This window comes from Mesorhizobium sp. LSJC285A00 (assembly GCF_000503155.1).
Taxonomy (GTDB): Bacteria; Pseudomonadota; Alphaproteobacteria; order Rhizobiales; family Rhizobiaceae; genus Mesorhizobium.
The window spans coordinates 1-54948 of record NZ_AYVK01000009.1; the positions used below are offsets into that span (position 1 = coordinate 1).

Below are 54948 nucleotides of genomic sequence, written 5' to 3' on the forward strand. Positions count from 1 at the left end.
ACGCCAACGCCCGCACGCCGCAAGGCGGCTGGGTGCGCGATCTCCTGACCGGGGCATCGCGCGAGGAGGAAGTCGCCAGGCCGGCAGCGCCCGCGGAAGCACCGCGCGCAACTCCCGCCCAGCGCTCGCCGCTGCATGTCATGGAGTCGCTCAACTCGCTCTCGGTCGATATTGCCCGGGCGATCGACCACGACGCCTCGATCGAGCTGTGGAACCGCTACCGGCGCGGCGAGCGTGACGTGTTCACGCGCCGCCTCTACACGCTCAAGGGCCAGCAGACCTTTGACGAAATCCGCCGCAAATATCAGGCCGAGGCGGAGTTCCGCGCCGCCGTCGACCGCTACTGCGACGATTTCGAGAAGCTGCTCAAGGACGTCTCGCGCAACGACCGCGACAACATCATGGCGCAGACCTACCTGACGTCGGACACCGGCAAGGTCTACACCATGCTGGCCCATGCGAGCGGCCGTTTGCACTAGCTACGATTGCTGCATCAAAATGAAAAGGCGGGAAATTTCCCGCCTTTTTCGTTTGTCATGGATCGAACAATGACGCTCAGGCTGCCCTTGCTGGCGCGATGGGCTGCAAGCTATGCCTCCAGCATGAGGAAATACGGTCGCACCTTTCATCTGCCGATATCGGTCGGAGCCACCAGCGACGACAAGGTCATGGCGTCGCTTGAAGGACTAAGGGTGGCTGATCTTGTGGTCACCGAGAAGATGGATGGAGAGAACACAACCCTTCATCGCGATGGCTCTCACGCGCGCAGTCCCGATAGCCGTTATCATCCATCCCGAGACTGGCTGAAGGCATTTGCAGCAAATGTTTCACCGCTACTTGCTGACGATGAACGGATTGTCGGCGAGAACCTCTATGCCCGACATTCGGCTGCGTATGATGCGCTGCCGTCATTTTTTCTTGGCTTTGCATGGATCATCGGGACCGAGATTCAACCGTGGGATTTGACCCTGGCCCGGTTTGAGGAACTGGGCATCACTCCTGTTCCCACGCTCTATCGTGGGCCTTTCAGCCCCAACCTCTTCGATAATCTGGCTGCGTCCCTGGATAAGGCCAAGCAAGAAGGCTTTGTGGCTAGGGTTGCCGAAGCATTTGCTGAGGCAGACATGCCCATTCGCATGGGCAAATATGTACGGGCAGGACATGTCCAGAGTGAAACCCACTGGATGAAGGCAGAACTGGTCACCAACCGTCTGGCAGGCGGCTAAGATTCCTGGGTCTCAAGCGCCTCGCCGGGTTCGCTCAGATCACCGAGTCCGTCCAGCTCACGATATCCTTCGCCGCCTCGCCGAAGGCGCTGTCGAGCGCGCTGACATAGGCCGGATTGCCGCTGCCCGAGACGGGAGCGGATGCGGTGAAGCTCTTCGAGGCGCGCACCTCGCCGTTGCGGTCGTTCAGGATGCGCACGAAGAGATTGACCTCGGCATGCTCGCCACCATTGACGCGGACTTCGAAGGAGCGGATCTCGACGATCACCTGGTAGTCGATCGCCAGCCCCTCGCCCGGCTTGCCGACGCCGGCAAAGCTTCCGGAGCGCTGGAAGGTTTCGGCGAGCCTCGCCTGCACGATCAGCGGCAGCCGGTCGGCCCATTGCGCGCCCTTGAGATACTGGATCGAGCGATCTGACGGCTTGATGACGATGTTCTGGCTGTCCAGCGCCTTGAGCGCGGAGGGCTGGGCGATCAGGATCTGGCGGCGGCTGTGGCCATGGGCGTCGATTGACGGGGCGGACAGCTCGAACGTATCGAGTGGCGCCGGCTTGCCTCCCAATGCCGCGCAACCAGCCAGCGTCAGGCCAAGCAAAACGACTGCCGATCTATACCCACCCAACCCGAACGTCACGCGTGATCCCCACTGTCCCCGGATCGTATGATGAATCCGCGTCCGCGGTCCATGTAATTGCTGCGGGCGGGCACGGAAGTCAACGCCGTGCCCTGCCATCGAACTGCCGGACCTCGCCGTCGCCGCCCGACAGGATGCGCTGCGGGTTGCGGCTGAGATCGGTCACCGCCTCTTCGATGCGGCTGATCGAACGCCGGCTGTCCTGGACCAGCGCCTCGACATTCGACAGGCCCTGGCCCGAGAAGCGCGCAATATTGTCGGTGATCGTGCCAAGCCGGGCGTTCAGCGTGTCGGCGACCTGCTTGAACGACTTCAGCGTGTCCCTGGCATCGGCCATGACGCCGTCGGCCTGGCCCGAACCGAGCAGCGTATCGACCCTTTTCAGGATGCCGTCGACGCGCACCGAGGCATCGTTGAGGCGCGACGCAAGCTGTTTGGCGTCCTTGATCGTCTCGTCGATGTCGTCGGCCCGGTCGGCGAACTTGTCGGTCACCTTGGCGATGTCGGCGGCGGCCTTGTTGGCGTTTTCGCTGGCCTTCTGAATGTTGGCGAGCGCCACGCGCACTTGTGCCGGATCGATGCCGTCGAGCACATTGTCGACCTTTGCCAGCGTGCCTTGCGTGCGCTTGGCGAAATCGTTGACCGAGCCGACCGCGGTATCGACGTTCTTGATCACGCCATCGAGCTGTCCGCTGGTCTCCTTCAAATTGGCCGTGACGGCGTCCACATTGGCGACGATGCTCTTGATCTTGTCCTTGTCGACGGCATTGAGCAGGCCTTCGGCAGCCTTCAGTGTGCCGTCGAGCTTGCCGGAAACACCCTTCAACTCGTCCGACAGCGCGCTGACGGCGGTCAGGAACTTGTCGATGCCGTCGGCATTCCTGGCCAGCGCATCGGAAAATGTCTGGGCGTTCTTGACGGTCTGGGTCAGCGGCCCGCGCACATCCCTGGTGAAACCTTCGAGTTCGGAAAGCACCTTGTCGGCACGGGTGAAGATATTCTGCGCCGTCTGCAGCAGGTTGGTGACCGCCGATGGATTGGCGACGATCTCGGCGGTCCTGCCTTCCTTTGCCGCCTCTTCCAGCAGGTTCGGTTCCTTGGGATCGGCGCCCTTCAATTCGATGTTGACCTGGCCGGCAAGGCTGGCGATGCCGATATCGGCCTGCGTCGATTTGGTGAGCGGCGTTGTCTGGTCGATCTCGGTCGTAGCAATGGCGGCATTGGGGTCATTGCGGTCGAAATAGACGCGCTTGACCACCCCGACCTTGACGCCGTTGAACAGCACCAGACTGCCGGGGCCGAGGCCGGAGGCCGAACCCTGAATACGCACGCGCAGCTCCGCCGTCTCGCCGCGATCACCGATCTGGGCGGTCCAATAGACGAACCCGAACGCCGCCAGGATTGCAGCTAGGGTGAAAATGCCGACAATTACGTAATTGGCTCTGGTTTCCATTGCCCCACTTATGTCTATGCGCGCGCGGCAAGATCAAGTTGCCGAGCGCGTTTTCCGCGGAAATAGGATTTGACCCACGGTTCTTCGCTTTTCAGCATGTCGTCGATCGTGCCTTCGACCAGGATTTTCTTGTTGCCGAGCACCGCCACGCGGTCGCAAGCGGTAAACAGCGTGTCGAGATCGTGCGTCACCATATAGACCGTCAGATCCATCGTATCGCGCAGCTTGACCACCAGTTCGTCGAATTCGGACGCGCTGATCGGGTCGAGGCCGGAAGTCGGCTCGTCGAGGAAGACGATGTCGGGGTCGAGCGCCAGCGCCCGCGCCAGGGCGGCGCGCTTGATCATGCCGCCCGAAAGCTCCGAGGGAAATTTTTGCGCGGCGTCCGGCGGCAGGCCGACCAGTTCGATCTTGAGCAAGGCCAGTTCGTCCATCAGTTTCTTCGGCAGATCGAGATATTCGCGCATCGGCACCTGCACGTTTTCCTGCACGGTCAACGCCGAAAACAGGGCGCCGTGCTGGAAAAGCACGCCAAGGCGCATGTCGATGCGCAATCGTTCGATGTCGCTGGCCTTTTCGAGGTCGAGGCCAAACAGCTTGATCGTGCCGGACTGTTTGTGCAGCAGGCCGAGAATCGTGCGCAGCAGCACCGATTTGCCGGCGCCCGAGGCGCCGACGAAACCGAGGATTTCGCCGCGCTTGATGTCGAGCGCCAGTTTGTCGAGGATCAGCTTGTCGTCCAGGGCAAGGGTGATATCGCGCACCGACAGCACGATATCGTCTTCTTCCATTCCCTGCACAGCCTTGGTCGCCTTTGAGTTTCTGCGCATCATGTCAGAACTCGATCGATGCGTAGAAGATGGCAAAAAGGCCATCGAGGATGATGACGACGAAGATCGACTTCACCACCGAGGCAGTGACGTGCAGACCCAGCGATTCGGCGCTGCCGCCGACCTTCATGCCTTCTACGGAAGCAATGGTGCCGATGATCATGGCCATGAACGGCGCCTTGATCAGCCCGGCGAAGATGGTGCTGATATCGATCGCGCCGCGCAGCCGGTCGATGAAGGCCGTCGGCGCAATACCGGAATAAAGCCAGGCGGCGAGGATGCCGCCGCCAAGGGCGGCAAAATTGGCGACGATGGTGAGACAGGGCAGCGCGATCACCAGCGCCACCAGGCGCGGAAACACCAGCACGCCGATCGGGTTGAGGCCGATGACCTTCAGCGCGTCGACCTCCTCGCGCATCTTCATCGAGCCGATCTCGGCGGTGATGGCGCTGCCGGAGCGGCCGGCGATCATGATGGCGGTCATCAGCACGCCGAGTTCGCGCAGGATCAGCACGCCGACCAGATCGACAACGAAAATGTTGGCGCCGAAATAATTGAGCTGGTAGGCGCCCTGCTGGGCGACGATGGCGCCGACGATCGCCGACATCAGCACCACCACGGGGATGGCGCCGACCCCCATGCGATCGATCTGGTTGAAGATCGCCGCCGGATTGATGGCATGGCCGCGCCCGAGCTTCATCTGGGCGCCGCCGATGGTGGCGCCGAGGATGTTCATCGAGGCGAGGAAATCGTCGCGCATCTCATAGATGCGGCGGCCGACCGCCTCCAGCCCGCGGAGGATGATGTTGGGGCGCCGGACGCCGCGCGATTCGGGCTCGCGCCGGACAGCTTCGCCAACGGCGCCGAGCAGGATCGAGGCGACATCGCTTTGCCCCTGCATCTTGATCTCGACACCCTTCTTTTCGAAGACACTGACCAGGCGATCGATCAGCCAGGCGCCGGCGGTGTCTATCTTCTCGATGTGGGAAAGATCCAAAGCGAGCGTCTGGAAGCCTTTGCGCTGCTCGATCTTGCGCATCTCGGCGTCGATCAGCGCCACTGTCGTCGTCGTCCAGATGCCGGAGAAAGCGCAGCCGAGGACGCCGCCCTCCTCGCCGACCGCAACGCGGGGCTGGTGGTCGGCCTCCTTGGCGGCGTTGCCGCTTGCGTCGCGTTTGCCGATGGTCAACATGGCGTCCTGTTTAGCCTGACGGGTCGTACCTGTCGATTTGCCGACGACGCGTTGTCGCATAGCCGGAGCAGAAAATTATGGCGCGTGTCATTTCGGTTGAGGCCGAGCGTTTTCCCATTGCCGGCACCTTCACCATCTCGCGCGGGTCGAAGACCGAAGCCGAAGTCATTACCTGCACGATCAGCGATGGGGACAATCGCGGATGGGGCGAATGCGTCCCCTACAAGCGCTATGGCGAGACCATGGAGGGGGTGCGCGACGCCATCAAGGCCATGCGCCGGCAGATAGAAGGCGGCATCAGCCACAAGGAACTGCTTGATGCGATGCCGGCGGGTGCTGCCCGCAACGCCATCGATTGCGCCTTTTGGGACCTGGAGGCCAAGATCAGCGGCGTTGCGGTCGCGGACGCCATCCACGCTGTGCCCTTGTCGGCGCTGGAGACGGCCTACACGCTGTCGCTAGGCGAGCCGGAGGCAATGGCGGCGCAAGCCCGCGCCAATGCCGGGCGGCCGCTGCTCAAGGTCAAGATCGGCGGCGACAACGACTTGGCCCGCATCCGCGCCGTGACCGAAGCGGCGCCCGACAGCCGCATCATCCTCGACGCCAATGAAGGCTGGACCGATGCCAACATCATCGAGAATCTCGCTTTCGCCGGCGAACATGGGATAGCCCTGATCGAACAGCCGCTTCCCGCCGGCCATGATGCCATCCTGCGCCACATCGCGCATCCGGTGCCGATCTGCGCAGACGAAAGCGTCCACGAGGCGAAGGACCTCGAAGCGCTTGTCGGCCTCTATGACGCCGTCAACATCAAGCTCGACAAATCCGGCGGTCTGACCGCCGCCCTTACCCTCCGCAACCGCGCCCGGGAGCTGGGATTCGGCGTGATGGTCGGCTGCATGGTCGGCACGTCGCTGGCGATGGCGCCGGCAGTGCTTTTGGCGCAAGGCGCCGACTTCGTCGACCTCGACGGTCCGCTGCTGCTTGCCCGCGACCGCCAGCCCGGCCTCGTGTACCAGGGGTCGCTGGTGTTACCGCCTGACAGGATGCTGTGGGGCTGAACGCGCGGCGAGCCCGATCAGCGCCAGGCCGATGATGGCGATCGGGATCATCGCCAGGAAGCCGTCGACGCCGTAGCGCTCATAAAGCGGGCCGGACGCCAGCGTCACCGCCGCCATGAAGAAGCCGTTGAAGAAATAGGCAATGCCTTGCGCCGCACCCGTGCGTTCTTCCGAAACCGTTTCGCCGATCATCTTCTGCAGGCCGATCAACACCATCGCCACCGACACCGAATGCAGGGTCTGGACGCCGAAGAAACCGGCAACGCCAAGCCCGAGTGGCCAGATCAACGGAAAGGCGATCCAGCGCACGATGGAGCCGACGCCGGCGATCAGCATCACCTTGACGACTGAGACGGAGGCAAAAATACGGTTGAAAAACACGAACATGCAGACCTCGGCCACCACGCCCCAGGCCCACAGCAGGCCAACGACGGAATCGCTGATGCCGACCGATTTCCAGTAGATTGAGACAAAGCCGTAGAGGAAGGCATGGCTGGCGGTGATGATGCCGACGCCGAGGGTGAAATACAGGAAATACGGATTGAGAAGGCTCGACGCCTGATGCTGGATGTCGGCGGCCGAAAGCGGCGAAGCGCGGCGCGGGCGGCCAAGCCGCGGCGCCAGCAATCCGGCGACGAGCGCGGCAGACAGCGCCGCAAAGATGATTACCGGCACGGCCTGCGGGCTCGTCCAGGCCAGGATAAAGCCGCCTGCGACGTTGGCGCAGAGATAGGAGATCGAGCCCCATTTGCGCATCGCGGTGTAGTTCGAGCCGAAGCGGCGCACGCCCGACAGCGCGAGCGAATCGGCGATCGGCGAATGCGGCGTCCACACCACCGTCAGCGCCAGCGATACGGCAAGCACCGCCGCATAGGTGGGAGTGAGGAAATAGCCGGCGGAAAGCACCATCGTCGCGGCCACCAGCGCAATATAGACATCGGCCCTGTCCTTCGCCCGGTCCGCCAGCGCGGTCAGCAGCGGCGTCGTCACCACGCGCAGGAACATCGGCGCCGCCAGGATGATGGCGATCTGCTCGGCGTGGAAACCCTGGGCATGCAGCCACAGCGGGAAATAAGGCACATGCGTTCCCAGCGACACGAATAATGTCGCGAAGATCAGACTCATGCGCAGTTCGAAATGGCGCGGCTTGACGAGTTGTTCGGGCGAGAGCGGCGGCAGCGACATGAATCGATCCAATTACGCTGCACAAAGGGCTGCAACGCAGATCGATCCCTTAACATGCGCGAAAGCGGTCCGAAACTGCCTGGGCCAGTCGATTAACAGGAGGGTTATGCCGCTTCGACGACCCTGTCTTCGATCAGCAAGGGGATGAGCGGCTCGTCCGGTGCTTCGGGCAGCACCAGCGCCCAGTGGATGATCTCCATCTTGCCGTCGAAATGTTCGACCACCGCCGTGCAGCTCTCCACCCAGTCGCCAGTGTTGATGTACTGCACATCCTCATAAGTCTCGATCGCGGCGTGATGGATGTGGCCGCAGATGACGCCGTCGACATGCGAGCGGCGGGCCTCCTCGGTCAGCACCGTCTGGAACGAGCCGATGAAGTTCACCGCCTTCTTGACCTTGACCTTGGCCCAGGACGAGAACGACCAGTAGGGAAGGCCGAGCATATGGCGGAGCCTCGTCACCACGCGGTTGACCACCATCGCGGCGTCATAGGCGTAGTCGCCGAGGTAGGCCAGCCAGCGTGCATTGTGGACGACGGTATCGAACTGGTCGCCGTGGATGACCAGCAGGCGCCTGCCATCGGCGGTTTCGTGGATGGCGCGGTCGGCAACGACGATGCCGCCGAAATGCACGCCTTGGAACTGGCGCGCGAATTCGTCGTGATTACCGGCGATATAGGTGATCGAGGTGCCCTTGCGCGCCTTGCGCAGCAGTTTCTGGACGACGTCATTGTGGCTCTGCGGCCAATGCCAGCTGCGCCGCAGCCGCCAGCCGTCGACGATGTCACCGACGAGATAGATGATATGGGCGTCGTGATACCGCAGGAAATCGATCAGGAACTCGGCCTTGGCCGCCTTCGATCCGAGATGCAGGTCGGATATGAACATGCTGCGGAAAGTGCGGGTTTCTGTACCGGACATCAGATCGTCACCGTTGCTTTCGCGCAGGCTATGCCCCGATTCATGCAACAACCGTATGACGGTTGCGATTGGGCCAGCCAAAGGGCTAGCGTGCCGCGCCATTCACAGGAGAAAATCGTCATGGATCTGGGCATCAAGGGCAAGAAGGCCATCGTCTGCGCATCGAGCAAAGGGCTGGGCCGCGGCTGCGCCATGGCGCTGGCCGAGGCCGGCTGCGATCTCGTCGTCAACGGCCGCAATGCCGAGCTGCTGGCAAAAACCGCAGCCGAACTGCGCGAACGCTACGGCGTGAAGGTGACCGAGATCGTCGGCGACGTCTCGAAACCCGACGTGCAGCACGCGCTCCTTGCCGCCTGCCCCGACCCGGATATCCTGGTCAACAACAATGGCGGCCCGCCCTTGCGCGATTTCCGCGAGCTCGACCGCGCAAAGATTCTCGAAGGCGTGACGCAGAACATGGTGACGCCGATCGAACTGGTGCAGGCCGTGATCGACGGCATGGCCAAGCGCGGCTTCGGCCGCATCGTCAACATCACCTCGCTGTCGGTCTACGTCCCGATCCCCGGCCTCGATCTGTCGTCCGGCGCGCGCGCCGGGCTGACTTCGTTCCTGGCCGGCGTGGCGCGCACGGTGGTCGACCGCAACGTCACCATCAACAGCCTGCTGCCGGGCAAGCTCGACACCGACCGGCTGCGCGGCCCGCATGAGGCCGGCACGATGGAAGACCCGGCAGCGGCCGCAGCGCGCAAGACCCGCATCAGCGCCGACGTTCCGGCCAAGCGGCTCGGCACGCCGGAAGAGTTCGGCCAGATCTGCGCCTTTCTGTGCTCGGTCCATGCCGGCTATCTCACCGGTCAGAACATCCCGGTCGATGGCGGCCTCTATGTCAGCGCGTTCTAAAGGGCTCAGTGCATCCTCAGCAGGATTTCCGCGCAACCGATTGAAATAATTCGGTCTTTTCGGCCCCGGTTGTTTTAGCCGCCCTTGCGTCATTTGGCGTCGCGAAAAACCATTTTTGCGTGCTAAAAGGCTGCAAAGCAGGTTTGAGGGAGCGGCCGCATGGAAGGCGAGAACAAGAAAACGGCACGTTCGGACCTCGACGAAGCCGCCCTCTACTTCCACAAGCATCCAAGGCCGGGAAAGCTTGAGATTCAGGCAACCAAGCCGCTCGGCAACCAGCGCGATCTGGCGCTGGCCTATTCGCCGGGTGTTGCCGCGCCCTGTCTTGAAATCCGCGACAATCCGGCGACCGCCGCCGACTATACGGCGCGCGCCAATCTGGTCGGCGTCGTCTCCAATGGCTCGGCCGTTCTCGGCCTCGGCAATATCGGCCCGCTCGCCTCCAAGCCGGTGATGGAAGGCAAGGCGGTGCTGTTCAAGAAATTCGCCGGCATCGACGTCTTCGACATCGAGATCGACGCGCCGGGCATAGAGCGCATGGTCGAGACGATCTCGGCGCTGGAACCGACATTCGGTGGCATCAATCTCGAGGACATCAAGGCGCCCGAATGCTTCGAGGTGGAGGCGCAGTTGAAGGCCCGCATGGGCATTCCCGTCTTCCATGACGACCAGCATGGCACCGCCATCATCGTCGCCGCCGCGGTGCTCAACGGGCTGGAATTCGCCGGCAAGGCCATTTCCGACATCAAGATCGTCACCTCAGGCGCCGGTGCGGCAGCGCTCGCCTGCCTCAACCTGTTGGTCTCGCTTGGCGCCAAGGTAGAGAACATCTGGGTCACCGACCGCTTCGGCGTCGCCTACAAGGGCCGCACCGACGAGATGGACCGCTGGAAAGACCCCTATGTGAAGGATACCGAGGCGCGCACGCTGGCCGATGTGATCCCGGGCGCCGACGTCTTCCTCGGCCTATCGGCCGCCGGCGTGCTGAAGCCGGAACTGTTGCGGCATATGGCGCCGAAGCCGCTGATCCTGGCGCTGGCCAACCCCAATCCGGAGATCATGCCGGAGGCGGCGCGGGCGGCGCGGCCGGACGCCATGATCTGCACCGGGCGTTCCGATTTTCCCAATCAGGTCAATAACGTACTGTGTTTTCCTTACATCTTCCGCGGTGCGCTGGACTGCGGCGCCAGCGCCATTAACGAGGAGATGAAGATGGCGGCGGTCAGGGCGATCGCCGCCCTTGCCCGCGAAGAGCCTTCGGATGTCGCCGCGCGCGCCTATTCCGGCGAGACGCCGATCTTCGGGCCCGATTTCCTGATCCCCTCGCCCTTCGATCCGCGCCTCATCCTGCGCATCGCGCCGGCGGTGGCCAAGGCCGCCTGCGACACCGGCGTCGCGACACGGCCGATCACCGACTTCGCCGCCTATATCGACCAGCTCAACCGCTTCGTCTTCCGCTCCGGCCTGGTGATGAAGCCGGTGTTTTCGTCGGCCAAGGCGTCGACCGCCAAGCGCGTCATCTATGCCGACGGCGAGGACGAGCGCGTGCTGCGCGCAGCCCAGGTGGTGCTGGAGGAAGGCATTGCCGAGCCGATCCTGATCGGCCGCCCGCATGTCATCGAGGTCAGGCTGAAGCGCTACGGCCTGCGTATCAAGCCGGGCGTCGATTTCGGCCTGATCAACCCGGAAGACGATCCGCGCTACCGCCATTATGTCGACCTGTTGATCGAGCTTGCCGGCCGGCGCGGCGTGACGACGGAGGCCGCGCGCACCATGGTGCGCACCGACAATACGGTGATTGCGGCACTGGCGCTGAAGCGCGGCGATGCCGACGCCATGATCTGCGGCCTCGAGGGCCGTTTCGAGCGGCATCTGCGCAATGTGACGCTGGTCATCGGACCACGCGCGGGCGTCAAGGACCGCGACCTGTCGACGCTGTCGATGCTGATCTCGCAACGCGGCATCATCTTCCTCACCGACACCCATGTCTCGGTCGACCCCACGGCCGAGGAGATCGCCGAAATGACCATATTGGCGGCGGAGGAAATCCAGCGCTTCGGCATCGAGCCGAAGGCGGCGCTGCTGTCGCATTCGGATTTCGGCTCGCGCGATTCTCCCAGCGCGCTGAAGATGCGGCAGGCAGCGGCGATCCTGGCGCGCGTTGCGCCCGACCTGCAATGCGACGGCGAGATGCATGCCGATTCAGCCCTGTCGGAGCATCTGCGCCAGCGCGTCTATCCGCATTCGCGGCTGAAGGGCGAAGCCAATCTCCTGGTGTTCCCCAACCTCGACTCCGCCAACATCACGCTGACCGCGCTGCGCACGATGATGGACGCGCTGCATGTCGGGCCGATCCTGCTTGGCACCGACAAGCCGGCGCATATTTTGACGCCGTCGGTGACGTCGCGCGGCGTCGTCAACATGACGGCGCTGGCAGTGGTCGAGGCGGCGCACAAGGCGCAGGCGGTGGTTCATTTCAACTGACGCCGTCAGGCAGGCACGAAACGGTAATGCCCGGTCTGCTTGAAGGCAAACAGCGTGTCCTCCTCGCGGGCGCCCGACCTGATATTGTGGATGACCAGCGCTCGTTCCGGAACGTCCGCCGACCGTTCGGATGAGACGATGACGATGTGCGGCAGGTTGCCGGGCAGCATCTGGGTGACGACATCGCCCGGCTGAAAGTCGGGAGGATACTCGCTGGCGGGCAAGGAAACTCCCTTGCGCCCGAAAAAAGCGGCAAGATTGCCGACCCGTCGGTGGTCGATGTTTCGATCGGTCGCTTTCAGACCCCAGGTCTTGGGATAGGCGGCGAAATTGGCCGCCATATCCTCATGCACCAGCTTCTGCAGGTCGAGCTCGAAGGCGCGGCGATAGGCGCGCACGACGACGTCCGTGCACACGCCTCGATCCGGCGCGACATCGCCGCCGGGATAGTCGAGGCGGACATAGGCCGGGTCGTAGAAGGTGGTGACGCCGATCTGCTCACGCGCGGCTTCGACCAATTTGCTGCGCCAGTCCGGAGCGGCTGGATTTCCCTGCGCCCGGGCGGCGGGCGCCGCCAGGCACAACAGACCGAACTGCAGCGCAGTTCGGCGGCTAATCGCGATCATGCCAGCTCCCCGGGGCATTGCTGGATCGTGGGATATTCCGGGGCGATTGCGCCTTTTTCATGCAGCGGTGAGACCGCACAGTTGCCGCCCTATCCAAACGCCTCCTGCAACGCGTCTATGGGCTAAGACCATCTTTGGTTGTAGATTGAGGGAACGGTTAACTGCGAATCCGGTAGACAGGCAGGCAAGCGGGGTTTCGGGCAATGACGGGCGGACGATGGAGGCTGAAGCATCTGGCTGCGCTGCTCGGCGCGCTTGTGCTTTCGGCCGTCGCCACCACTGAACCGCAGGCCGCCTCCCGCGTTTGCCGTCAACTGGAAGCCGAGCTTGCTTCTTCATCGAATGGCGGCGGCAATTCCAGCATGGTGCGGAAGTATGACAAGGCCATCTCCCGCCAGTTCGAACAGCTATCAAAGATGCGCGGTCGTGCGAGCGATGCGAATTGCGGGTTTTCGCTGTTTTCGCGCAATGTCAGCCAATGTGCTGCGCTGAACAGCAGCATCGATCGCATGAACGCCAATCTCGATGCGTTGCAAGCCAAGCGCGCGCAGCTTGCCGGCGGCGGCTCGCGGCGCGACCGCGGCCGCATCCTGGCCGCGCTCGACGCCAATGGCTGCCGTGACGAGCCCGCGCCGCGCCGGGAGCCGCTGCAGGAAGCNATCCTGGCCGCGCTCGACGCCAATGGCTGCCGTGACGAGCCCGCGCCGCGCCGGGAGCCGCTGCAGGAAGCCAGCCGCGAACCCGACGACGGCGATCTGTTCGACCAGCTTTTCGGCGGCGACCGGCAGATCGACACGCTCGATCAGCCCGATGATCCCGGCGAGGAGCGCAATGTGCGCCGGGTGCTCAATCAGCCCGGCGTGCCGGATTTCCCGACGGTCGGCGGCGAGTTCCATACGAGCTGCGTGCGTACCTGCGACGGCTATTTCTTCCCGATGTCGAACTCGGCTTCGCTCGGCGATTTCGAGCGCGACCAGAAGAATTGCGAATCGAGCTGCCCCGGCACCGAAATGCAGGTGTTCTATTCGCGCGGCATGGAAGACGATTCGGCCAACATGACGTCGTCGGTGACCGGGAGGCCCTACAGCGAGTTGCCTACCGCTTATCTCTACAAACAACCCAACCAGTCGCGGCCGCAGGCATGTGGCTGCAACGCGCAGGCCGGAAATTTCGAGATCATCGGCGGTAACCCGCCACCGCCCGAGCAGTTTCAGCCCGATATTGAGACCACGCCGTTCATTCCGGTGCCGGCGGCCAAACCCGATCCAGGCGCGGATCCGGAGACGCTGGCGAACGTACAAGGCGGGCTCGACCGCGCCGCCATCAAGCGCCTTGCCGTCAAGCCGGTGGTGTCGCCGGTGTCGCTGATCCCGCCGGACCAGCGCAAGGTCAGGGTCGTCGGGCCAGCGTTCCTTCCCGACCCAGCAGCGGCAATAGATCTGCAAGCTCCGGCCCGGAAGCAAGTCCGGTAAGCGCCAGCCTGAGCGGCATGAACAACGCCTTGCCCTTGCGGCCGCTGGCTTCCCTGATCCTGGCCGTCCAGTCTTTCCAGACCGTACCGGTCCACGGCTCTTCCGGCAACAGGTCGAAGGCCTGCTGCAGGAAGTCGCGATCCTCGTCGGAAAATTCCGGCGCGGGCTGCGGGCCGTCGGCAAGGATGCGCCACCAGCCGACCGCGTCGCTCAGCCGGTCGAGATTGCCGCGCACCGCCAGCCAGAACGGCTCGGCCTTGTCGCCGGAGATGCCGAGCACGATCAGCCGATCCCGCGCCTCGGAAAACGGCATGTGGTGCATGAGCGCACGATTGAGCACGAACAGCTCGTCCGGGTCGAATTTGGCCGCCGATTTCGACGTGGCGGCGGGATCGAAGCGCGCGGCCAGTGCCGGCATGTCATGCACCGCCGCGACATTTTCCGAGGTGCCGACAAGGACGGCCAGCGAAGCCACAGCCATCGGCTCGATGCCCTCCTCGCGCAGGCTTTCGATCGACAGCGCACCGCTGCGCTTCGACAGGCCCTCGCCCGAGCCCGTGGTCAAGAGATTGTGGTGGCCGAAGACAGGCGGCTCGGCGCCCAATGCCTTGAACAGCGCGATCTGCACGCCGGTGTTGGTGACGTGGTCGTCGCCGCGAATGACATGAGTGACCCCCATCTTGATGTCGTCGACGACCGAAGGCAGCGTGTAGAGATAAGTGCCGTCCTCGCGCCGCAGCACCGGATCGGACAGTGAGGCCAGATCGACGGTTTCCTCGCCGCGCACCAGATCGTTCCAGTGGATTTCGGTGCGTTCGGGCTGCAGCGGATCGCTGGTGAAATTCGGCAGCAGAAAGCGCCAGTGCGGCCGGCGGCCATCGGAGCGGTATTCGGCGATCTGCTGCTGCGAAAGCGCCAGCGCCTCGCGGCCATAGACCGGCGGCAGGCCGCGCGTGCGGCGCACCTTGCGGCGCAGGTCGAGTTCTTCGGGGGTTTCGTAGCAGGGATAAACAACGCCGGCCCTTTGCAGCCGCTCCACTGCCGCGTCGTAAATTTCGAAGCGCCGCGACTGGTATTCGGTGGCATCGGGGAAAATCCCCAGCCAGTGCAGGTCGTAGAGGATGGCGTCGGAAAATTCCTGCCTCGAGCGGGCAATGTCTGTGTCGTCGAAGCGCTGGATGAAACGGCCCTTGTTGTTCATGGCAAACAGCCAGTTGAACAAGGCGGTGCGGGCATTGCCGATATGAATGCGGCCGGTTGGTGAGGGGGCAAAACGGACGGTAACTGTCATGGGCGGGGCGTAACGGATGCTCTTGGAATTGACAAGACGCGCCCCCGCGCGACGCCAAAGACATAATGCACGCCAGCTAAAATGAAAAGGCTGTGAGCCAGAATCCGGCCGGGCCTGTCTCGGGTGAACCGCTCACCAGCGGTCCACGCCGGCAGAATCGGGCTTTCCTCAGCCGCTTTTTGTCCCCGTTATCCACATATGTGACACACAAGATGTTGGGGTCACAAAAGCTACGCAAACGAATCCTTGACGACGCAAACCGAGTCGCCTTTTATGTGCCATGTGCTCTTGTTGAGGGCGCGACCGGAGAGTTTCGAGCCCGGTCATTTTTCCCGGATTTTGTGCGTTTTGGCCATGATTTCCGCCTGTTTACGAGGCTGGCGGAAGCGTTGGATCGTGGGGGCTTCGGGAGCGAAAAGGGAGATTTGTCGGACTGGAATAAATTGTCTGTTAACACTATATTTAGTGTTTGCAGGCAGGTTCGACGCTAGATAGTGTGAATTTCCCTCGGTCGAGGGAATCGAGGAAAAATTCAGTTTTGAGGGACCCGCAGGGTTCGGCGCAGAGTTGGAACAGCGGCTTCGTAAGAAGCTCGACCAGCAAGGCGACGAAGACTGCCACAAGGAGAGCCGGTGTTTTCGAACGCCGGCAGACGGCGGACATGCGCGTTTCGCATTGGGGGCAGAAATCCCCGGGGAAAAGCGCTATATATAGACAAAAGGGACCGGACCAATGCGCATCGAGCGTCGTTTCACCAAGCCAGGCCAATCAGCTTACGCGGAGATCGAATTCCGCAAGGCGCTTTCGGAGATCAAGAATCCGGACGGCTCGGTGGTGTTCCGCTTGGACAATATCGATGTGCCGGCGCAGTTCTCGCAGGTTGCCGCCGACATCCTGGCGCAGAAGTATTTCCGCAAGGCCGGCGTGCCCGCGCGCCTGAAGAAGGTCGAGGAGAACGACGTCCCCTCCTTCCTGTGGCGCTCCGTCGCCGACGAGGCCGAGCTTGCCAAGCTGCCGGAAGCCGAGCGCTACGGTTCCGAAATCGACGCCCGCCAGGTCTTCGACCGGCTGGCCGGCACCTGGACCTATTGGGGCTACAAGGGCGGCTACTTCAAGTCGGAAGAAGACGCCAGCGCCTTCCGCGACGAACTCGCCTATATGCTCGCCACCCAGCGCGTTGCGCCGAACTCGCCGCAATGGTTCAATACCGGCCTGCACTGGGCCTACGGCATCGATGGCCCGAGCCAGGGCCACTATTATGTCGACCCGTTCACCGGCAAGCTGACCAAGTCGAAGTCCTCCTACGAGCATCCGCAGCCGCATGCCTGCTTCATCCAGGGCGTGCAGGACGATCTCGTCAACGAAGGCGGCATCATGGACCTGTGGGTGCGTGAAGCGCGTCTGTTCAAATATGGCTCGGGCACCGGCTCCAATTTCTCGATGCTGCGCGGCGAAGGCGAAAAGCTGTCGGGCGGCGGCCGTTCGTCCGGCCTGATGAGCTTCCTCAAGATCGGCGACCGCGCGGCGGGCGCCATCAAGTCGGGCGGCACCACGCGTCGTGCGGCCAAGATGGTCATTGTCGACGCCGACCATCCCGATATCGAGGAATTCATCGACTGGAAGGTCAATGAAGAGCAGAAGGTGGCGTCGCTGGTCACCGGCTCCAAGATCGTGAAAAAACATCTCGAAGCGATCATGAAGGCCTGCATCAATTGCGAAGGCCATGATGACGATTGCTTCGACCCGTCGATGAACACCGCGCTGAAGCGCGAGATCAAGGCGGCCAAGAAGTCGGCCGTGCCGGAGAACTACATCTACCGCGTCATCCAGTTCGCCAAGCAGGGCTACACCGCGATGTCGTTCAAGACCTACGACACCGACTGGGATTCCGACGCCTACCTCACCGTTTCCGGCCAGAACTCCAACAATTCGGTGTCGCTGAAGGACAACTTCCTGCGCGCCGTCGAGGACGACGCCGACTGGCATCTGACCGCCCGCAAGGACGGCAAGGTGCTGAAGACGCTGAAGGCACGCGACCTCTGGGAAAAGATCGGCTACGCCGCCTGGGCTTCGGCCGATCCGGGCCTGCATTTCAACACGACGATGAACGACTGGCACACCTGCGCTTCGGCCGGTGCGATCCGGGCCTCCAATCCGTGCTCGGAATACATGTTCCTCGACGACACGGCCTGCAACCTGGCCTCGATCAACCTGCTCCCCTACCGCAACGCCGACGGCACGATCGACATCGCCGCGTACGAGCACACGGTGCGGCTGTGGACCGTCGTCCTCGAAATCTCGGTGATGATGGCGCAGTTCCCGTCGAAGGAGATCGCCAAGCAGTCCTACGAATACCGCACGCTCGGCCTCGGCTATGCCAACATTGGCGGCCTGCTGATGACGTCNATCGCCAAGCAGTCCTACGAATACCGCACGCTCGGCCTCGGCTATGCCAACATTGGCGGCCTGCTGATGACGTCGGGCATCCCCTATGATTCCGACGAGGGCCGCGCCATCTGCGCAGCGCTCACCGCCATCATGACCGGCATTGCCTATGCCACCTCGGCCGAGATGGCCGGCGAGCTCGGCGCCTTCGCCGACTACGACCGTAACGCGCAGAACATGCTGCGCGTCATGCGCAACCATCGCCGTGCCGCCTATGGCGAGAAACAGGGCTACGAGAAACTCGCCGTCAATCCGGTGCCGCTGGTCGCGTCCGACCTGAAGCAGCAGGAATTGGCCACGCACGCCAAGGCTGCCTGGGACCGCGCCATCGAACTCGGCGAAGAGCATGGCTACCGCAACGCGCAGGCGACCGTGATTGCGCCGACCGGCACGATCGGCCTGGTCATGGATTGCGATACCACCGGCATCGAGCCCGACTTCGCGCTGGTGAAGTTCAAGAAGCTCGCTGGCGGCGGCTACTTCAAGATCATCAACCGCGCCGTGCCGGAAGCGCTGCGCACGCTGGGCTATTCCGAGAGCCAGCTCGCCGAGATCGAGGCTTACGCTGTCGGCCACGGCAACATGAACCAGGCGCCGGCGGTCAACCCCGGCTCGCTCAAGGCGAAGGGTTTTACTGACGACAAGATCGCGGCGCTCAATGCGGCGCTGAAGTCGGCCTTCGACATCAAGTTCGTCTTCAACCAGTGGACGCTGGGCGCCGACTGGGTGAAGGAGACGTTCGGCTTCACCGACGAGCAGCTCAACGACTTCTCGTTCGAGATGCTGCCGGCGCTGGGCTTCTCCAGGAAGGACATCGAGGCCGCCAACATCCATGTCTGCGGTGCGATGACGCTGGAAGGCGCGCCCTTCCTCAAGGCCGAGCATCTGGCGGTGTTCGACTGCGCCAGCCCGTGCGGCAAGATCGGCAAGCGCTCGCTGTCCATCAACAGCCACATCCAGATGATGGCGGCGGCACAGCCCTTCATCTCCGGCGCCATCTCCAAGACCATCAACATGCCCAACGATGCGACGGTGGAAGACGCCAAGGGCGCCTACATGCTGTCGTGGAAGCTGGCGCTGAAGGCCAACGCGCTCTATCGCGACGGCTCAAAGCTGTCGCAGCCGCTCAATTCGTCGCTGCTCGCCGACAGCGAGGATGACGAGGACGACGCGGTCGAGCAGCTGATCGCTGCGCCCGCTTCACAGCGCGCCGTGCAAGTGACCGAGAAGATCGTCGAACGCGTCATCGAACGTCTCTATCGCGATCGTGAAAAACTGCCGAACCGCCGCAAGGGATACACCCAGAAAGCGGTCGTCGGCGGCCACAAGGTCTACCTGCGCACCGGCGAATTCGATGACGGCCGCATCGGCGAGATCTTCATAGACATGCACAAGGAAGGCGCTGCTTTCCGGGCGATGATGAACAACTTCGCCATCGCCATCTCGCTTGGCCTGCAATATGGCGTGCCGCTCGAGGAATTCGTCGAGGCCTTCACCTTCACCAAGTTCGAGCCGGCCGGAATGGTGCAGGGCAACGACGCCATCAAGAATGCGACGTCGATCCTTGACTATGTGTTCCGCGAACTCGCTGTGTCCTACCTCGGCCGCCACGACCTCGCCCATGTCGACCAGTCGGATTTCGACAAGACGGCGCTCGGACGCGGCATCAACGAAGGCAAGGCGACGCCGTTCTCGAAGGGCCTTACCCGCGGCGCCTCGCCGGTCAAGTTGGTGTCTGGCCTAGGTGGCGAACCCAAGGGTTTTGCCGGATCACCTGCCGCGGCCCCTGCCCGGGTCACCCCAACTGCGTTCTCAGGCTCCAATGTGCTGGCGCTTAAACCAGCAAGCGACGAAGCCATCGCCTACAAGCGCGACTATGAGGAGCGAGCCAAGGAATTGGTCGAAGATATTGTTTCCGAGGAGGCTGCCGACCCCACCGGGTTGTTCACCGACGAAGCAGCGAAAGAAGCGGCCGAGGCAAAGGCGCTTGCCTCCACGCGCCGTCAGCAATCCTTGATGCAAGGCTACACCGGCAACGAATGCTCGGAATGCCACAACTTCACCATGGTGCGGAACGGCACCTGCGAGAAGTGCGATACTTGTGGATCGACGAGCGGGTGCAGCTGAGAACTCATGCCGCCTCGGCTTACAGTCCGCGAAGTCATTCGCCTGCTGGAGACCGACGGTTGGTATCTGGTTGCAACCAAGGGCAGCCATCGCCAATATAAGCACAAAACCAAAGCCGGCCGCGTCACCGTGGCCGGCAAACCGTCTGAAGAGGTTGCGCCAGGAACACTGAACAGCATCCTCAAGCAGTCCGGTTTGAAGGAGTGACTATATGCGTTACGCGGTGGTGATTGAAAAAGCAGGCAACAATTTCTCTGCCTATGTGCCGGACCTACCCGGCTGCATCGCAACTGGTGCTACCGTGCCAGAAGTAGAAATCGAAATTCGCGACGCTATACGCTTTCACATCGAGGGCTTGCGTGCCGATGGGCTGGAGGTGCCCAAAGGAATCAGTCTCGCGGAATACGTAGAGGCATAAGCGGTAGCCCTTCAGGACAACATCCTATCCCGGCACCCGCAGCGTTTGATCGTCGAACAGCGGCTCGTCCTGCCCCGCCCGAACGAACAGCACCCTCCGCCCCTCACCCGCCGGCGCCTCGAAATACTGAATACCATCCGGCATTTCGCCCCAGTCGCCGCAGGGCGGTTCGGGAACTTCGTCATTGGCAAGCGCTTTCAGCTCTTTGGAATAGGCGGCGTCGGGGCTGAATGTGTAGCGTTTGACGCCGGTGGGCACGGTGCCCTCGGTGTAGGGCGTCAGCACGCAGCGGGCGCTGACTGATTTGTCGGTCTTTTCCAGCAACAGGCGCAACACCGCGGCCTCGGCGGTTTCGCCTGATTTGATGTCGAACACCTCGATCAGCGGATCGGGCGCGCTGCCATCGCTGTATTTGATGGCGAGTGCGTTGTCGACGAATTCGAAATGGATCTGGCGGAAGCCGAAATCGCAGCGCTGCACCCAGGCGGCCAGCCCAATCGTCTTGTCGGCCAGCTTTTCCCAGACGCATTTGTCGATCGGCGGGCGGGATGGCGCCGGCTCGTCCGCCCGCGCTGCGGCTGATATCGTCGCCGAGGCAAACAGCGTGCATATCCAGACAATCGGTCTCATGGCGCTATTCATCGCTGCATCCTGTCAATGTGAAGGCGTCCCACGCCGAGCCGTCCGGATTGGCATTGGCGAAATCGGCAAATTCGGTGAAGCCCGCGCCGAAATCGGGCAGCAACAGCCTTTCGGCGCCGGTGTCGCTTCGCGTGAATTCAGCTGCTCGGCTCCGCCTCCGGTCAAGGCATAGACCTGGCCAGTCCATATCCGGCACATCCCGCTGCCGTCCTCCAGCCCCGCTTCGCGGTCGTCGTCGGTGCAGGCATGGCGGATGGTGCCGAGCGGAAACGAATTTTTGCCATTGGTCCAGGTGATGTCGGCCGGCAAGCGCGTGTCGGTGTTGGGCACGGTCACCGAAAACACTTCGGCCGTCAGTGCCGCCGGCTCATTGTTCAGCGGCCGGAATTGCATCACCGCGCCCGAACGCGGCTCGCGGTAGGTGGCATGGCTGAGCAGACATTCTTTTGCGCTCGCTGCCTGCACGGCGCCGAGCAGAGCCAGGCAAACGACGGCCAGCCTGCGGACGATCATTGGATGTCTTGTCATGAAAGTGGGCGCCTCAGATAAAACCGACCAGCCAAGCCGCGCCGCCCAGAAACGCGGCCGAACAGACCCACAGCAGCCAAAGCCCGCGCACCCTGCATTCGAGCACTGCCGAGGCGGGGTTGGCTGGGTCGTAATGCACGTCGACCTTGCCGCCCTCGGCATAGCTGCGCGCCTGGCTGCTGACGAGGCCGGGCATTGAAGCGGTGACCGTGGCGCCGAAGGTGACGCGGTCTGAGGTGTAGTGCTGGCCTGCGACGCCGTAGCTGTACACGATGCGGGATTTGAAAACGGTGCTCCAGCGTCGGTGGCCGCTGTAGTTTCGTAGCGCCTGCAGACCGGAGGAATCGATGCGGCCGGGCGCGACCGGCCATTTTGCCGCCTGCTCGGCAAGCGACTTCTGGACGAAGGCCATGCGCAGGATCATCAGGCCCATGAACAGCAGCAGCGCTCCGGCGCCGAGGTTCTGCGGCTTGGGCAGGTGCGGCCGGATCGCCTCCAGCACGCCACCGAGCGAAAACACCAGCACCACCGTGCCGATCACCAGCCCGGCCGAGAGCTTGACCATGAACTTGAAGGCGCCGTCCGGCAGGGTGCGTTCGATCACGGCCTTGCCCGGATCGGCCGGATTGTAGAAGACGGTCACTTCAGCGCCGGTGGGAAACTGCGCCAGGGTTTCGGTGACTTCGAAATTCCCCAGATTCTCCTTCACGCTGTAGCGCGAGCTTTGAAATTTCTTTTTACCGACCTTGTATTCGAAGGTGATCGCCGGAAAATTGCGCATCTCGGTGGTGTCGCTGCTGTCCGAGCCGACGCCCGACCTTCTGACTTCACGCGCCTCGACGCGCGACGAGATGATCTTGCCCGGCGCCGGCAGCCAGTGGCTCATCGCCTGCACCTCGCGCCATTTGACGAAAGTGATGAACGACAGACCGCCCGCGATCGCGCAGGCAAATCCGACAATCAGAAATTTGAGCTCTACGTCCACCGCGTCCCCCAGGAGTGTCGGAAGCTGCGAATAGATAGCACGGCGAAGGCAATGTCTTGATTATTCGCGAAGGACGAACCGCCCTTCCTAGGGTATCGAAGCCCCCTCAACTTTGTTAAGAGTCGCCCAAACTGTTAGGAGCCATGAGACCAGGATGACAGCACTGCGCGTTCTCTCGGATGCCTTCATTCCGGAACTCCCGAACCACTACAAAGGCAAGGTCCGCGAGAATTACGATCTGCCGGATGGCCGCCGCATCATCATCGCCACCGACCGGCTGAGCGCCTTCGATGTGATCCTGACCGCAATACCTCTCAAGGGAGAGCTGCTGACGCAGACGGCGCGCTACTGGTTCGAGGAAACGGCGGACATCTGCCAAAACCATGTGCTCGATTATCCCGACCCCAATGTCGTTGTCGGCACCAGGCTCGACATTCTGCCGGTGGAAATCGTTGTTCGCGACTATCTCGCCGGCACCACCAGCACTTCGGTGCTGACGAAATACAAGAACGGCGAACGCGATATGTACGGCATCCGCCTGCCGGACGGGCTGCGCGACAATGAGAAGCTGCCGCAGGCCATCATCACGCCGACCAGCAAGGCGCTCGATGGCGGTCATGACGAGCCCTTGACGCGCGACGAGATCCTGACGCGCGGCCTGTTATCGGAAGAGCAATGGGACACAGTCTCGCGCTATGCGCTGGCGCTGTTTGCGCGCGGCAAAGCGTTGGCCGCGAAGCGCGGCCTGATCCTGGTCGACACCAAATATGAGTTCGGCACGAACAAGGATGGCACCATCATCCTTGCCGATGAAATCCATACGCCCGACTCAAGCCGCTACTGGCTTGCGGCAACCTATGAAGAGCGTTTCAAGGCAGGCGAGCGGCCGCAAAGTTTCGACAAGGACTTTATTCGCGCCTGGGTGACCGCGCGCTGCGATCCCTACAAGGATCGTATTCCGAAAATCCCCGCCGAGCTCATCGAGCAGACATCGCGGGTTTACACGCAGGCCTTTGAGACCATCACCGGCAAGACCTTCACCGCCGATATCTCGGGAAAGACGGTGCTGGACCGCATTCGCGAGAACCTGCGACCTTATTTCTGACGGCGGCTGGCGGCCGCCGGTCAACTTGCCGAGGTCGCGGACACGGACGGTTCTGGCGGAGCGCGCCACGTGCCGAGATATGATCCGCACAGGATGAGCGCGAAAGCCGCTACAATGCCGATATCGAGCGGCTCTGAAAGGACGAGCACGCCGGCTGCCACGGAGACGGCGGGCGCCACATAGGTTATGACGACCGCCCGTTCGGGGCCGATCTCCCGCACCAGCAGAAAATAGGTGGCGAAGGCGATCGCCGTGCAAAACACGCCAAGACCGAGGATTGCGCCAACCACCGTTGTCGACGGCATGGCCGCCGGCCAGGCCAACGCCGCCGGCACGGCGTAGATCAGCGCGGCCCCTGCCAGACAGACTGCCGTCAGCGAGGTTGCCGGCACATCGTTCAGCCAGCGCGACGCGATGATCGAACCCGAGGCATAGCAGGCCGCGGCCATGAGAATCTCGACGACCGCGAGAAATCCGCCACCCAAGGTCGGCAGCGCCAGCACGAAGACACCGGCAAAACCGAGGAAAAGACCGGTCCAGCGGCGTATCCCCAGCCGCTCATCCGAGCCCATCAGCTTTGAGAGCGCGACGGTTACCGCCGGCGTCATGGCAATCAGCAGTCCGGCGGTGGAACTGTCGATGCTGACTTCGCCATGGGTGATCAGCCCCCATGGCAGGATCATCTCGACCAGACAGAATGCGGCGACCGCCGGCCAATGTGTCTTCAGCCATCCGAAACTGCGCTGGACAAGGACGAAGGGCAGCAGCGCCAGGGCGCCGACGGCTGTTCGGGCAAAGACCAGGAAGGGCACCGACACCTCGGCAACCGCCAGCTTGATCAACAAATAGGGAATGCCCCACAGGAGGCTGAGCAGCACGAACAAAAACAGTCCGCGGCGCGTCATGACGGCCTCACAGCCAGAAAGGTGGTCCACTCTTCGCGATCGCGGCCGACGTTGAATTCGTCTCCGACAAGAACCAGCCCGGCGTTTTCAAGGCGGGCCGCGAAGTCGTCCCTGCGCCAGTAGACCGTATGATATTCGCCGCTCTTCTCGCCATCGCCAATGCGCATCGAGACGAGGAAGGCGCCGCCCGGCCGCAACGACCCGGCAATCTTGGCAAGCACCTGGTCGGCCTGCTCGCGCGGCACGTGGATCAGGACGCACAATGCGAGCACCGCGTCGTAGGGGCCGCCGAGATCGTCGGTGATGAGATCGAGAAACTCACCATGCTTGCCGCGTGCGGCCTGCAACTCGAGAAACCGCTTCGTTGCGTCTGTGCGCCGAACCTGGACACCGAGCCCTTCGACGAAGTCCGCATCGTATCCGGGCCCCGAACCGACTTCCAGAATCCGGCCACCTTTGCCGGCGATCTTCACCAGGCGCTTCAGCCATTTCTGTTCTCTTTGGTTCGGAACGTGCCGCACCAGAGCGTCGTAGCGTTCGGCATAGTCCTCATAGGCGTTGATCGTTTGGCGGCTCTTCGCCAGATCCTCGGATGGCACAGTCATCTTTCCCTCCCCTGGTCAAAGAGCTTGCTTAGCCAATGGTGCCGGGAGGCACGCGTCCGTCAAGCATACCGATATCCCTGAGGAAATGATCCGACAGCGAGCGGCGGTCGAGCAAGCCGCGCTTGCGAGGCCTGAACGGCGCGGTGAAGAGGTCGAGCACCGGGCGGCGAAGCGTGTTGTAGAGAGCGATGGTGGTGGTCATTGCCGTATCCTCAGGGTTTGATCCGATGAATGCAGCATGCCGTTTTCCGGGCTTGGTTTCCAATCGAACGTCGCGTAGTATGCATCAGCGGGATTGATGCGTCATGAGCTGGGAACTACCACCATTAGGAGCCATCAGGGTCTTTGAAGCCGCGGCCCGGCTGGGCAGTTTCACCAAGGCAGCCGAAGAACTCGGCATGACCCAATCAGCTGCCAGCTATCAGATAAAGGTGCTGGAAGAACGTGCCGGAACGCCGCTTTTCATAAGAAAAACAAGGCAGATCGCGCTGACCGAGGCCGGACAGCAGCTGGCGCCGCACGCAACAGGCGCGTTCTCGACCCTGGCCGACGCATGGGTCGCCACCAAGGGTGGAGCGACCGGCGTGCTGTCGGTGACGACCATGGAAACCTTCGCATCGAACTGGCTGGCCGTATGGCTTGGAACATTCCAGCTGATGCATCCCGATCTTGCCGTGAAGGTGAATACATCGCACGGGCTGGTCGATTTCACGCGCGGCGACATGGATGTCGGCATTCGCACCGGCAGTGGAAAATGGCCGGGCCTGACGGCTCACTATCTGTTCAAGGCGGACTATACGCCGATGCTCAGCCCGAGACTCGCCGAAAGCGTCGGCGGCATCCACCGCCCCGAGGATCTCTACCAAGTGCCGCTATGCTGTGCCGACGATCCCTGGTGGGAAATCTGGTTCAAGGCTGCCGGCGTGCCGTTCGAGCCCGATCGCGTCATCGCTGGCCCGAAGCTGGGTACGCAGGCCTATGATGCGATGGCGGCGCTGACCGACAAGGGCGCCGCGATCCTCACCAGAAACCTTTACAGCGCCCTGTTGGAAAAGGGCCAGTTGATACAGCCATTCGGCGTGCTTGGATCGGACGGCGACGGCTATTGGCTGGTGCATCTGGAGAGCCGCCGCAACGCGCCCAAAATCAAGGTGTTTCGCGACTGGGTGCTGGCGCAGACGGCAGAGATACGCGAACGCGAAAAGCGCGACAGCCCTCTAGGCACCGCGATAAAACTCGCCCCCGCCTCAACCCTCAGTCCTTGAAGGTCAACCCGTATCTTGCAACCTGTTCCTTCGGCATATCCGCAAGCGCCTGGCGCGTGGTGTAGCCGCCATAGATCACCTTGCCGTTCTTGATCATCCAGTCCTCGACGTCGGCCTCGGTCACCGTCATCCTGTCGCCCATCTTGTACTTGTTGCCATTGACCGGGACGTCGGCGAGCAGGCCGATATAGGAGCCGTCGCTGTAGCCGACCAGCTGCAGCCAGATATGCTCGGTGGCGCCGTTCTGGGTCAGCGGGAATTTTACCGTGTAGGTGCCGGGTGTGCCGGCGTCCATCAATTCGTGGAAGCGCTTGAGGGTCGAGCGGCCGCTGTCCTTGGCGGCCTGCATCGCCTTGTCCTCGGTGGAATAGGACACGACGTTCTGCTTCGACTCGGCCAGCGAAGTGCCACTTCCGCCCGGCATGTGGCCGAGCGAGCTGAAAAACCCGTAGCCGACAGCGGCGGCAAGAGCGACAGCCACAACTGGATTGCGCATGGACCCCTCCGAAACCCGATCACGGGCACGTTACCGGAAGGCTGTTGCGATACCGCTAAAGGACACAGTGAGCGGATCGTTAGCGAGACGCTGAAAATTCAACCCAAGCCGCAGCGGCAGGCAGCGCAGGCGCACCGGCACCGGCCTGACGTTCAGTCGGCGTCGGCGACGGTCGTCTGCCCGCCTGCCCATGCCCACCAGGCGCGCTCGTCGCCATGGAAGACGTTGAGGTCGATGCGGCCGGTCACGCCGTGCGACAGGCCGGAGCCGGAGTACTGCCAGAACAGCCATTTGCGGCCGGGATAGACTTTTGAGGGATGCCGCGCCACGGCGCGCAGCCAGAACGGATAATCGAGAAACGCACCCTTGAGATTGTCGCGATAGAAATCCGGTGCGGTGTAGATGATGGGCCGCTGGCCGTAATGGCGCTCCAGCTTGTCCATGAACACCTTCATCTTTTCCAGCACGGTGGCCCGCGAAGGCTGCCGCTTGCAGGAGGATTCGCCGTTCCATTCGACATCGATCACCGGCGGCAGCGCGCCTTCGACCCTTGGCACATTGCGGATGAACCAGTCCGCCTGCTCGCCGGCGGTGCGGCACCAGTAGAAGAAGTGATAGGCGCCGCGCTTCAGCCCGGCGGCATCGGCATTGCGCCAGTTCTTCATGAACATCGGGTCGAGATGGTCGCCGCCATCGGTCGCCTTGATATAGGCGAAGTTGGCGCCCTGGGCACGCAGCTTGCCCCAGTTGACATTGCCCTGCCAGCGCGAGACGTCGACGCCGTGGACGGCAAGGTAGCGTGGCGAAGCCTTGCCGAAATTGATCGGCTTGGCGTCGCGGAAACCGTAGCGGGTGACCGGCGAGGCCAGCATGGCCGGCGCCGCGCGCGTCAACCGCTTCGGCGCAGACATCAGAGCGGCGGGCTCGAGCTGTGGTCTGGTGCTCCCCTGCGGCGTGCCCGCGACGATGGCCTCTTCTTCCTCGACCATGGAAAAGGGCGGCGCATTGTCGGCCACAGCGTTGTCGGCCACCATGTCGGACCGCATCGGCGCGAGGTCGGCGGTCTCCGCCGGAGCCGCTGTGACCGGCGCGCTCGGACGCACGACCGAACTGGTCGTCTCGTTCGACGGCTGCAAGCCATCGACGCCCGCTGTGGACGAACAGCCGGCAAGCCACAGCGATGCCAACATGAAACTGACGACGCCTGAAATCCGCATCTGGACCTGTACGCAAAACACAACAGACCGAAGGCAAACAGACGCCGCCGGACAAACCGGCCTCGATTACTAACGAGAAATTACCAACAAAGTTTGAATCAAGTTGTTAGGAATTGGCCCTCTTGTCTTCTCCCACAAGGGGAGAAGGGGAAGCCCTTACCTTCCCAGCCATTGCTGCATGCAGCTTTTCGCCACCACATGCGCCGGTGGCACGGCGTCGGCGGCCGGGCGGCGGGCACGTTCGAGCAGCAGGCGAACCTGTTCGGGGCGCACGCGGTCACGCTCCATCACGAGGAGGACCATCGGATCGCTCAAAAGCTCGTCCAGGGTGCTGATTCTGTCGCTCATCGGTCGTCTCCTCGATACCGGCCCGCAGACGATAGATAGGCAGGCAATCATGGCCCGCCAATGACGCTTTGCCGGCTATGTCGTGGTTTCGGGATTAATTTCCGGTAAGGCCGGCGTCAGTTCGGAGGCGGCGCGCCTTCATGGTGCGGCAGGCCGTCATCGAGCTGCAGCCAGGGCTGCTTCGAGGCGGTCCACATATGCATTTCCGGCTTGAACAGCGAGGGATCGTCGAGCGAGCCGGTGGTGATGCCGACGATGCCGGCGGAGTCGCGTCGGGAAAACAGCGTGGTGCCGCAAGCGGCGCAAAAGCCGCGCTTGAGGTCCGGAGAGGTGTTGACCATCGCCACCTCTCCCTCGACGGTGACATCGTCGATGCGAAACAAAAGGCGGGCGTTGAACGCCGCGCCTATGACCTTCTGGCAGCGTCGGCAGTGGCAGACGCGCTGGTTGAGCGGCGCCGCCTCGGTGCCGTAGCGCACTGCCCCGCAATGGCATCCGCCCTGGTATTTCGTCATCATTCGAACCCATCACACTGAAGGTCTCTTGATGATATCGACAGGTACCTTTCGGTCAATTGAAAAGCCCTGATGGCGCCATCGATTGCGCCGATAGGACCAATGGCTGCGCCAAGGCTCCGTAGCTTCGCAGGCACAAAAAAGCCGACCGCCTCTTCGAGACGGCCGGCATGTATTTTCAGGCAAGCTATTTCGTTTCGCTGAGGACTTCGTCCCAGGTCTTCACCTTGGTTTCGCCATTGAGGAAGGGCAGTGCCGCGGCCGTCAGCTCCGGTGCGAAGAAGACGTCGTAGTGGGTGCGATTGGGAATGATGGCCAGCCGGTTCTGCGACAGGTTCTCACGCATCCAGCCGGCATCCTTCAGCCCGCCGCCGAGCATCTGGTAGAACTTGATCTCGTGCTCGGGCTTGTACATGTCGCTGTCGCCATAGGCCAGCATAACTGGCATCTTCAGCTTCGCCACATCGGCGGAATAGTCGTAATCCTTGCGCATGAAATTGCCCAGCGCATCGAGCAGTTTAGGGAAATCGTCGGGACGTGGGGCGACGGCGACGTAGGATTTGTACATCGGCGTGTCCTTCATGAAATCGGCGGCGGCCGCGCTCACCTGCGCCTGCTGGCCGCGCATCTCGTCATAGAAGCCATTGGCGGCGAAGCCGGTCGAGACCAGGACCAGCCGGCGCACCGTCTCGGGATGCTGAACGGCCATGCGGAAGGCGACGCCGCCGCCCAGCGAATAGCCAAGCACGTCGACCTTGTCATAGCCGAGCGCCTTGACGATACCAGCCATGTCGTCGCCCATCCCCTCCAGGCTGAAGGGTCGCTCGCCGAGCGCGGTGCGGCCATGGCCCTGCAGGTCGACGGCAATGATGGTGCGGTTTTCCGCCAGCTTCGGCAGCAGCGGCGCGAACATGTCCGACGTGCCAAGGCCGCCATGCAGCAGAAGCAGCGGTTCGCCCTTGCCATAGACGGCATAGTAGTAATTCAGGCCGTCGATCGGCAGCAAGCCGGACTTTTCCGGCTTCGGCATGGCTGTTGCCTCGGTGGTCATGGCGGGCTTGGTCTCCTCTGCATTGGCTGGGCCGGGCGCTGCAAACAAGGCAGCGACCGAGGCAAGAATGGCGAAATAGATTCGTCTGGACATGTCGGTCTCCTCAGGTTCCCCCCAAGGACGAGCGAGCACGCCGCGTGCCGACATGCCCTGCGAAAAATCCGCGGAAGAATGACCGGTTTGGCTGTTGTCGATCGGTCGCGCGCCTCAGTGGCGCTTGGCCTGCACCAGATAGGCGTCGATCTCGGTCTCGCCGAGCCATTTGGCGGCTTCCAGCCGGTGCAGGCCCTCGACCAGGATGTGGCGCTTGCCGTCATGGCGAACCTGGATCGGCGTCTTCATGCCGTTTTCCAGTATGTCTTCGGCCAGATGCCGGACCGTTTCGGGATGCAGCGTCTTCTTGCGCGCCGTCGGCACGTAGATTTCGTCGACCTTGACCTTCTGCACTCTCAGCATACCGGCTCCCGAGGCGGAAAATGCCGCCTCGCCTGAGATAGTCGGTTTGCCAGGTGCGGCCAAGAGCGGCCAAGCAATTGTGTCGTATGCAATTGCTGGCCCGATCGTTTCCATTTGACGCTTGGCCGGCAGATGGCCGAAATGGCGGCCTGTCACTTTCCCGGTGTTCATGACCCAACTGCCGACCGAATTTCCCGATTTCGGACTGACGCCCGAGCAGCGCCGCGAGGCAGTGCGCGGCCATTACTATGAATGGCCGGGAATGGACGGCGAGCGGGGCGAGATCTGGTGCTATTCTGATCGATTTTCCTACCGCGCCGGCGAGACCGTGACGCTGCATGTCAGCTCGACGGCGCCGCGCTTCAGCATTGTCATTGTCCGCGACGGCGGCAGCGAGACAAAGGTCTTCGAGCAAACGGGGCTTTCGGCGCGCTGGCAGGATACGCCCGACCAGTGCTCGGTCGAAGGCTGCGGCTGGGAGGCGTCTTTCGAATTTCGCATCGGCAAGGATTGGCCATCCGGCGCCTATCGGCTGACGCTGACGGCGGACGGGCGCGAGCCCATCCATTGCCATCACCTCATCATCGTCGCGCCCCTGCCCGGCAGAAAACCCCGTCGCGTGCTGCAGGTGGCGGCGACCGGCACCTGGCTGTCCTACAACACATGGGGCGGCTCCAACGCCTATCAAGGCATCACCGGCCCGGGCCGCGACCAGTATGCGCGCATGGTGTCGACGCAGCGGCCTTGGTGCCGTGGCTTCGTGGTGTTGCCCAAGGACGCGCCGCGCGTGCCGCTGGAGGTTGCCGTGCCGCCGAAAACAGTGCCGCGCTATCCGCACATGGAATGGGCGTACGCCACGGGACATTCGAAGAAATACACCTCCTCCGGCTGGGCGAGCTATGACAGCCACTTCTTCCGCTTTGCCGAGCGCGCCGGCTACGGCGTCGATCTCGCCAGCCAGCACGATTTGCACTTCTCGCCCGAGATCCTCGACGGCTACGACTGCGTCGTCTTCGTCGGCCATGACGAGTACTGGACCTGGGAAATGCGGGACGCCGTCGACAGCTACGTCGAGCGCGGCGGTCATGCGGCTCGCTTTGCCGGCAATTTCATGTGGCAGACCAGGCTCGAGGACGAAGGCCGCCGGCAGGTCTGCTACAAATACCGGGCGCGGGCCGAAGACCCGGCCTATAGCGGCGACGTCACCCGGGCCACCAACTCCTGGGAATCGCCTGAGATCGGTCGTCCCGGCGCAATGACCTTCGGCCTCAACGCGACGCGCGGCGTCTATGCCGGCTGGGGCGGATGCGCACCGCGCGGCGTGCGCGGCTTTCCGGTCTATCGGCCCGAGCACTGGGCCTTCGCCGGCACCGGCATCTATTATGGCGACCTGCTCGGCGCCGACAGCCATGTCTATGGCTATGAGGTCGACGGGCTCGATTTCGAGATCCGCGGCGGCCTGCCCTATCCGACACCGGACAGCGGTGCGCCTGACGGGCTGCAGGTGCTGGCCGTCGGCATGGCGAGCCAGGTCGAGGAAAGCGCCGATATCCCGATCGAGGACCAGTTTCTCACCGACGAGGATGGCCGCTTTACGGCCGAAACGCTGTTTGGCGAGGCGACCGACGCCAATCTGGAAAAGGTCAAACGCGGCAACGGCATGATCGTCAATTTTCCGCGCGGCAAGGGCGAGGTTTTCCACGCCGGAAGCTGCGAATGGGTCGCCGGCCTGCTCAGGCAGGATCCCATGGTCGAGCGCGTGACCAGGAATGTAATCGATCGCTACCTCGGAAAGTCCTGACATGCAGAAGCCCTCATCAACTGGTTCAGAAACGCGCGCGCCCTCGCACCTGTTCTACCTCTCCAGCCTGCGCCGGCCGCTGATCGACCGCGCCGAAGGCATTTATATGTGGACGCAGGACGGCCGCCGCTTCATCGACGGATCGAGCGGACCGATGGTCGCCAATATCGGCCATTCCAACCGCAACGTGCTCGACGCCATGAAGCGGCAGATGGACCGCGCCACCTTCGCCTACCGGCTGCATTTCGAGAACGAGCAGGCGGAAGAACTGGCGCGGGAGCTCGCCGGCAAACTGCCGGAGGGCATGGACCGAATCTTCTTCGTCTCCGGCGGTTCGGAGGCGACGGAATCCTGCATCAAGCTGGCGCGGCAATGGGCGGTCGCGACCGGCCAGCCGAAGCGCTGGAAGGTTATCACGCGTTTTCCCTCCTATCATGGCGGCACGCTGGGTTCGCTTTCGATAACCGGCGACGATGCGCTGGCCGAAACGTTCACACCGATGATGCGGGTGATGCCGACCGTGCCGGCGCCGACGGCATGGCGCGACCGCGACAATCTTTCGATGGAGCAGCGCGGCGTCCGTTATGCCGACATGCTGGAGGAGAAGATCCAGGCCGAGGGCCCGGACAGCGTGCTCGCCTTCATCATGGAGCCGATCGGCGGTGCGGCGACTTCGGCCCTCGTCGCACCGGACAGCTATTATCCGCGTATACGCGAGATCTGCGACCGCTACGGCATCCTGCTCATCCATGATGAAGTGATGAGCGGCGCCGGCCGCACCGGAAAATTCCTTGGCGGCGACCATTGGAACTGCAAGCCCGACATCGTCGCGCTGTCGAAGGGGCTTGGCTCCGGCTATGCGCCGCTCGGCGCGCTGGCCGCCCCGATGCGGCTGGTCGAGCCGCTGCTGGCGTCGGGCGGCTTCCAGCATGGCCACACCTATGCTGGCAATCCGCTCGCCTGCGCGGCCGGGCTCGCCGTGCTCGGCGAGATGGACCGCCTCGACCTGATCGCCAATGCCGCCGCGATGGGCGACGTGCTGATGGACGGGCTGAAAGGGCTGGCGAAGCGTTTTCCGTTCATCGCCGATGTCCGAGGCAAAGGCCTGCTCACCGGCGCCGAGATGGTTGCCGATCCCGAAACTCTACGGCCGATCGAACAGGGCAAGAAAGCCACGCAGCGCCTGCTCGACCTCGCCTACGAGCGCGGGCTGATCATCTACGGCCGCAGGGTCAAGGGCGGTGTCGACGGCGACAATTTCATGGTGGCGCCGCCGATGATCGTCACGGCTGAAGAGGTCGGGGAGATCATTTCCATCATCGGCGATTCGCTGGAAGTTCTGGCCGCCGAACTCGACCTGCCGGTCGAAGGCTGAGGGCTAAAGAATGGCGCCGAGGAAAGTCATCATCACCTGCGCGGTCACTGGCTCGGTGCACACCCCGTCCATGTCGCCCTATCTGCCGGTGACGCCGGACCAGATCGCGACCGACGCCATCGCGGCGGCCGAGGCTGGCGCCTCAATCCTGCATCTCCACGCCCGCGATCCCAAAGACGGCCGGCCGACCGCCGATCCTGAGGTGTTCATGCAGTTCCTGCCGCGCATCAAGCAAGCGACCGATGCGGTGATCAACATCACCACCGGCGGTTCGTCGATGATGACGCTCGACCAGCGGCTGGCGGCACCACTGCGGGCCGAGCCGGAAATGTGCTCGCTCAACATGGGCTCGATGAATTTCGCGCTGTTCCCGATGCTCGACAAGCCAAGGGAGTGGCAGCACGAGTGGGAACCAAAGCTGCTCGAAGCCACGCGCGACACCATCTTCAAGAACACCTTTGCCGATATGGAAGGCGTGCTCGAAAAGCTCGGCAAGGGCTGCGGCACGCGCTTTGAGTTCGAATGCTACGATGTCGGCCATCTCTATTCGCTGGCGCATTTTCGCGACCGCGGGCTGGTGTCGGGGCCGCTGTTCATCCAGTTCGTGCTCGGCATTCTCGGCGGCATCGGCGCCGATCCCGACAATCTCATCCATATGAAGCGCATCGCCGACAAGCTGTTCGGCGACAGCTACCAGTTCTCGGTGCTCGCCGCCGGCCGCCATCAGATGCCCCTGATCTCGATCGCGGCGGCGATGGGCGGCAATGTCCGCGTCGGGCTGGAGGACAGTCTCTACGATGGACGGCAATTGGCGAAATCCAATGCCGATCAGGTGCGCAGGATACGCGCCATTCTCGACGGGTTGTCGCTGGAAGTCGCAACGCCAACCGAGGCGCGCGAGATGCTGGCGCTGAAGGGTGGCGATAGGGTGGCGTTTTGAGATGATTGATCTGCGATGATGGCGTTCTGGCACACCCCCCTCTGGCCTGCCGGCCATCTCCCCCTCAAGGGGGGAGATCGGATGTCACTGCGGCCTTCGCCAATCTCAATCGTTGCAAAATGGATGGCAGCGCCAAAGCTGCCAATCTCCCCCCTTGAGGGTGAGATGTCCGGCAGGACAGAGGGAGGTGCCTGGGCGCCTTGCCTATCGTGAGTACAGTCACCCTCCGCCCCGGCACCATCGACGACGTCGACACCATCCATGCCGCGCTGCTCAAGCTCGGCACCCATATCGGCGCGCATCAGGAGATCACGTCCACTGCCGACGATCTCCGCCGCTACGGCTTTGGCGACAAACCCGCCTTCTCCACCCTGATCGCCGAGATCGGCGGCGATTTTGCGGGGCTCTGCCTGCATTTCCCGATCTTCTCGACATGGATGGGGCGGCCCGGCGTCTATATCCAGGACCTCTATGTCGAGGACCGGTTTCGCGGCCGCAAGATCGGCGAAAGACTGCTGCGCCGGGTCGCGCGCGACTGCCGCCGGGATGGCGGCGCCTATCTTAGGCTGTCCGTCGACACCGACAATGACGGCGCCAAGGCTTTTTATGAGCGGCTGGGCATCGCCTGGTCGAGCTACGAGCAGACGCAGAAGATTGTTGGCGATGCCTTTTTCGCCTTTGCCGATGCAGCGCAGGATGGGGACGCGGAATGAAAGCCTTCTTTGCCGAGGAGCAGAAACGCCACGACCCGAAGGCCTTTCTGTCCAGCGGTGCGCCGCAGCCCAATCCCGAACAGCCGGAGCGGGTAGAGCGATTGTTAGCCGGCGCAAAATCCGCCGGATTGATGATCGAGCGGCCCAGGGAACATGGCCTAGGCCCGGTGGCGGCCGTGCATACGCCGGAGTATCTCGCCTTCCTCGAACACATTTTTGCGCGCTGGCAGCGCATCGAGGGCGCATCCGCGGAAGTCATCCCCAACATCCATCCACTGGCCCGCACAGGGTCCTATCCGGCCTCGGCGGTCGGCCAGGCCGGCTACCACATGGCCGACACCGCTTGCCCGATCTCCGCCGAAACCTGGCAAAGCGCGCTGTGGAGCGCCTGGAGCTCGGTCGAAGCGGCGGAAGCTGTCATGGCAGGCGCGCCTGCCGCTTATGCGCTCTGCCGGCCGCCCGGCCATCATGCCTTTGCCGATGTCGCCGGCGGCTTCTGCTTCATCAACAATTCAGCGGTCGCGGCCCAGGTGTTGCGCAAGCAGGCAGCGCGGGTGGTGATCCTCGATGTCGACCTGCATCACGGCAACGGCACGCAAGGCATCTTTTATACGCGTTCCGACGTCCTGACGGTGTCGCTGCACGCCGATCCGGTGCGCTTCTATCCGTTCTTCTGGGGCCATGCCGATGAGCGCGGCGAAGGTCCGGGCCTCGGCTATAATTTCAACCTGCCATTGCCGCGCAAATCAGCCGACGCGGCGTTTCTGGAGGCCCTCGAAGTGGCGTTCCAGCGTATCCGCGCCTTTTCGCCGGACGCGCTGGTCGTGGCGCTCGGTCTCGATGCGTTCGAGGGCGATCCGTTCGGCGGGCTTTCGGTGACCACGCCCGGTTTCTCGCGGATCGGCGAGGCAATTGCCAAGCTTGGCCTGCCGACGATTATCGTCCAGGAAGGCGGCTATCTCTGCGACGCGCTCGGCGACAATCTCACGGCGTTCCTCACCGGTTTCGGCGGCAAACAGCGATAGCTGACTAGCGCTGCTGCCTCAGCATGGCGATCTCCCGGTGCACGCTTTCCAACGTCTCGTCGATCTCTGCCGCCGTGTTGTAGTGCGCAACACCGATGCGCACGACGCCCTGCTCGGCCGGAATGCCGAGATGGTGGACGATCTCCCAGGCGTAGTTGTGACCCGACCATAGAAAAATGTTCTCGGCATTCATCTGCCGCACGATCGTCTCTGGCACGATGCCGTCGACGGTGAAGGACACGGTCGGCACGCGCTCAATGACACGCTTCTGATCTGTGATGCCGCGGATGGTCAGGCCCTCAATGGCGGACAGCCCATCGATCAGCCTCAGCGCCAGCGGGTTTTCGTAGGCGATCGACACTTCGTATGCCTTTGCGATCTTTTGCCTTCGCGAACCGCCCTCGCCGGCCGCAGCACCGAGTTCGGCGAAGTAATCGACCGCTGCGGTAAGTCCGGCCATCAGTTCGATCTGCGGCGTACCGAGTTCGAAGCGCTCCGGCAGGCCATTGGACGAGCAACGGCATTTGTAGGGTTTCAGCGCATCGATGATGTCGCGGCGGCCCCACAATATGCCCATGTGCGGGCCGAAGAATTTGTAGGCCGAGCAAACCAGGAAGTCGCAGCCGAGATCCTGCACGTCGACCAGCCCGTGCGGCGCGAACTGCACGGCATCGACATAGACGAGCGCGCCGGCCTGTTTGGCGATGGCCGTCAGCGCCTTGACCCGGTTGATCGAGCCGGTGAGGTTCGACGCATAGTTCAGCGCAACGAGTTTTGTCCTGTCGGTAAGCAGAGCGCTGAGCGCCGCCTCCTCGACCTGCCAGCTGTTCTCGTCGAAGGGCAGGAAGCGCACCACAAGGCCGAGGTCCTCGGCCAGCTGCAGCCAGGGCGAGACATTGCCCTCATGATCCATGCGGGTGACGATGATCTCGTCGCCCGGCTTGAAGCCGCGGCCGAGCGTGCGCGACATGTGATAGGTCAGCGTCGTCATATTGGCGCCGATGATGATTTCCTCAGCGCTCGCTGCACCCAGGAAATCGGCCATCGCCGCATGGGCGCCGTCGACCACCTGTTGCGCGGCAAGCGTGGTTTCGAAATAACCGCCGAGATTGGCGTTGGTGGTGAGGAGGCAGCGCGCCACCGCATCGGCAACCGCCTGTGGCACCTGCGTGCCGGCCGGATTGTCGAGATAGATGCGCCGGCGGCCCTTGTCGGTCAGGTCCAGCGCCGGAAATTTCCCCCTGACGGTCTCGATCGGAAAATCCATTGCTGTCCCCTTACCCTTGTGTTTGCTCGGCAATTTCGTTCGAACGGCTTGCCTATGGGCACGGATTGCCGACGCGCTGATGGATTGCGTCGACGGCCTTCTGCATCTCGTCGGTCCAGGTCACGTCGACTGAGGACAGCGCCATCTCGAGCTGGGCAATCGTCGTCGCGCCGATGATGCTGGAGGTAACAAAGGGTCGGCTGGCGACATAGGCGTTGGCGAACAGCGCCGGTTCGAGGCCGAAGGAGCGCGCCAGTTCGTTGTATTCGAGCTGCGCCTCCGCCGCATTCGGCGTCTCATAGCGCTGGCCGCGGTTGAACAGCTGCGAGCGCGAACCTTGCGGCCGCGCGCCATGATCGTATTTGCCGGTGAGATAGCCTTGCGCCAGCGGCGAATAGGCGAGAAAGCCAACCTCTTCGCGGTCGCAGACTTCGGCGAGGTTCACCTCAAATGTGCGGTTGACGAGGTTGTATGCGTTTTGCAGCGAAACGACACGCGGACCGACGCCTTTGTCGGCCTCGGCGATGAAGCGCATCACGCCCCAGGAATTTTCGTTGGACAGGCCGAGATGGCGGATCTTTCCTGCCTTCACCAGTTCATCGAAGACAGCCAGCGTCTCGGCGATCGGCGTCTCGCCGGGCGGCGCGCCAACCGCGTCGGCGCGGCGCGGCGTGGCGCCGACGCGGGTCGGGTTGGCGCCCCAGGGGATGTCGCGCTCCGGCCAGTGGATCTGGTAGAGGTCGAGATAGTCGGTGCCGAGCTTGGCCAGCGATTTGTCGATGGCGTCAAAGATGTCGGCGCGCACCAATTTCGACGGACGGTCGCCACGAAACCAGCTGTTGGCGGTGCGGCCGACCACCTTCGAGGCCAGGATCACCTTGTCGCGGTTGCCCTTGGCCTTCATCCAGCTGCCGATGATCTTTTCCGTGCGCCCCTGCGTCTCGGCCTTGGGCGGGATCGGGTAGAGCTCGGCGGTGTCGATGAAATTCACGCCACGTTCAAAAGCCAGATCCATCTGCGCATGGCCATCGGCCTCGGTGTTCTGCTCGCCCCAGGTCATCGACCCCAGGCAGATCCGGGTCACAAGAAGATCGGTCCGACCGAGACGGCGTTTATGCATCGAATTTTCTCCGGCGGGAATTGCGCGGCTACGCGGGAAGGAAGCCGCATCTATAGGGAAAGCGGCGCCGCTCTCCAACCCTTAGCGGACCGACTTTTGCGTGAACCCTGGAAGTCAGCGCCGGACGCCAGCCAAAGCGCGCCGCTTGGCCTCGTCGATCAGCATGTTGGCCACCTGCATGCGGATCATTGCGCGCTGGCGCAGATGCGGCGCGACGCGGTCGGGGTGGTTGGCGAAGGCGAAGCTGCGGCGCATGCGGCCAAGGTCAGCGCTCTTGACGGGATGATCGAGGCCGAGCTCGATGGCGATCGCGTCAGGATCGATCGGCGGCAGCTTCTCCTCGGGCATTGTCTCTTCGCCGGCCAGCGCCAGCTTGGCATGATCGAGAAGGGCCGCGAATTCGGCGGCGAGATCGGCTCCCGCCTCGCGGTATTCGGCGGCGAATGTTTCCCCCGAGACCTTGATGCGGCCGGAATGAAGCTCGTCGGCCACGGAGAGATAGTCGAACGGGATCGACGGCCGCGCGCCAGTATCGCCGCTCGTCTGCGCGCCAGCCTCGTCCTTGTCGGAGGCGACGAACAGATCGTCGAGCAAGGAAGCGAAATCCCGCTTGGCGCCGATGTCAGCCTCCCCCTCGTTTTGCGCATGCGAACAGAGCCGGTCGCAGCATAGAACCGGCTCGTTAAAAATGAATGCCGCTGATCTTAACCAGTTTAGGCGTTTGCGAGGCTTGCGCGGGCCCGGTTGGCGATGCGCAAGACCCAACAAAAAGCCGGACTGCATTTGCATGCAGTCCGGAAATTCGCCAGGAGTGGCGAGGAAAAGCCGGCCATGTGCCAGCGTCTATGCATACGGTGGGGATGCGCCACAAGTTTCAGCGCACGCGGCAATTGTGCCGAAAAAAATTCGCTTGGCATGGCTGCCATGCAAATGCTGCACTGCACAATCTTCACAATTTTCCTATATTCGGCGCCGTGGAGGATCAACAAGGGGCCGAATCATGGGGTTCTTCACTGAAATGTTTGCCCGTCCGCGTCCGCAGGAGCATCAGCGTTATCGTTCCGCCCTGGCACTGCTGCACGCGATGAGCAATGCCGACCGCGCCGACATCGGCGTCAAGCCGGCCGATTTCCCACGCATCGCGCGCGAAATGTCACTGCGTTGAGTAAGCCTTGGCGCTGAACCAGCGTCATACGAAGTTTCCCGGCAGCGGCCGGGAAACCTCGCAACGCGCAATTCGTCAACGATTACCGAGATAGGCGCCCTTGGTCAGCGGCACGCCATTGTGGCGCAGGATGTCGTAGGCGGTGGTCACGTGGAAATAGAAGTTGGGCATGGCGACATGCAGCAGATACTGCATGCCGGGCATCGAGGCTTCGCGCTGGCCAAACTTCAGTTCGACCACCCTTTCATCCGAACCATCGAATTCGGCGGCCGAGAATGACGCCAGCAGATCGAGCGTCTTGGTCAGGCGCGCCTGAAGCTCGGCGAAGGTCGCTTCATTGTCTTCGTATTTCGGCACCTCGCGACGGGCCAGCCGTGATGGCGCGCCCTTGGCGTGGTCGGTGGCGACCTGCACCTGCCTGACCAGCGCGTACATGTCGGGCGCCAACCTCGCGGTCAAAAACACCTGCGGGTCGATCTTGCGCTCGGTTGCATTCTGTTCGGCCGCCGACAGCACGCCGGACAGCGCCTTCAGCCTGGCCGAAAACACCGGCACCGAGGCTTCATACATCGATAGTGTCACGTTCAAATCTCCATTGCGGCTGAAGCGCCGACGGCGGGACGTAGCGCCTTCCCGGAGGATTTTTCAAGCGTCACCACGTCGCCGCAATCGATGTGATAGAATCCTGTCGTGGTGGAGATCCCCGATGAGACTTGTCTTTCTGGCAGCGACCGCTTTTTTCTCCCTTGCTGTATCCAGCCAAGCTTTGTTGGCCGATGATGACCCGGCGACCGATGACCAGGCACCTTATGTCGACGACAGGTCGGATGCCGCAGCGGTGGTCCGTTCGCTCTACAGTGCCATCAACCGGCACGAATTCGCCCGCGCCTGGGCTTACTACGGCGATACCAAGCCGGCAAAGGATTTCGACACTTTCGTCAAGGGCTATGACGGCACCGACAAGGTCGACGTTGAAACCGGCGCCATTTCCGATGAAGGTGCCGCCGGCAGCATCTATTACAGCGTCCCGGTGGCCATCCGCGCCACCGACAAGGACGGCAAGGAAGCAGTCTTCGCCGGCTGCTACACGCTGCGCCAGGTCAGCGCTCAGATCCAGGCCCCGCCGTTCCGACCGATCTTTATCGACAAGGGCGCGCTGAAGCCATCCAAGGCCGATTTCGAGGGGGCGCTGCCGCCAAGCTGTGGTGACGGGCCGCCGCCGCCGAAGAAGGACACCGCACTCGAGCACGTGAAGAAACTGTTCGCCGCTGATTATGGCGATCAGTGTGACAAGCAATTTCTCGGCGAGGAGCCGAACATCTTTTCGATCAAATACAAGGCAAAGGACGCGGCTGCCAGCGATCCCGACAAGGAAACGCGGCTTTTCGAGTTCTACTGCCAAGCGGCAGCCTATAACGCAAGTTCGGTCTACTACATGACCGACGAAGTATCGGGCGTGCGGCAGTTGCAGTTCACCGAGCCCGAAATGGATATCCGTTACGAGAACAATGACAGCGACGGCAAACTGCTGGGCATGGGTATCATCGGCTTCCGCACATCCGGCTGGGCGGCCAATTCCGAATATGACGAAGACGCCAAGACGCTGACCACGTTCAACAAATGGCGCGGCATCGGCGACGCCTCGGACAAGGGGATATACCTGTTCCGTAACGGCGATTTCTCCCTCGTCCAATATGATGTGGACGCGTCTTACGATGGCGAGGAGAACCCGCAGACGGTGGTCGACTACAACACCGCGCCGTAGGGGTCTTAGCAGGAACCGCCGCGCTCAAGCAGTCCTTCACATTCGCCTTCTCGTTTCAGGCCGCGAACGCATCGGCCGGAAGAAGGCGCGAATGTCTTCGACCAGAAGACTCGGTTCCTCCAGCGCAGCGAAATGGCCGCCTCGCGGCATCGATGTCCATCGCTGAACGTCAAAGACCCGCGCCACCCAGGATCGAGGCGGCATCGGCAACTCGCGAGGGAAAAGCGCTACCCCAAATGGCGGCGAAACGCGTTCCAGCGTCTCGAACGCAAGAGGGAACAGTCGATTCTCCTTGTAGAGTCGCAAGGACGAGGTGAGCGCGTTGCTGAACCAATAGAGAGAAACATCCGTAAGGAGCGTGTCCATGCCGAAGGTGCGCTCCACGTCACCGTCGCAATCGCTCCAGCTACGGAACTTCTCGATCATCCAGGCTGCGAGACCGATCGGCGAGTCTGTCAGAGCATAAGCAAGCGTCTGAGGCTTCGTGCCCTGCAGATGGGCATAGGCGCCCTCCGTTGCCGTCCAGGCCGCGGCCTTTTCCAGAAAGGCCTGCTCCTCAACGGTGACAGGTGGCAGACCTGCACCCAAGGGTGGCCGATAGCTCCCGGGAATGTAATTGACGTGGACGCCAAGCACGCTTTCGGAATGGAGCCGTGCCATCCAGGCGGAAACGCCCGCGCCGATGTCGCCTCCTTGGGAAGCGAAGCGGTCGTAGCCGAGCCCGCGCATCAACTGTACCCATAACTCCGCGATGCGGCCGGAATGGAAGCCTGGTTCCGTCGGCGCCTGGGAAAAGCCGTATCCGGGCAAGGAGGGAACTACCACGTGGAAAGCGTCGGCCGGGTCACCACCATGGGCAGCTGGGTCTGCCAGCAATGGAATGACGTGTTCCATTTCGATGAACGAGCCGGGCCAGCCATGCGTTATGATCAGCGGCAGCGGCGCCGGTCCGTTGCCTGGCTGGTGGACAAAGTGGACATCTAGGTTGTTCAGCCTCGTCAGATATTGCGGCAGCCGGTTCAGCCGCGCCTCTTGCACTCTCCAGTCGAAGCGGTCTCGCCAGTAATCCGCAAGGCGCTTGATGAACGGCAGGTCGGCCCCATCACTCCAGCCCGCTTCGCTTAGCGGAATTGGCCATCGTGTTGCGCTAAGCCGGCGCTGGAGATCTTCAAGTTGTTCGTTCGGAATTTGGATCTTGAAGGGGTGGGCGTCCATCGCTGTGCTTCCGATCTGTTGGATCATATCAGCCTACACCTAAGAGGATATCGGCCGAACCATGATTGCCAAAACCAAGGGGCACCCCTGGGCGATATGCCTCAGGGCGCCTTCGACAGCATCCAGTTCAGCGTTTGGCGCCAGTCGACCATGCGGATCGGCGTGCCATGGGTGCCGGTCTCGAACCGGACGAACCGGGTCGGATAGGCTTTCGAGTTCGCAGTGATGGAGCGGAAGAAGGCTTCCTGCTTCTCCACGGGAAAGACCGGATCCTTGCTGCCCTGGCCGAAGAACACCGGCACATGGCGCCTGTAGGCCGGGCTCGACAGGAAACCGTCATCCCACAGCGAGCCGAGCAGCAGCAGCCCGTTTATGCGCCGTCCCGTATCGTTGCGGCCGGCCAGCTTCCAGCACAGCGCACCACCCATCGAGCCGCAGGCGACGAAAATCTTGGCGTCCGGCGAGGCCTCGGCATAGTGGCCGATCAGCGCCGCGACCTGGGCCGCGCCCTTGTCGCCGAAATCGGTGAAATCGGGTGAGAGATAGAGGCCGCCATTGCCGGCCATCAGGTTCTTGATGCGGTTGAAATTGCCGCCGAAGGTGAAGTCGTCGACGCCCTGCTTGCGGCTGCCGCCCTGCCCGTGCAGGTAAAGCACGATGATGCCGGCGCCTTCGGTCTTACCGACGGCGACATGCCTGACATCGCCGGCATCGGTTTTCAGCATCAAATCCCGCTGCACCTTGCGCACGCCGGTGTCGGTATACTTAGCCTGCACGCGCTTTTCCGGCACTTCGTCGCGGTCGTTGATGTCGCGCATCTCGCGATAGTCGATGACGGTGTAGGCGCCTTTGTCCGTGGACGAGAGCGTCGCCGGATAGGCGAAGAGGTCATCCTTGTAGGGTTTTAGTTCGAGGGCGTCGGCGTGAGAGGCGGAGAACAGGAAAAAGAGCGAAATCAGAAGGGCATGGAGCGCGGCTACCCCCCTCTGGCCTGCCGGCCATCTCCCCCTCAAGGGGGGAGATTGGATGTCACACCGGCTTCGGCCAATCTTCAAAGCTGTAGGAAAAACTGCGAGATGAGCGCCGCCATCGAAACCGCTGATCTCCCCCCTTGAGGGGGAGATGGCCGGCAGGCCAGAGGGGGGTGCGGCGGTACGATTAGCCATACTGCATGGCATGCGTTTTTCGGCTTCGCTTTGTCAATCCTGCAACACGCCGCCGGCGTCTTCCATCGCTTCACGGGTGTCGACATCGGTCGACGCGCTGTCGCCGATCTCGACGTCGATGACATCCAGTCCCTCGGCCTCGACCAGATGGCGGGCGCCGGTGTCGCCCTCGAGGTGAGCGATGCCTCCAAACAGCGCGCGTGGCAGCAGCACCGGATTGCCGCGGCGGCCGTCATGGGCGGCACGCACCACTGAGCGGCCGCCGTCCCTACGGAAGGCCTCGATCAACCGGTCGAGATCGGCCGATGAGATACCCGGCATGTCGCCGAGGACGATCATGGCGCCGGCCGCCTCGGCTCCAACGCGGGCAATGCCGGCTTTTAGAGACGAGGACAGGCCGTCGGCAAAATCCGGATTGTCGGCGAAGATCACGTCGAGGCCGGTCAAGGCTTGGTGCACCCGCTCACGCTGGTGGCCGGTGACGACAACGGTGCTGGTTGCCTTCGAGGCCAGTGCGCGCTCGACTGTCCGGCGCACCAGCGGTTTGCCGTCGAACAGCGCCAGAAGCTTGTTCGGCCCGCCCATGCGGCTGGAGCGACCGGCGGCCAGAAGCACGATCTCGACCTTCAGCCCGGCTCTCGCCGGCAGCGGCTCGCGCGGCTGCGGCCGGGTCGGGATTTCCATCAAGAGGCCGCCAACGCCCATGCCGGCGATGTCCTTGGCGGTGACGTCGAGGCCGGCGATCAGCCTGTCGAGCACCCAATCGAAACCGTTCTCCTTGGGGCTGCGGGCGCAACCGGGCGCGCCGATGACGCGCTTGCCGTCGAGCGTGCCCAGCACCAGCAGATTGCCGGGATCGACGGGCATGCCCGCGCGGATCACCGTGCCACCTGCTGCCTCGATCGCCGCCGGAACGACATCGTTGAAATCGCTCATCGCCGAGGCGCCGAAGATCACCACCATGTCGTTGTCGCGCGCCAGCGCGGCCGCTGCCTCGGCTACAGGCGCGATCTCGTGCGGCGTGCGGCGCTCCGTCGTCAGCCGGCCGCCGGAGCGTGCCAGCCGGGCCTCGGTGACGCGCAGCGTCTTGTCGAGCACGCTGGCCTTGATGCCGGGCAGCATCGTCTGAATGACGCCGATGCGCACCGGCTGATAAGCGTTGACGGCGAAGATCTCGCCACCGGCGCAGATTTTCACCACCTTGTCGACCAAAGCTGAGGCTACGGCGAAGGGGATGATCTTGACCGTCGCCACCATTTGCCCCGTCTCGACCGGCGCGTGCTGCGCCAGCGTGGCGATGGTGATGGTCGGGTCGACCGCATTGATGGCGTCGATCATGGCGGCATCGACGGTGAAGAGACCGGCGGCCTTGGCATGGAGGTTGACGCGGCCGGTCGCGGCCGGTTTTGCCTCGATGTTGCGGTGGGCCATGCTGGCAGCAATCTTTTCGGCCGCCGCATCCTCGCTGAGGTCATCGGCGGCAAGCACCGCCACGACGATCTCGGTAATGCCGGCCGCCTTCAGCACCGCCACGTCCTGCGTGCTCAGCCTGTGCGCCTTGCGGAAACGCCGCTCGCCCGCCGTCGTGGCATGCGCCAGCACCGCGCCTTGCGCCTGATCGATCGGGATCGGCCCGAACTTCACGCCGCCGCGCCTTTGGCTTCGAGACCGCGCGAGCGAAAGGCGTGGATCGTCTGCGCCAGGATGGCGACGGCGATCTCGGCCGGGCTCGCCGCGCCAATGTCGATACCGATCGGTGCGTGGATGCGGGCGATCTGGTCGGCGCTGGCGCCGAGCGCCAGCAGGCGCTCGACGCGCCTGGCGTGTGTTTTGCGGCTGCCGAGTGCGCCGACATAGAAACAGTTGGCGTCGAGCGCGGCCTTCAGTGCGAAATCGTCGATCTTCGGATCATGGGTGACGGCGGCGAGCGCCGTATAGCTGTCGAGCGGCTGGCGCTTCAGCACATCCTCCGGCCATTCGGCATGCAGGGCTACATCGGGAAAACGGTCCGGGGTGGCGAAGGCGGTGCGCGGATCGACGATCTCCAGGGGATAGCCGGCGATCCTGGCCATCGGCGCCAGCGCCTGACTGATATGGACGGCGCCGACTACCACCAGGCGCGGCTGCGGCAAATGCGCGTTGAGGAAGAAGGTGCGCCCTTCAGCCTCGACCGAACCCGAATTGCCGGTGCGGAAAGCCTTGGCGATCGCTTGCCCGAGATCGCCGGCAACCTGGTCGCCTTCTCGCACGATGCGGTCGCGGCCGTCGCCGAGATCGGTCACCAGGATCGCCGCACGGCGGGCACGGCGTTCGGCATTGAGGGCTTTGAGAGCGTAGGGATCCATGCCTAACCGAGCCGCTCCACATAGACCTTGATGCGGCCGCCGCAGGACAGGCCGACCTGCCAGGCGGTTTCGTCGGCAACGCCGAACTCCAGCATCTTCGCTTTCCCCGAGTCGATGACGTCCATCGCCTCGCTCACCACGGTACCCTCAACGCAGCCGCCCGAGACCGAGCCGTGAAAATTGCCTTCGGCGTCGATGACCAGATGACTGCCGGCCGGCCTCGGCGCCGAACCCCAGGTCTCGACCACAGTGGCGATGGCGACATCCTTGCCGTCCTTCATCCAGCCTTCCGCGATGATCAAGGGGTCGCGGGCCTCATCGAGATAGATGCTGTTGTCCATGATCGCTTGCCTCAAAGTCTGTTTTCTCTGGGAGCCTGTTTTTCGGAATCCAATATGGCTATGCGGCGCGCCTGACACCAGCGTCCAGCCAGCGACGCGGATCGACCGAAGCGGCCGATTTCTTGTCCAGCGAGGCGCAGAGGTCGGCCAGCGCATCGAGATTGTGCACCGAGCGGAACTCGTCGACATGAGGCAGCATCGCTCTGACGCCGCGGGCCCGCGCCTCGAAGCCGCCAAAGCGCAGAAGCGGGTTGAGCCAGATCAGCCGCCGGCAGGATTTGTGCAGGCGATCCATTTCTTGCGACAGGCCGGAAACATCGTCGCGCTCCAAACCGTCGGTGATTAAAAGCACCACCGCGCCCTGCCCGAGCACGCGGCGTGACCAGTGCTTGTTGAACTCCGCCAGCGTATCGCCGATGCGGGTGCCGCCCGACCAGTCCTTGACCGCCGCCGAGCAGTCGGCAAGGGCGGCATCGGGGTCGCGATGGCGCATCTGCCGCGTGAGATTGGTCAGCCGCGTGCCGAAGACGAAGGTGTGCACGCGCCGCCGTTTTTCGGTCAGCGCATGCAGAAAGTGCAGGAAGATGCGCGTGTACTGGCTCATCGAACCGGAGATATCGGCGAGAACCACCAGCGGCGGATGCACTTCGCGGGCTGAGCGGAATTTCGGCAGGATCAGTTCGCCGCCGGTGCGCGCGGCCGAGCGCATCATGGCGCGTGGATCGATACGGCGGCCATGCAGGTCTGCCTTGAAGCGTCGGGTACGGACCATGTCGAACGGCAGCCGCAGCCGGGCAATCGCCTTCTTGGCGTCTGCCATCTCGTCGGCATTCATCTGGGCAAAGTCCTTGCCGCGCAGCACTTCATTCCCGGAGAACGTTAGCCGGGCGTCGACTTCGATCTCCGGGATTTCCCTGACCGGCCGATTCTTCTCGTGGCCTTCGAACATGGCCTGGCTGACGCGGTTTTCTGCCGCGCGCGGCTTTTGCTTCTCCCTGGTGTCAGGAGCCACCGGCGAGAACATCGCCAGAAGTTTCTCGATCAGCTCGCGCGATTTCCAGAACAGCCGGAAGGCTTCGTCGAAAACAGGGTGATCTTCGTGCCGCGACACAAGCACGGCATGCAGCGTCCAGTAGAAATCGTCGCGCGAACCGATGCCGGCGGCCAGCACCGCCTCGATCGCATCCTTGACCGAAGCCGGCCCGACGCGCATGCCCGCTTTGCGCAAGGTACGGGCGAAATAGACGATGTTGTCGGCGATGCGCCCGTCTTCCGTCGCCTCTCTGGGTTCGGGCGCCTTCACTTGCCCTACTCCGCCGCCGCCAGCTCGGCCTTGACCTCGTCGAGGATACGCCGGCCCTCGCCCGCGCCGATGCGGGCAATGTCGTCCTGGTATTTCAGCAAAACGCCGATCGTGTCGGAGACGGTTTCGGGATCGAGCGCCACCTTGTCGAGTTCGGTCAGCGCGCCGGCCCAGTCGATGGTCTCGGCAACGCCCGGCGCCTTGAATAGTTCGACTTGGCGCAGCTTCTGGATGAACGACACCACTTCGGCCGAAAGCCGGCTGTTGGCCTGCGGCACCTTGCGCCGCACGATCTCCAGCTCGCGCTCGGCATTGGGATAGTCGACCCAGTGATAGAGGCAGCGCCGCTTCAGCGCGTCGTGGATTTCGCGCGTGCGGTTGGTGGTGATGATGACGATCGGCGGTTCCTCCGCCTTGATCGTGCCGAGCTCGGGCACCGTCACCTGGAAATCGGACAGGATTTCGAGCAGGAATGCTTCGAAAGCCTCGTCGGTGCGGTCGAGCTCATCGATCAGGAACACCGGGGCCGCACCCGCCTTGCCGGTCAGCGCATCGAGCACCGGCCGGCGGATCAGGTATTTTTCGGAAAAGACATTGCGCTCCATGTCGGAGCGGTCGACCGAGCCTGCCGCCTCCTCCATGCGGATCTCTATCATCTGCGCGGCGTAATTCCACTCATAGACAGCGGACGAGAGGTCGAGCCCTTCATAGCATTGCAGGCGGATCAGCCGGCGGCCGAGTGCCTGCGCCAGCACCTTGGCGATCTCGGTCTTGCCGACGCCGGCCTCGCCCTCGAGGAAGAGCGGCCGCTGCATGCGCAGCGACAGGAACAGCACGGTGGCCAGCGAGCGGTCCGCGACATAGTCCGCGCCGGTCAGGAGATCGAGCGTTTCGTCGATCGTCCGCGGCGCGGGGCGCGGTTTCAGCTCGGTCATTCTTTCTCCGTTGCCGCCTCTGCCCCGCTTTGCAGCACGTGGTAGTCGCGGGCGTGGTAGATCAGCGGCCGCAAATTATCGCCCATGCGCAGGCCTGTCACCTTGCCAAAAAGCACACGATGGGTGGCCAGATCCTTGGTGTCGATCAATTCGCAGTCGAACACGGCGAGAGCGCCCTTCAGGGTAGGCGCGCCCGTCGATATGACGTCCCACTCGCCGAGCGCGAAACGCTCATCGGCCGACAGGCCGGTCAGGCCTGAAAACGCCACCGATAGCGGCTGCTGGTGCGAAGCCAGGGTGTTCAGCGCAAACCGGCCGTTTTGCACGAACAGCTCGTTCTTGGCATTCTCGCGGTTGAGACAGACGAGAACCGTCGGCGGCGTGTCCGACACCGAACAGGCCGCAATCACCGTCGTGCCGCGTTTGCCGGCGGCCCCGTCGGTGGTGACCACATGGACATGGCCGGCAAAATGCGCCATCGCGTCGCGATAGGCCTGGGGCCCTATGTCGTTCAACTTCAACACCGATGATTTTCCATAAGCGGGAATCCAAGCGTTATATATGGCGGCACACAATAGGCCACAAGCGAAGTGCTTGACGCCAATCCGCAAATTCCCGTGTTGCGCCTGGGGCGGGCAGCCTTTAGGTCTTGGCGGAAGAGACGCTGGAAGCATGCGACCGGCACGGAGGAATTCGTCGTCAGAATGCGACCCCTAACAGCTGTAATAGCGGCACTGCTCTGGCTGCTGCCGGCAAGCGCCGGCGCGCAGACTTTGCTTGTCGGCGTCGCCGCACCCCTGTCCGGTCCGTCGGCGATCCTGGGCAAGCAGATTGAGGCGGGTGCTGCCCTGGCAGCAGAAGCCAACGGCGCCGAGATCAGGACGGTCGACGATGCCTGCACAGCCGATGGCGGCGCCGCCGCCGCGAGGGAGTTCGCGGCGGCGAAGGTCAAGGTCGTCGTCGGCTTCCTCTGCACCGAGGCGATCCAGGCGGCGCTGCCGATCCTCAAGGACGCTGACATACCGGTCATCACCGTTGGCGTGCGCACCGAAAGCCTGACCGATCGCCGCGCCAAAACCGGCTGGCCGGTCTATCGGCTGGGGCCGCGCGGCGATGACGAGCGCAATGCGGTGGCCGCCATCCTGACCCGGCTGTGGCAGAGCGAATTGTTCGCCATCGTCGATGACGGCACCATCTATGGCCGCGAAATCGCCGAGACGCTGCGCGCCGCAGCGGAGCAGGCAGCGCTGAAGCCGGTCTTCACAGACACGTTCCGGCCCCAGCTCGACAACCAGATCGGGCTGATCGGCCGGCTGAAGAAGGCGGNAGACGTGTGCTCTTCCGATCTCTTCACAGACACGTTCCGGCCCCAGCTCGACAACCAGATCGGGCTGATCGGCCGGCTGAAGAAGGCGGGCGCCACGCATGTCTTTGCCGGTGGCGACGGCGACGACATCGCCATTATGGGCCGCGACGCCGGCCAGCTCGAGGCCGGCATTGTCTTTGCCGGCGGCGAGAATTTGCGCACGCCACCCGGCGATGTGCCTTACGCTGTCGGCACGCTGATGATCGCGCCGCCGGAATGGGCCGATGTCGCCGATCCCAAGGTGCTGGCGGCGTTTACGGCCAAGAACATCGCGCCGGATGGCTATGCCTTGCCGGCCTACGCGGCGGTGGAGATTGCCAAGGCGGCCTCGGCCGCGCCCCAGACCTCGGGCAAGGGGCTGGCCGACGCGCTAACCGGGCATGATTTCACCACCGCGATCGGGCCGCTGCGGTTCGACGACAAAGGCGATCTGAGCCAGAACCTCTATCGCGCCTTCCGCTTCGACGGGACGCGTTTCGTGCCGGCGGAGACGAACTGATGTTTCGCACCGGGCCGCGCAATCTGATCACCGATGTCGCCGGCTTGCGCGTCGGCAACGCGTCGGATGCCACGCTGAAATCGGGCGTCACCACCGTATTGTGCGACGAACCGGCGGTCGGTGGCGTGCAGATCCTCGGCGGCGCGCCGGGCACGCGCGAGACCGATTTGCTCGAACCGCACAATTCCATCGAGGCGGTTCATGCCGTCGTGCTTTCGGGCGGTTCGGCCTTCGGCCTCGACGCCGCGTCGGGCGTGCAGGCGGCGTTGCGTGAAAAAGGCATTGGCGTCGATGTCGGCGGCTTTCGGGTGCCGATCGTGCCGGCGGCGATCCTGTTTGACCTGCGCAATGGCGGCGACAAGGATTGGGGCCGTTATCCTCCCTACCGCGACCTCGGCTACGAAGCCGCCCAGGCGGCAACAGTCGACTTTCCGCTCGGCACAATCGGCGCCGGCACCGGCGCGCTAAGCTCCGGGCTGAAGGGCGGCCTCGGCTCGGCCTCGACCGCGCTCGACAGCGGCATCACCATCGGCGCGCTCGCCGCCGCCAACCCGACCGGCTCGGTGACGATTGCGCGTACACGCTATTTCTGGGCGGCACCCTTCGAGATCGGCGATGAATTCGGAGGCCTCGGCTATCCCTCGCCGATGCCGGACGACGCCAGGCGGATCCTGTTGAAACACCGCGACAAGCGTGTCGGTGGACAAGCCGAGGCCGGAGGCAACACCACCATCGCCGTCATCGCCACCGACGCCGTGCTGACCAAGGCGGCAGCCAAGCGGCTGGCCATTTCAGCGCATGACGGCTTCGTGCGCGCCATCTGGCCCGTGCACACGCCGGCTGACGGCGATCTGGTGTTCGCGCTGGCGACGGGCAAGAGCGGCATAGAACTCAGCGCCGACGATGCCGTCGATTTCTTTGCCGCCGCCGGCGCCACCATGGCGCGCGCCATCAGCCGCGGCATCCACGCCGCGACGCCGGCCGATGGCGATCTGTTTGCGGTGTGGTCGTCGCGCTGACTTTCAGTCAGGTCGGGTCGGACTCCTCTTCCTCGAAGCTGACCGCGACATCCGAATTCGCCGACAGCCAGACTTTCTGGCCCTCGACCTCGGCAAGCAGGCTCAAGGGAATGTAGTGGTGATGCCCCTGATGGGCGCCCTCGCCGCTGTCGGCCTTGGTCAACTTGATCCGCTCGCCATCGACCCTGTCGACGGTGCCGATGTGAACGCCGTCGGCGCCGACCACTTCCATATGCTCGCGAATCTTGCTGGCCTCAGTCATGGGGTGTTCTCCTTTTGAAAACGATCGACGATAACAAACAGAGGCGGAATTGGATGCATCGCCTTTCGAATAGCACGATGTTTTGACTGTCTCGTGATAGGGAACGATCGAACCACGGCAGGCGGAGCGGAACCCCGATGCGAAATCTCGTCCTGATTGGCGTTTGCCTGCTGGTCCATCTGGCATCCGCCATGGCCGCCCGAGCGGGCGATGTCGCCGAGCTTGAAATCCTCGGCTTCAGCAAGGATGGCGGCGTCTTCGCCTTCGAGGAATATGGTGTGGCAGACGGTTCGGGCTTTCCCTATGCCAATCGCTACTACATCAACACCGCCGACGACACGTTCCTGAAGGGCACGCCAATCCGGGTCCGGCTGGAGGATGAGACCGCCTCGCTCGATACGGCCCGTCAGCAGGCCAGGCAGAAGGGCGAAGCCGTCGTTGTGCAGGCCGAACTCACCGCAAACCGCGGCATCACCGCCGGCTTCAACCCGGTGACCGAATTGTCGGCCGACCCGTTCCGCATGGTGGTGAACCCACGGCCGATCTTTTCGCCGGTCGACCCGCCGCTGGAATTCCGGCTCGACGAGATCGGCATGAATGACACCGAAAGCTGCCAGAGCCAGGGCGAGGTCAACGGTTTTCGCCTGCTGCGGATCGAGGCCAGGGATGGCGGCCAGACCCATCTGCTGCATGAGGATAAATCGATCCCGAAAAGCCGTGGCTGCCCGAACGGCTACCGGATCGGCGCGGTGCAGACATTTTCGATGGACGGCATCAGCGCCTATGCGGTGCTGATCGCGGTGCGCCAATACGGCTTCGAAGGGCCGGATTTTCGCTGGATTGCCGTGACCGGACGCCTGTGACATCGCTCGATCAATCCAGTTGGCGCAAGCGCGCCGGCAATCGCGTCAGCCGCGCCATACCATCGACGGGCACGGCGCTTGTCGGCGCCTTGCTGTGGGCGATGACCATGGGCGCCAGCGCGCTGACCGGTCTTTGGCTCGACAATTGGGAGACCCCGGAAAAGATCCGCTTCGTCGGCCTGCTGTTTGCGACCGGCGCGGCATTGGCCTTTCCCGTTGGGTTGTTCGCGGCGCGGCTGGTCTCGCTCGACCGGCATTGGGAGGTGGCGTTCGCCGCCGCCTTCGTCTGCCTGCTTGCCACGACGCTCGCCTTCACCGGCGGGTTGTTTGCGCTGCAATACCGCTCCTATTATGCCGAATGGCACGCGGAGGCCTTCACCGCCCGGTGGGCGTTCGAACTGGTCTTCACCTCGCTGACGGCGCTCTACCAGTTCGTGGTGCTGGGTATCAGGCTCTATTTTCCTCTCGGATTCATCGCGCTTGCCGCCGCCAGCGTGTGGTTTGCACGCCAGCAGCGTTGAGCATTCGGTCCGCCTCTGATAGGAGGCGCACTTAACCACCGACACATCAGGACTGACGGATGATCCCTCGCTATTCCCGGCCGGAAATGGTCGCCATCTGGTCGCCGGAAACCCGCTTCCGCATCTGGTTCGAGATCGAGGCCCATGCCTGCGATGCGCTGGCCGAGCTCGGCGTCATTCCCAGGGAAGCCGCCAAAACCATCTGGGAAAAAGGCGGCGCCGCCCAATTCGACGTCGGCAAGATCGACGAGATCGAGGCCGTCACCAAGCACGACGTCATCGCCTTCCTCACCCATCTCGCCGAATTCGTCGGGCCGGATGCGCGTTTCATCCACCAGGGCATGACCTCATCGGATGTTCTCGACACCTGCCTTGCGGTGCAGCTCGGCCGCGCCAGCGATATCCTGCTGGCCGACCTCGACGGCCTGCTCGCCGCGCTGAAGCGCCGGGCCTTCGAGCACAAGGACACCGTCACCATCGGCCGCAGCCACGGCATTCATGCCGAGCCGACCACGTTCGGCGTCAAGCTGGCGCAGGCCTATGCCGAGTTCTCACGCTGCCGCGAGCGGCTGGTGCACGCGCGAGAGGATATTGCCACCTGCGCCATATCGGGCGCGATCGGCACCTTCGCCAACATCGATCCCTATGTCGAAGAACATGTGGCGAAAAAGCTTGGGCTGAAGCCGGAGCCGGTGTCGACGCAGGTCATCCCTCGCGACCGCCATGCCATGTTCTTTGCCACGCTCGGCGTCATCGCCTCGTCGGTCGAGCGGCTGGCGACCGAGATCCGCCATCTGCAGCGCACCGAGGTGCTGGAAGCGGAAGAGTATTTTTCGCCGGGCCAGAAGGGCTCGTCGGCAATGCCGCACAAGCGCAACCCGGTGCTGACCGAAAACCTCACCGGCCTTGCCCGCATGGTGCGCTCCATGGCCTTGCCGGCGATGGAGAATGTCGCGCTCTGGCACGAGCGCGACATTTCGCATTCCTCGGTCGAGCGCATGATCGGCCCGGACGCCACGATAACACTCGATTTCGCGCTGTCGCGGTTGACCGGCGTCATCGACAAATTGCTGGTCTATCCCGACAACATGCTGAAGAACATGAACAAGTTCCGTGGCCTTGTGCATTCGCAGCGCGTGCTTTTGGCGCTGACGCAAGCCGGCGTCAGCCGCGAGGACGCCTACCGCCTGGTGCAGCGCAACGCCATGAAGGTATGGGAACATGGCGCTGATTTCCTTGAGGAATTGTTGGCCGACAAGGAAGTCATCGCAGCGCTGCCCGAAGCCGAGATCCGCGAGAAATTCGACCTGGGCTATCACACCAAGCATGTCGACACGATCTTCAAGCGGGTTTTCGGATAGGATCTTCCATGCGGCTGGCTGTCCTTTCCGACATCCATGGGAACCTGCGCGCGCTTGAGGCGGTTCATGCGCAGATCAAAGACGCTTCTCCCGACATTATCGTCAATCTGGGCGATTGTCTCTCCGGGCCGCTATGGCCTGAAGAAACCGCGCAATATCTGATGGCGCAGAATTGGCCGACCGTGCGCGGCAATCACGA

The 54948-nt window shown here is 63.1% G+C and carries 57 protein-coding genes (1 of these 57 only partly in view); 24 read left to right on the forward strand and 33 right to left on the reverse strand.

The features are described 5' to 3' along the window. Positions 1-479 (forward strand): hypothetical protein (locus tag X726_RS01000000166770; RefSeq protein WP_033001780.1); only part of this gene is annotated, 479 nt, incomplete at its 5' end. 69 nt (positions 480-548) lie between these two features. Beyond that, complete coding sequence (locus X726_RS158975; RefSeq protein WP_245272085.1) at positions 549-1226, forward strand: RNA ligase family protein; 678 nt, start codon at positions 549-551, stop codon at positions 1224-1226. Positions 1227-1260: 34 nt separating this feature from the next. On the opposite strand, the gene X726_RS158970 is transcribed toward X726_RS158975, so the two are convergent. Genes X726_RS158970 through X726_RS158955 form a run of 4 tightly spaced genes read right to left on the reverse strand, consistent with a single transcriptional unit; the run spans position 1261 to position 5335 of the window. Next, positions 1261-1959 carry an ABC-type transport auxiliary lipoprotein family protein gene (locus X726_RS158970; protein WP_023669034.1) on the reverse strand — a complete coding sequence of 233 codons (699 nt, stop codon included), beginning with the start codon at positions 1957-1959 and terminating at the stop codon, positions 1261-1263. After that, on the reverse strand, positions 1940-3313 hold the full coding sequence (locus X726_RS158965; RefSeq protein ID WP_023669035.1) for an MlaD family protein: 1374 nt from the start codon (positions 3311-3313) through the stop codon (positions 1940-1942). The genes X726_RS158970 and X726_RS158965 overlap by 20 nt, the downstream gene beginning before the upstream one ends. 14 nt (positions 3314-3327) lie before the next feature. Next, positions 3328-4143 (reverse strand): ABC transporter ATP-binding protein, encoded by an 816-nt coding sequence (locus tag X726_RS158960; RefSeq protein WP_198037296.1) that lies wholly within the window; start codon positions 4141-4143, stop codon positions 3328-3330. Between the two features lie 4 nt (positions 4144-4147). Beyond that, a complete protein-coding gene (locus tag X726_RS158955) occupies positions 4148-5335 on the reverse strand; it encodes an ABC transporter permease (protein WP_023669037.1) in 1188 nt (395 codons plus the stop codon). 77 nt (positions 5336-5412) lie between these two features. Here X726_RS158955 and dgcA point away from each other — a divergent pair, with 77 nt between their 5' ends. Then, positions 5413-6396: an N-acetyl-D-Glu racemase DgcA gene (dgcA, locus tag X726_RS158950; protein ID WP_023669038.1), complete on the forward strand. Its 984-nt coding sequence runs from the start codon at positions 5413-5415 to the stop codon at positions 6394-6396. Here the strand turns inward: dgcA and X726_RS158945 are convergent. Further along, a complete protein-coding gene (locus X726_RS158945; protein WP_023669039.1) occupies positions 6367-7581 on the reverse strand; it encodes an MFS transporter in 1215 nt (404 codons plus the stop codon). The genes dgcA and X726_RS158945 overlap by 30 nt on opposite strands. Before the next feature lie 104 nt (positions 7582-7685). After that, complete coding sequence (locus X726_RS158940) at positions 7686-8501, reverse strand: UDP-2,3-diacylglucosamine diphosphatase (protein ID WP_023669040.1); 816 nt, start codon at positions 8499-8501, stop codon at positions 7686-7688. Between the two features lie 120 nt (positions 8502-8621). Between X726_RS158940 and X726_RS0134815 the strand changes: the two genes are divergently transcribed. Next, positions 8622-9401, forward strand: a complete 780-nt coding sequence (locus X726_RS0134815; RefSeq protein WP_031214781.1) for an SDR family oxidoreductase — start codon at positions 8622-8624, stop codon at positions 9399-9401. A 159-nt stretch (positions 9402-9560) separates the two neighbouring features. After that, positions 9561-11885 carry an NADP-dependent malic enzyme gene (locus X726_RS158935; RefSeq protein ID WP_023669041.1) on the forward strand — a complete coding sequence of 775 codons (2325 nt, stop codon included), beginning with the start codon at positions 9561-9563 and terminating at the stop codon, positions 11883-11885. Positions 11886-11890: 5 nt separating this feature from the next. On the opposite strand, the gene X726_RS158930 is transcribed toward X726_RS158935, so the two are convergent. Beyond that, the gene (locus X726_RS158930) at positions 11891-12511 is read right to left on the reverse strand and encodes a DUF1287 domain-containing protein (RefSeq protein WP_023669042.1); all 621 of its coding nucleotides are present in this window, start codon (positions 12509-12511) and stop codon (positions 11891-11893) included. Between the two features lie 203 nt (positions 12512-12714). Between X726_RS158930 and X726_RS158925 the strand changes: the two genes are divergently transcribed. After that, complete coding sequence (locus tag X726_RS158925) at positions 12715-13983, forward strand: DUF2865 domain-containing protein (protein ID WP_023669043.1); 1269 nt, start codon at positions 12715-12717, stop codon at positions 13981-13983. Here X726_RS158925 and gltX read toward each other — a convergent pair. Then, positions 13901-15274, reverse strand: coding sequence for a glutamate--tRNA ligase (gltX, locus tag X726_RS158920; protein ID WP_023669044.1), 1374 nt, complete (start codon positions 15272-15274; stop codon positions 13901-13903). The genes X726_RS158925 and gltX overlap by 83 nt on opposite strands. 732 nt (positions 15275-16006) lie before the next feature. Here gltX and X726_RS158910 point away from each other — a divergent pair. The 3 genes from X726_RS158910 to X726_RS158900 are packed head-to-tail and all read left to right on the forward strand — an operon-like array spanning position 16007 to position 20264. Beyond that, the gene (locus X726_RS158910) at positions 16007-19846 is read left to right on the forward strand and encodes a vitamin B12-dependent ribonucleotide reductase (protein WP_023669046.1); all 3840 of its coding nucleotides are present in this window, start codon (positions 16007-16009) and stop codon (positions 19844-19846) included. Positions 19847-19852: 6 nt separating this feature from the next. Next, a complete protein-coding gene (locus X726_RS158905) occupies positions 19853-20053 on the forward strand; it encodes a type II toxin-antitoxin system HicA family toxin (protein ID WP_023669047.1) in 201 nt (66 codons plus the stop codon). Between the two features lie 4 nt (positions 20054-20057). After that, positions 20058-20264 (forward strand): type II toxin-antitoxin system HicB family antitoxin, encoded by a 207-nt coding sequence (locus X726_RS158900; protein WP_023669048.1) that lies wholly within the window; start codon positions 20058-20060, stop codon positions 20262-20264. A 24-nt stretch (positions 20265-20288) separates the two neighbouring features. Here the strand turns inward: X726_RS158900 and X726_RS158895 are convergent, their stop codons facing one another. Genes X726_RS158895 through X726_RS158890 form a run of 3 tightly spaced genes read right to left on the reverse strand, consistent with a single transcriptional unit; the run spans position 20289 to position 22419 of the window. After that, a complete protein-coding gene (locus tag X726_RS158895) occupies positions 20289-20894 on the reverse strand; it encodes a hypothetical protein (RefSeq protein WP_245272086.1) in 606 nt (201 codons plus the stop codon). 24 nt (positions 20895-20918) lie between these two features. After that, positions 20919-21434, reverse strand: a complete 516-nt coding sequence (locus X726_RS01000000166775) for a hypothetical protein (protein WP_245272087.1) — start codon at positions 21432-21434, stop codon at positions 20919-20921. Positions 21435-21447: 13 nt separating this feature from the next. Beyond that, entirely contained in the window at positions 21448-22419 is a 972-nt protein-coding gene (locus tag X726_RS158890) for a DUF3592 domain-containing protein (RefSeq protein WP_023669050.1), read from the reverse strand. Positions 22420-22582: 163 nt separating this feature from the next. Between X726_RS158890 and X726_RS158885 the strand changes: the two genes are divergently transcribed. Continuing rightward, positions 22583-23524: a phosphoribosylaminoimidazolesuccinocarboxamide synthase gene (locus X726_RS158885; RefSeq protein WP_023669051.1), complete on the forward strand. Its 942-nt coding sequence runs from the start codon at positions 22583-22585 to the stop codon at positions 23522-23524. Between the two features lie 20 nt (positions 23525-23544). On the opposite strand, the gene X726_RS158880 is transcribed toward X726_RS158885, so the two are convergent. From X726_RS158880 to X726_RS1000000171055, 3 genes are read right to left on the reverse strand one after another with little or no spacing between them, the layout of a single operon-like run. Continuing rightward, the gene (locus X726_RS158880) at positions 23545-24429 is read right to left on the reverse strand and encodes a DMT family transporter (protein ID WP_023669052.1); all 885 of its coding nucleotides are present in this window, start codon (positions 24427-24429) and stop codon (positions 23545-23547) included. Further along, a complete protein-coding gene (locus X726_RS158875) occupies positions 24426-25034 on the reverse strand; it encodes a class I SAM-dependent methyltransferase (protein ID WP_023669053.1) in 609 nt (202 codons plus the stop codon). The genes X726_RS158880 and X726_RS158875 overlap by 4 nt, the downstream gene beginning before the upstream one ends. 28 nt (positions 25035-25062) lie before the next feature. Next, entirely contained in the window at positions 25063-25236 is a 174-nt protein-coding gene (locus X726_RS1000000171055; RefSeq protein ID WP_023669054.1) for a hypothetical protein, read from the reverse strand. A gap of 103 nt (positions 25237-25339) precedes the next feature. Here X726_RS1000000171055 and X726_RS158870 point away from each other — a divergent pair, with 103 nt between their 5' ends. Then, positions 25340-26299, forward strand: a complete 960-nt coding sequence (locus X726_RS158870) for a LysR family transcriptional regulator (protein WP_023669055.1) — start codon at positions 25340-25342, stop codon at positions 26297-26299. On the opposite strand, the gene X726_RS158865 is transcribed toward X726_RS158870, so the two are convergent. The 6 genes from X726_RS158865 to X726_RS158840 form a co-directional block, all read right to left on the reverse strand. Further along, positions 26289-26795 carry a DUF2314 domain-containing protein gene (locus X726_RS158865; protein WP_023669056.1) on the reverse strand — a complete coding sequence of 169 codons (507 nt, stop codon included), beginning with the start codon at positions 26793-26795 and terminating at the stop codon, positions 26289-26291. The two genes, X726_RS158870 and X726_RS158865, sit on opposite strands and share 11 nt — an antisense overlap. A 152-nt stretch (positions 26796-26947) precedes the next feature. Next, complete coding sequence (locus X726_RS158860; RefSeq protein WP_023669057.1) at positions 26948-28012, reverse strand: GH25 family lysozyme; 1065 nt, start codon at positions 28010-28012, stop codon at positions 26948-26950. A 156-nt stretch (positions 28013-28168) separates the two neighbouring features. Beyond that, positions 28169-28360, reverse strand: coding sequence for a hypothetical protein (locus tag X726_RS158855; RefSeq protein ID WP_023669058.1), 192 nt, complete (start codon positions 28358-28360; stop codon positions 28169-28171). Positions 28361-28476: 116 nt separating this feature from the next. After that, a complete protein-coding gene (locus X726_RS158850) occupies positions 28477-28875 on the reverse strand; it encodes a GFA family protein (RefSeq protein WP_023669059.1) in 399 nt (132 codons plus the stop codon). Positions 28876-29062: 187 nt separating this feature from the next. After that, positions 29063-30019, reverse strand: coding sequence for an alpha/beta hydrolase (locus tag X726_RS158845; protein ID WP_023669060.1), 957 nt, complete (start codon positions 30017-30019; stop codon positions 29063-29065). 114 nt (positions 30020-30133) lie between these two features. Then, on the reverse strand, positions 30134-30382 hold the full coding sequence (locus X726_RS158840; protein WP_023669061.1) for a ParB N-terminal domain-containing protein: 249 nt from the start codon (positions 30380-30382) through the stop codon (positions 30134-30136). 169 nt (positions 30383-30551) lie between these two features. Here X726_RS158840 and X726_RS158835 point away from each other — a divergent pair, with 169 nt between their 5' ends. From X726_RS158835 to X726_RS158815, 5 genes are all read left to right on the forward strand, one after another. After that, positions 30552-32183, forward strand: coding sequence for a N,N-dimethylformamidase beta subunit family domain-containing protein (locus X726_RS158835; protein WP_023669062.1), 1632 nt, complete (start codon positions 30552-30554; stop codon positions 32181-32183). 1 nt (position 32184) lies between these two features. Next, complete coding sequence (locus X726_RS158830; RefSeq protein ID WP_023669063.1) at positions 32185-33558, forward strand: aspartate aminotransferase family protein; 1374 nt, start codon at positions 32185-32187, stop codon at positions 33556-33558. Positions 33559-33568: 10 nt separating this feature from the next. Then, positions 33569-34498 carry a 3-keto-5-aminohexanoate cleavage protein gene (locus tag X726_RS158825; RefSeq protein WP_023669064.1) on the forward strand — a complete coding sequence of 310 codons (930 nt, stop codon included), beginning with the start codon at positions 33569-33571 and terminating at the stop codon, positions 34496-34498. Between the two features lie 209 nt (positions 34499-34707). Further along, a complete protein-coding gene (locus tag X726_RS158820) occupies positions 34708-35211 on the forward strand; it encodes a GNAT family N-acetyltransferase (protein WP_031196820.1) in 504 nt (167 codons plus the stop codon). Further along, positions 35208-36236 carry a histone deacetylase family protein gene (locus tag X726_RS158815; protein WP_023669066.1) on the forward strand — a complete coding sequence of 343 codons (1029 nt, stop codon included), beginning with the start codon at positions 35208-35210 and terminating at the stop codon, positions 36234-36236. Before X726_RS158820 ends, X726_RS158815 begins: the two co-directional genes overlap by 4 nt. Before the next feature lie 4 nt (positions 36237-36240). Here the strand turns inward: X726_RS158815 and X726_RS158810 are convergent, their stop codons facing one another. From X726_RS158810 to X726_RS158800, 3 genes are all read right to left on the reverse strand, one after another. Next, complete coding sequence (locus X726_RS158810) at positions 36241-37503, reverse strand: cysteine desulfurase-like protein (RefSeq protein WP_023669067.1); 1263 nt, start codon at positions 37501-37503, stop codon at positions 36241-36243. Between the two features lie 52 nt (positions 37504-37555). Next, positions 37556-38623, reverse strand: a complete 1068-nt coding sequence (locus X726_RS158805; protein WP_023669068.1) for an aldo/keto reductase — start codon at positions 38621-38623, stop codon at positions 37556-37558. A gap of 114 nt (positions 38624-38737) precedes the next feature. Next, a complete protein-coding gene (locus tag X726_RS158800) occupies positions 38738-39217 on the reverse strand; it encodes a hypothetical protein (RefSeq protein ID WP_023669069.1) in 480 nt (159 codons plus the stop codon). Positions 39218-39623: 406 nt separating this feature from the next. Here X726_RS158800 and X726_RS1000000168660 point away from each other — a divergent pair, with 406 nt between their 5' ends. Then, positions 39624-39788 carry a hypothetical protein gene (locus tag X726_RS1000000168660; RefSeq protein ID WP_023669070.1) on the forward strand — a complete coding sequence of 55 codons (165 nt, stop codon included), beginning with the start codon at positions 39624-39626 and terminating at the stop codon, positions 39786-39788. Positions 39789-39863: 75 nt separating this feature from the next. On the opposite strand, the gene X726_RS158795 is transcribed toward X726_RS1000000168660, so the two are convergent. After that, a complete protein-coding gene (locus tag X726_RS158795) occupies positions 39864-40370 on the reverse strand; it encodes a DUF1993 family protein (protein ID WP_023669071.1) in 507 nt (168 codons plus the stop codon). Positions 40371-40494: 124 nt separating this feature from the next. On the opposite strand from X726_RS158795, the gene X726_RS158790 reads away from it, so the two are divergent. Next, a complete protein-coding gene (locus X726_RS158790; RefSeq protein WP_023669072.1) occupies positions 40495-41553 on the forward strand; it encodes a DUF1176 domain-containing protein in 1059 nt (352 codons plus the stop codon). Between the two features lie 36 nt (positions 41554-41589). On the opposite strand, the gene X726_RS158785 is transcribed toward X726_RS158790, so the two are convergent. From X726_RS158785 to X726_RS158750, 8 genes are all read right to left on the reverse strand, one after another. Further along, positions 41590-42795: an epoxide hydrolase family protein gene (locus X726_RS158785; RefSeq protein WP_245272088.1), complete on the reverse strand. Its 1206-nt coding sequence runs from the start codon at positions 42793-42795 to the stop codon at positions 41590-41592. Between the two features lie 74 nt (positions 42796-42869). Then, entirely contained in the window at positions 42870-43781 is a 912-nt protein-coding gene (locus X726_RS158780; protein WP_023669074.1) for a phospholipase, read from the reverse strand. A gap of 186 nt (positions 43782-43967) precedes the next feature. Further along, positions 43968-45578, reverse strand: a complete 1611-nt coding sequence (locus X726_RS158775) for a molybdopterin-binding/glycosyltransferase family 2 protein (RefSeq protein ID WP_023669075.1) — start codon at positions 45576-45578, stop codon at positions 43968-43970. Continuing rightward, positions 45575-46279 (reverse strand): XdhC family protein, encoded by a 705-nt coding sequence (locus X726_RS158770; protein ID WP_023669076.1) that lies wholly within the window; start codon positions 46277-46279, stop codon positions 45575-45577. The genes X726_RS158775 and X726_RS158770 overlap by 4 nt, the downstream gene beginning before the upstream one ends. Before the next feature lie 2 nt (positions 46280-46281). Further along, the gene (locus tag X726_RS158765) at positions 46282-46620 is read right to left on the reverse strand and encodes an XdhC family protein (RefSeq protein WP_023669077.1); all 339 of its coding nucleotides are present in this window, start codon (positions 46618-46620) and stop codon (positions 46282-46284) included. Positions 46621-46678: 58 nt separating this feature from the next. Next, positions 46679-47923 (reverse strand): VWA domain-containing protein, encoded by a 1245-nt coding sequence (locus X726_RS158760; protein ID WP_023669078.1) that lies wholly within the window; start codon positions 47921-47923, stop codon positions 46679-46681. A gap of 5 nt (positions 47924-47928) precedes the next feature. Further along, complete coding sequence (locus tag X726_RS158755) at positions 47929-48858, reverse strand: MoxR family ATPase (protein WP_023669079.1); 930 nt, start codon at positions 48856-48858, stop codon at positions 47929-47931. Continuing rightward, positions 48855-49382, reverse strand: coding sequence for a flavin reductase (locus tag X726_RS158750; RefSeq protein ID WP_023669080.1), 528 nt, complete (start codon positions 49380-49382; stop codon positions 48855-48857). Before X726_RS158750 ends, X726_RS158755 begins: the two co-directional genes overlap by 4 nt. 180 nt (positions 49383-49562) lie before the next feature. Here X726_RS158750 and X726_RS158745 point away from each other — a divergent pair, with 180 nt between their 5' ends. After that, on the forward strand, positions 49563-50723 hold the full coding sequence (locus X726_RS158745; RefSeq protein ID WP_023669081.1) for a branched-chain amino acid ABC transporter substrate-binding protein: 1161 nt from the start codon (positions 49563-49565) through the stop codon (positions 50721-50723). Then, positions 50723-51742 (forward strand): P1 family peptidase, encoded by a 1020-nt coding sequence (locus X726_RS158740; RefSeq protein ID WP_023669082.1) that lies wholly within the window; start codon positions 50723-50725, stop codon positions 51740-51742. The genes X726_RS158745 and X726_RS158740 overlap by 1 nt, the downstream gene beginning before the upstream one ends. Positions 51743-51749: 7 nt before the next feature. On the opposite strand, the gene X726_RS158735 is transcribed toward X726_RS158740, so the two are convergent. Next, entirely contained in the window at positions 51750-52004 is a 255-nt protein-coding gene (locus tag X726_RS158735) for a DUF2171 domain-containing protein (RefSeq protein WP_023669083.1), read from the reverse strand. A 137-nt stretch (positions 52005-52141) separates the two neighbouring features. On the opposite strand from X726_RS158735, the gene X726_RS158730 reads away from it, so the two are divergent. From X726_RS158730 to X726_RS158715, 4 genes are all read left to right on the forward strand, one after another. Then, entirely contained in the window at positions 52142-52867 is a 726-nt protein-coding gene (locus X726_RS158730; RefSeq protein ID WP_023669084.1) for a DUF2259 domain-containing protein, read from the forward strand. Between the two features lie 101 nt (positions 52868-52968). Further along, positions 52969-53388, forward strand: a complete 420-nt coding sequence (locus X726_RS158725) for a hypothetical protein (protein WP_245272094.1) — start codon at positions 52969-52971, stop codon at positions 53386-53388. A 59-nt stretch (positions 53389-53447) separates the two neighbouring features. Further along, positions 53448-54749, forward strand: coding sequence for an adenylosuccinate lyase (gene purB / locus X726_RS158720; RefSeq protein ID WP_023669086.1), 1302 nt, complete (start codon positions 53448-53450; stop codon positions 54747-54749). An 8-nt stretch (positions 54750-54757) separates the two neighbouring features. Next, positions 54758-54948 carry the 5' portion of a metallophosphoesterase family protein gene (locus X726_RS158715; protein WP_023669087.1) on the forward strand. Its footprint extends 538 nt past the window's final position, so 191 of the gene's 729 nt are visible here — the first part of the coding sequence; it begins with the start codon at positions 54758-54760; its stop codon lies off the right edge, out of view.

What these genes read in the sequence shown, in the direction of transcription:
- X726_RS158860 (WP_023669057.1), bottom strand. Translation starts at nt 28,012, where the DNA reads ATGCGGATTTCAGGCGTCGTCAGTTTCATGTTGGCATCGCTGTGGCTT.
- X726_RS158830 (WP_023669063.1), top strand. Translation starts at nt 32,185, where the DNA reads ATGCAGAAGCCCTCATCAACTGGTTCAGAAACGCGCGCGCCCTCGCAC.
- X726_RS158875 (WP_023669053.1), bottom strand. Translation starts at nt 25,034, where the DNA reads ATGACTGTGCCATCCGAGGATCTGGCGAAGAGCCGCCAAACGATCAAC.
- X726_RS158770 (WP_023669076.1), bottom strand. Translation starts at nt 46,279, where the DNA reads ATGGATCCCTACGCTCTCAAAGCCCTCAATGCCGAACGCCGTGCCCGC.
- X726_RS158785 (WP_245272088.1), bottom strand. Translation starts at nt 42,795, where the DNA reads ATGATCCAACAGATCGGAAGCACAGCGATGGACGCCCACCCCTTCAAG.
- X726_RS158725 (WP_245272094.1), top strand. Translation starts at nt 52,969, where the DNA reads ATGACCATGGGCGCCAGCGCGCTGACCGGTCTTTGGCTCGACAATTGG.
- X726_RS158970 (WP_023669034.1), bottom strand. Translation starts at nt 1,959, where the DNA reads ATGGCAGGGCACGGCGTTGACTTCCGTGCCCGCCCGCAGCAATTACAT.
- X726_RS158835 (WP_023669062.1), top strand. Translation starts at nt 30,552, where the DNA reads ATGACCCAACTGCCGACCGAATTTCCCGATTTCGGACTGACGCCCGAG.
- X726_RS158825 (WP_023669064.1), top strand. Translation starts at nt 33,569, where the DNA reads ATGGCGCCGAGGAAAGTCATCATCACCTGCGCGGTCACTGGCTCGGTG.
- dgcA (WP_023669038.1), top strand. Translation starts at nt 5,413, where the DNA reads ATGGCGCGTGTCATTTCGGTTGAGGCCGAGCGTTTTCCCATTGCCGGC.
- X726_RS158790 (WP_023669072.1), top strand. Translation starts at nt 40,495, where the DNA reads ATGAGACTTGTCTTTCTGGCAGCGACCGCTTTTTTCTCCCTTGCTGTA.
- X726_RS158955 (WP_023669037.1), bottom strand. Translation starts at nt 5,335, where the DNA reads ATGTTGACCATCGGCAAACGCGACGCAAGCGGCAACGCCGCCAAGGAG.
- X726_RS158850 (WP_023669059.1), bottom strand. Translation starts at nt 28,875, where the DNA reads ATGACGAAATACCAGGGCGGATGCCATTGCGGGGCAGTGCGCTACGGC.
- X726_RS158895 (WP_245272086.1), bottom strand. Translation starts at nt 20,894, where the DNA reads ATGAGACCGATTGTCTGGATATGCACGCTGTTTGCCTCGGCGACGATA.
- X726_RS158945 (WP_023669039.1), bottom strand. Translation starts at nt 7,581, where the DNA reads ATGTCGCTGCCGCCGCTCTCGCCCGAACAACTCGTCAAGCCGCGCCAT.
- X726_RS158740 (WP_023669082.1), top strand. Translation starts at nt 50,723, where the DNA reads ATGTTTCGCACCGGGCCGCGCAATCTGATCACCGATGTCGCCGGCTTG.
- X726_RS158905 (WP_023669047.1), top strand. Translation starts at nt 19,853, where the DNA reads ATGCCGCCTCGGCTTACAGTCCGCGAAGTCATTCGCCTGCTGGAGACC.
- X726_RS158965 (WP_023669035.1), bottom strand. Translation starts at nt 3,313, where the DNA reads ATGGAAACCAGAGCCAATTACGTAATTGTCGGCATTTTCACCCTAGCT.
- X726_RS158975 (WP_245272085.1), top strand. Translation starts at nt 549, where the DNA reads ATGACGCTCAGGCTGCCCTTGCTGGCGCGATGGGCTGCAAGCTATGCC.
- X726_RS158930 (WP_023669042.1), bottom strand. Translation starts at nt 12,511, where the DNA reads ATGATCGCGATTAGCCGCCGAACTGCGCTGCAGTTCGGTCTGTTGTGC.
- X726_RS158805 (WP_023669068.1), bottom strand. Translation starts at nt 38,623, where the DNA reads ATGCATAAACGCCGTCTCGGTCGGACCGATCTTCTTGTGACCCGGATC.
- purB (WP_023669086.1), top strand. Translation starts at nt 53,448, where the DNA reads ATGATCCCTCGCTATTCCCGGCCGGAAATGGTCGCCATCTGGTCGCCG.
- X726_RS158900 (WP_023669048.1), top strand. Translation starts at nt 20,058, where the DNA reads ATGCGTTACGCGGTGGTGATTGAAAAAGCAGGCAACAATTTCTCTGCC.
- X726_RS158815 (WP_023669066.1), top strand. Translation starts at nt 35,208, where the DNA reads ATGAAAGCCTTCTTTGCCGAGGAGCAGAAACGCCACGACCCGAAGGCC.
- X726_RS158940 (WP_023669040.1), bottom strand. Translation starts at nt 8,501, where the DNA reads ATGTCCGGTACAGAAACCCGCACTTTCCGCAGCATGTTCATATCCGAC.
- X726_RS158935 (WP_023669041.1), top strand. Translation starts at nt 9,561, where the DNA reads ATGGAAGGCGAGAACAAGAAAACGGCACGTTCGGACCTCGACGAAGCC.
- X726_RS158845 (WP_023669060.1), bottom strand. Translation starts at nt 30,019, where the DNA reads ATGTCCAGACGAATCTATTTCGCCATTCTTGCCTCGGTCGCTGCCTTG.
- X726_RS158870 (WP_023669055.1), top strand. Translation starts at nt 25,340, where the DNA reads ATGAGCTGGGAACTACCACCATTAGGAGCCATCAGGGTCTTTGAAGCC.
- X726_RS158755 (WP_023669079.1), bottom strand. Translation starts at nt 48,858, where the DNA reads ATGACCGAGCTGAAACCGCGCCCCGCGCCGCGGACGATCGACGAAACG.
- X726_RS158730 (WP_023669084.1), top strand. Translation starts at nt 52,142, where the DNA reads ATGCGAAATCTCGTCCTGATTGGCGTTTGCCTGCTGGTCCATCTGGCA.
- X726_RS1000000168660 (WP_023669070.1), top strand. Translation starts at nt 39,624, where the DNA reads ATGGGGTTCTTCACTGAAATGTTTGCCCGTCCGCGTCCGCAGGAGCAT.
- X726_RS158735 (WP_023669083.1), bottom strand. Translation starts at nt 52,004, where the DNA reads ATGACTGAGGCCAGCAAGATTCGCGAGCATATGGAAGTGGTCGGCGCC.
- X726_RS158855 (WP_023669058.1), bottom strand. Translation starts at nt 28,360, where the DNA reads ATGAGCGACAGAATCAGCACCCTGGACGAGCTTTTGAGCGATCCGATG.
- X726_RS158865 (WP_023669056.1), bottom strand. Translation starts at nt 26,795, where the DNA reads ATGCGCAATCCAGTTGTGGCTGTCGCTCTTGCCGCCGCTGTCGGCTAC.
- X726_RS158765 (WP_023669077.1), bottom strand. Translation starts at nt 46,620, where the DNA reads ATGGACAACAGCATCTATCTCGATGAGGCCCGCGACCCCTTGATCATC.
- X726_RS158960 (WP_198037296.1), bottom strand. Translation starts at nt 4,143, where the DNA reads ATGCGCAGAAACTCAAAGGCGACCAAGGCTGTGCAGGGAATGGAAGAA.
- X726_RS158840 (WP_023669061.1), bottom strand. Translation starts at nt 30,382, where the DNA reads ATGCTGAGAGTGCAGAAGGTCAAGGTCGACGAAATCTACGTGCCGACG.
- X726_RS158880 (WP_023669052.1), bottom strand. Translation starts at nt 24,429, where the DNA reads ATGACGCGCCGCGGACTGTTTTTGTTCGTGCTGCTCAGCCTCCTGTGG.
- X726_RS1000000171055 (WP_023669054.1), bottom strand. Translation starts at nt 25,236, where the DNA reads ATGACCACCACCATCGCTCTCTACAACACGCTTCGCCGCCCGGTGCTC.
- X726_RS158810 (WP_023669067.1), bottom strand. Translation starts at nt 37,503, where the DNA reads ATGGATTTTCCGATCGAGACCGTCAGGGGGAAATTTCCGGCGCTGGAC.
- X726_RS01000000166775 (WP_245272087.1), bottom strand. Translation starts at nt 21,434, where the DNA reads ATGACAAGACATCCAATGATCGTCCGCAGGCTGGCCGTCGTTTGCCTG.
- gltX (WP_023669044.1), bottom strand. Translation starts at nt 15,274, where the DNA reads ATGACAGTTACCGTCCGTTTTGCCCCCTCACCAACCGGCCGCATTCAT.
- X726_RS0134815 (WP_031214781.1), top strand. Translation starts at nt 8,622, where the DNA reads ATGGATCTGGGCATCAAGGGCAAGAAGGCCATCGTCTGCGCATCGAGC.